Annotated in this window: 53 protein-coding genes and 2 tRNA genes (2 of these 55 running past the window's edge); 24 read left to right on the forward strand and 31 right to left on the reverse strand. The window is 63.6% G+C overall.

Features of this window, described 5'->3' with window-relative positions:
* A protein-coding gene (locus A7A77_RS02705) for a M48 family metalloprotease (RefSeq protein ID WP_066553130.1) crosses the window boundary here: on the forward strand, positions 1-400 show its end. Its footprint begins 1,115 nt before the window's first position; the window shows 400 of its 1,515 coding nt (coding positions 1,116-1,515); its start codon lies off the left edge, out of view; the stop codon is at positions 398-400.
* Positions 401-733: 333 nt separating this feature from the next.
* Here A7A77_RS02705 and A7A77_RS02710 read toward each other — a convergent pair whose 3' ends face one another.
* The gene (locus tag A7A77_RS02710; RefSeq protein ID WP_066553133.1) at positions 734-916 is read right to left on the reverse strand and encodes a Flp family type IVb pilin; all 183 of its coding nucleotides are present in this window, start codon (positions 914-916) and stop codon (positions 734-736) included.
* A 139-nt stretch (positions 917-1,055) separates the two neighbouring features.
* Entirely contained in the window at positions 1,056-1,241 is a 186-nt protein-coding gene (locus tag A7A77_RS02715; protein ID WP_066553141.1) for a Flp family type IVb pilin, read from the reverse strand.
* Positions 1,242-1,364: 123 nt separating this feature from the next.
* On the opposite strand from A7A77_RS02715, the gene A7A77_RS02720 reads away from it, so the two are divergent.
* The 4 genes from A7A77_RS02720 to A7A77_RS02735 all read left to right on the forward strand — a co-directional run bounded on the left by A7A77_RS02720 (position 1,365) and on the right by A7A77_RS02735 (position 4,319).
* Entirely contained in the window at positions 1,365-1,781 is a 417-nt protein-coding gene (locus A7A77_RS02720) for a (deoxy)nucleoside triphosphate pyrophosphohydrolase (protein ID WP_066553149.1), read from the forward strand.
* Positions 1,782-1,841: 60 nt separating this feature from the next.
* Positions 1,842-1,918: transfer RNA gene (locus tag A7A77_RS02725), tRNA-Arg, on the forward strand.
* A 251-nt stretch (positions 1,919-2,169) separates the two neighbouring features.
* Positions 2,170-2,661: a hemerythrin domain-containing protein gene (locus tag A7A77_RS02730; protein WP_066553158.1), complete on the forward strand. Its 492-nt coding sequence runs from the start codon at positions 2,170-2,172 to the stop codon at positions 2,659-2,661.
* 68 nt (positions 2,662-2,729) lie between these two features.
* A complete protein-coding gene (locus A7A77_RS02735) occupies positions 2,730-4,319 on the forward strand; it encodes a phospholipase D-like domain-containing protein (RefSeq protein WP_245638368.1) in 1,590 nt (529 codons plus the stop codon).
* On the opposite strand, the gene A7A77_RS02740 is transcribed toward A7A77_RS02735, so the two are convergent.
* The 4 genes from A7A77_RS02740 to A7A77_RS02755 all read right to left on the reverse strand — a co-directional run bounded on the left by A7A77_RS02740 (position 4,305) and on the right by A7A77_RS02755 (position 8,738).
* A complete protein-coding gene (locus A7A77_RS02740) occupies positions 4,305-5,204 on the reverse strand; it encodes a hydrogen peroxide-inducible genes activator (protein WP_066553161.1) in 900 nt (299 codons plus the stop codon). The two genes, A7A77_RS02735 and A7A77_RS02740, sit on opposite strands and share 15 nt — an antisense overlap.
* Complete coding sequence (gene rnd / locus A7A77_RS02745; protein ID WP_066553164.1) at positions 5,201-6,466, reverse strand: ribonuclease D; 1,266 nt, start codon at positions 6,464-6,466, stop codon at positions 5,201-5,203. The genes A7A77_RS02740 and rnd overlap by 4 nt, the downstream gene beginning before the upstream one ends.
* Positions 6,467-6,777: 311 nt before the next feature.
* Positions 6,778-7,761 (reverse strand): hypothetical protein, encoded by a 984-nt coding sequence (locus A7A77_RS02750; protein ID WP_066553167.1) that lies wholly within the window; start codon positions 7,759-7,761, stop codon positions 6,778-6,780.
* A gap of 14 nt (positions 7,762-7,775) precedes the next feature.
* Positions 7,776-8,738 (reverse strand): hypothetical protein, encoded by a 963-nt coding sequence (locus tag A7A77_RS02755; protein WP_066553172.1) that lies wholly within the window; start codon positions 8,736-8,738, stop codon positions 7,776-7,778.
* 192 nt (positions 8,739-8,930) lie between these two features.
* Here A7A77_RS02755 and aspS point away from each other — a divergent pair, with 192 nt between their 5' ends.
* The 5 genes from aspS (at position 8,931) to mltG (ending at position 14,591) form a co-directional block, all read left to right on the forward strand.
* Positions 8,931-10,748, forward strand: coding sequence for an aspartate--tRNA ligase (gene aspS, locus A7A77_RS02760; RefSeq protein WP_066553174.1), 1,818 nt, complete (start codon positions 8,931-8,933; stop codon positions 10,746-10,748).
* A gap of 14 nt (positions 10,749-10,762) precedes the next feature.
* Positions 10,763-11,854 (forward strand): hypothetical protein, encoded by a 1,092-nt coding sequence (locus tag A7A77_RS02765; RefSeq protein WP_216635534.1) that lies wholly within the window; start codon positions 10,763-10,765, stop codon positions 11,852-11,854.
* Between the two features lie 136 nt (positions 11,855-11,990).
* Positions 11,991-12,227 (forward strand): acyl carrier protein, encoded by a 237-nt coding sequence (locus A7A77_RS02770; RefSeq protein WP_047821044.1) that lies wholly within the window; start codon positions 11,991-11,993, stop codon positions 12,225-12,227.
* A gap of 124 nt (positions 12,228-12,351) precedes the next feature.
* Positions 12,352-13,611, forward strand: a complete 1,260-nt coding sequence (gene fabF, locus A7A77_RS02775; RefSeq protein WP_066553179.1) for a beta-ketoacyl-ACP synthase II — start codon at positions 12,352-12,354, stop codon at positions 13,609-13,611.
* Between the two features lie 5 nt (positions 13,612-13,616).
* Positions 13,617-14,591 (forward strand): endolytic transglycosylase MltG, encoded by a 975-nt coding sequence (mltG, locus tag A7A77_RS02780; protein WP_066553180.1) that lies wholly within the window; start codon positions 13,617-13,619, stop codon positions 14,589-14,591.
* Here the strand turns inward: mltG and A7A77_RS02785 are convergent.
* From A7A77_RS02785 to pdeM, 3 genes are all read right to left on the reverse strand, one after another.
* Positions 14,588-16,003, reverse strand: a complete 1,416-nt coding sequence (locus A7A77_RS02785; protein WP_066553182.1) for an SLC13 family permease — start codon at positions 16,001-16,003, stop codon at positions 14,588-14,590. The genes mltG and A7A77_RS02785 overlap by 4 nt on opposite strands.
* 146 nt (positions 16,004-16,149) lie before the next feature.
* Positions 16,150-16,692 carry a translation initiation factor IF-3 gene (infC, locus tag A7A77_RS02790; protein WP_281179972.1) on the reverse strand — a complete coding sequence of 181 codons (543 nt, stop codon included), beginning with the start codon at positions 16,690-16,692 and terminating at the stop codon, positions 16,150-16,152.
* Positions 16,693-16,862: 170 nt separating this feature from the next.
* Positions 16,863-17,576, reverse strand: a complete 714-nt coding sequence (gene pdeM, locus A7A77_RS02795) for a ligase-associated DNA damage response endonuclease PdeM (RefSeq protein ID WP_066553194.1) — start codon at positions 17,574-17,576, stop codon at positions 16,863-16,865.
* A gap of 46 nt (positions 17,577-17,622) precedes the next feature.
* Here pdeM and hemF point away from each other — a divergent pair, with 46 nt between their 5' ends.
* The 3 genes from hemF (at position 17,623) to A7A77_RS02810 (ending at position 22,028) form a co-directional block, all read left to right on the forward strand.
* Positions 17,623-18,480, forward strand: a complete 858-nt coding sequence (hemF, locus tag A7A77_RS02800) for an oxygen-dependent coproporphyrinogen oxidase (protein WP_066553195.1) — start codon at positions 17,623-17,625, stop codon at positions 18,478-18,480.
* A gap of 161 nt (positions 18,481-18,641) precedes the next feature.
* A complete protein-coding gene (locus A7A77_RS02805) occupies positions 18,642-19,817 on the forward strand; it encodes an MlaA family lipoprotein (protein ID WP_066553197.1) in 1,176 nt (391 codons plus the stop codon).
* Positions 19,818-19,937: 120 nt separating this feature from the next.
* Entirely contained in the window at positions 19,938-22,028 is a 2,091-nt protein-coding gene (locus A7A77_RS02810) for a RelA/SpoT family protein (RefSeq protein ID WP_066553199.1), read from the forward strand.
* Here the strand turns inward: A7A77_RS02810 and A7A77_RS02815 are convergent.
* Positions 22,025-23,044, reverse strand: coding sequence for a peptidylprolyl isomerase (locus A7A77_RS02815; RefSeq protein ID WP_245638369.1), 1,020 nt, complete (start codon positions 23,042-23,044; stop codon positions 22,025-22,027). The genes A7A77_RS02810 and A7A77_RS02815 overlap by 4 nt on opposite strands.
* A 142-nt stretch (positions 23,045-23,186) precedes the next feature.
* Here A7A77_RS02815 and A7A77_RS02820 point away from each other — a divergent pair.
* A tRNA-Val gene (locus A7A77_RS02820) sits at positions 23,187-23,262 on the forward strand.
* 75 nt (positions 23,263-23,337) lie between these two features.
* Here the strand turns inward: A7A77_RS02820 and ald are convergent.
* Positions 23,338-24,450 carry an alanine dehydrogenase gene (gene ald, locus A7A77_RS02825; protein WP_066553202.1) on the reverse strand — a complete coding sequence of 371 codons (1,113 nt, stop codon included), beginning with the start codon at positions 24,448-24,450 and terminating at the stop codon, positions 23,338-23,340.
* 128 nt (positions 24,451-24,578) lie between these two features.
* Between ald and A7A77_RS02830 the strand changes: the two genes are divergently transcribed.
* Positions 24,579-25,052 carry an Lrp/AsnC family transcriptional regulator gene (locus A7A77_RS02830; RefSeq protein ID WP_066553205.1) on the forward strand — a complete coding sequence of 158 codons (474 nt, stop codon included), beginning with the start codon at positions 24,579-24,581 and terminating at the stop codon, positions 25,050-25,052.
* An 84-nt stretch (positions 25,053-25,136) separates the two neighbouring features.
* Here A7A77_RS02830 and A7A77_RS02835 read toward each other — a convergent pair whose 3' ends face one another.
* Both A7A77_RS02835 and A7A77_RS02840 read right to left on the reverse strand, forming a co-directional pair.
* Complete coding sequence (locus A7A77_RS02835; protein WP_066553207.1) at positions 25,137-25,988, reverse strand: hypothetical protein; 852 nt, start codon at positions 25,986-25,988, stop codon at positions 25,137-25,139.
* 96 nt (positions 25,989-26,084) lie between these two features.
* Complete coding sequence (locus A7A77_RS02840; protein ID WP_156500343.1) at positions 26,085-27,317, reverse strand: S8 family serine peptidase; 1,233 nt, start codon at positions 27,315-27,317, stop codon at positions 26,085-26,087.
* Between the two features lie 116 nt (positions 27,318-27,433).
* Here A7A77_RS02840 and A7A77_RS02845 point away from each other — a divergent pair, with 116 nt between their 5' ends.
* Together A7A77_RS02845 and A7A77_RS02850 are read left to right on the forward strand one after the other, a co-directional pair.
* Positions 27,434-27,889 (forward strand): RNA polymerase sigma factor, encoded by a 456-nt coding sequence (locus A7A77_RS02845; RefSeq protein WP_066553209.1) that lies wholly within the window; start codon positions 27,434-27,436, stop codon positions 27,887-27,889.
* Complete coding sequence (locus A7A77_RS02850) at positions 27,886-28,572, forward strand: anti-sigma factor family protein (RefSeq protein WP_066553212.1); 687 nt, start codon at positions 27,886-27,888, stop codon at positions 28,570-28,572. Before A7A77_RS02845 ends, A7A77_RS02850 begins: the two co-directional genes overlap by 4 nt.
* Here the strand turns inward: A7A77_RS02850 and A7A77_RS02855 are convergent.
* From A7A77_RS02855 to A7A77_RS02870, 4 genes are all read right to left on the reverse strand, one after another.
* Positions 28,569-29,900 (reverse strand): alkaline phosphatase PhoX, encoded by a 1,332-nt coding sequence (locus A7A77_RS02855; protein ID WP_066553214.1) that lies wholly within the window; start codon positions 29,898-29,900, stop codon positions 28,569-28,571. The two genes, A7A77_RS02850 and A7A77_RS02855, sit on opposite strands and share 4 nt — an antisense overlap.
* On the reverse strand, positions 29,897-30,910 hold the full coding sequence (locus A7A77_RS02860; protein ID WP_066553216.1) for a phytase: 1,014 nt from the start codon (positions 30,908-30,910) through the stop codon (positions 29,897-29,899). Before A7A77_RS02860 ends, A7A77_RS02855 begins: the two co-directional genes overlap by 4 nt.
* Positions 30,910-33,702, reverse strand: a complete 2,793-nt coding sequence (locus tag A7A77_RS02865; protein WP_066553218.1) for a TonB-dependent receptor — start codon at positions 33,700-33,702, stop codon at positions 30,910-30,912. The genes A7A77_RS02860 and A7A77_RS02865 overlap by 1 nt, the downstream gene beginning before the upstream one ends.
* 192 nt (positions 33,703-33,894) lie before the next feature.
* Positions 33,895-35,427: an alanine/glycine:cation symporter family protein gene (locus A7A77_RS02870; protein WP_066553220.1), complete on the reverse strand. Its 1,533-nt coding sequence runs from the start codon at positions 35,425-35,427 to the stop codon at positions 33,895-33,897.
* 347 nt (positions 35,428-35,774) lie between these two features.
* On the opposite strand from A7A77_RS02870, the gene secE reads away from it, so the two are divergent.
* Both secE and nusG read left to right on the forward strand, forming a co-directional pair.
* Complete coding sequence (secE, locus tag A7A77_RS02875) at positions 35,775-35,969, forward strand: preprotein translocase subunit SecE (RefSeq protein WP_066553222.1); 195 nt, start codon at positions 35,775-35,777, stop codon at positions 35,967-35,969.
* A gap of 27 nt (positions 35,970-35,996) precedes the next feature.
* On the forward strand, positions 35,997-36,533 hold the full coding sequence (gene nusG, locus A7A77_RS02880; RefSeq protein ID WP_066553227.1) for a transcription termination/antitermination protein NusG: 537 nt from the start codon (positions 35,997-35,999) through the stop codon (positions 36,531-36,533).
* Here the strand turns inward: nusG and A7A77_RS02885 are convergent.
* From A7A77_RS02885 to A7A77_RS02900, 4 genes are read right to left on the reverse strand one after another with little or no spacing between them, the layout of a single operon-like run.
* Positions 36,526-37,626 (reverse strand): sulfotransferase, encoded by a 1,101-nt coding sequence (locus A7A77_RS02885; RefSeq protein ID WP_066553229.1) that lies wholly within the window; start codon positions 37,624-37,626, stop codon positions 36,526-36,528. The genes nusG and A7A77_RS02885 overlap by 8 nt on opposite strands.
* A 13-nt stretch (positions 37,627-37,639) precedes the next feature.
* Positions 37,640-38,026, reverse strand: a complete 387-nt coding sequence (locus A7A77_RS02890) for a hypothetical protein (RefSeq protein WP_066553230.1) — start codon at positions 38,024-38,026, stop codon at positions 37,640-37,642.
* Positions 38,023-38,265 (reverse strand): hypothetical protein, encoded by a 243-nt coding sequence (locus A7A77_RS02895; protein WP_216635535.1) that lies wholly within the window; start codon positions 38,263-38,265, stop codon positions 38,023-38,025. The genes A7A77_RS02890 and A7A77_RS02895 overlap by 4 nt, the downstream gene beginning before the upstream one ends.
* The gene (locus tag A7A77_RS02900) at positions 38,253-39,596 is read right to left on the reverse strand and encodes an arylsulfotransferase family protein (protein ID WP_082835855.1); all 1,344 of its coding nucleotides are present in this window, start codon (positions 39,594-39,596) and stop codon (positions 38,253-38,255) included. The genes A7A77_RS02895 and A7A77_RS02900 overlap by 13 nt, the downstream gene beginning before the upstream one ends.
* A 257-nt stretch (positions 39,597-39,853) precedes the next feature.
* On the opposite strand from A7A77_RS02900, the gene rplK reads away from it, so the two are divergent.
* Together rplK and rplA are read left to right on the forward strand one after the other, a co-directional pair.
* A complete protein-coding gene (gene rplK / locus A7A77_RS02905) occupies positions 39,854-40,285 on the forward strand; it encodes a 50S ribosomal protein L11 (RefSeq protein ID WP_066553235.1) in 432 nt (143 codons plus the stop codon).
* Between the two features lie 4 nt (positions 40,286-40,289).
* Entirely contained in the window at positions 40,290-40,988 is a 699-nt protein-coding gene (rplA, locus tag A7A77_RS02910) for a 50S ribosomal protein L1 (protein ID WP_066553237.1), read from the forward strand.
* A gap of 139 nt (positions 40,989-41,127) precedes the next feature.
* Here rplA and A7A77_RS02915 read toward each other — a convergent pair whose 3' ends face one another.
* The 3 genes from A7A77_RS02915 to rimO form a co-directional block, all read right to left on the reverse strand.
* Positions 41,128-42,081 (reverse strand): PilZ domain-containing protein, encoded by a 954-nt coding sequence (locus A7A77_RS02915; protein ID WP_066553239.1) that lies wholly within the window; start codon positions 42,079-42,081, stop codon positions 41,128-41,130.
* A 136-nt stretch (positions 42,082-42,217) separates the two neighbouring features.
* The gene (locus A7A77_RS02920) at positions 42,218-42,976 is read right to left on the reverse strand and encodes a competence/damage-inducible protein A (RefSeq protein WP_066553240.1); all 759 of its coding nucleotides are present in this window, start codon (positions 42,974-42,976) and stop codon (positions 42,218-42,220) included.
* Positions 42,977-43,001: 25 nt separating this feature from the next.
* Positions 43,002-44,366: a 30S ribosomal protein S12 methylthiotransferase RimO gene (gene rimO, locus A7A77_RS02925; protein ID WP_066553242.1), complete on the reverse strand. Its 1,365-nt coding sequence runs from the start codon at positions 44,364-44,366 to the stop codon at positions 43,002-43,004.
* Between the two features lie 155 nt (positions 44,367-44,521).
* Between rimO and A7A77_RS02930 the strand changes: the two genes are divergently transcribed.
* A complete protein-coding gene (locus A7A77_RS02930) occupies positions 44,522-44,932 on the forward strand; it encodes a DUF1761 domain-containing protein (RefSeq protein WP_245638370.1) in 411 nt (136 codons plus the stop codon).
* A 164-nt stretch (positions 44,933-45,096) separates the two neighbouring features.
* Positions 45,097-45,816, forward strand: a complete 720-nt coding sequence (locus A7A77_RS02935; protein WP_066553244.1) for a cupin domain-containing protein — start codon at positions 45,097-45,099, stop codon at positions 45,814-45,816.
* A 13-nt stretch (positions 45,817-45,829) separates the two neighbouring features.
* On the opposite strand, the gene A7A77_RS02940 is transcribed toward A7A77_RS02935, so the two are convergent.
* From A7A77_RS02940 to serS, 3 genes are read right to left on the reverse strand one after another with little or no spacing between them, the layout of a single operon-like run.
* Positions 45,830-46,885: a potassium channel family protein gene (locus A7A77_RS02940; protein WP_066553246.1), complete on the reverse strand. Its 1,056-nt coding sequence runs from the start codon at positions 46,883-46,885 to the stop codon at positions 45,830-45,832.
* 3 nt (positions 46,886-46,888) lie between these two features.
* A complete protein-coding gene (gene surE / locus A7A77_RS02945) occupies positions 46,889-47,662 on the reverse strand; it encodes a 5'/3'-nucleotidase SurE (protein WP_066553248.1) in 774 nt (257 codons plus the stop codon).
* Between the two features lie 16 nt (positions 47,663-47,678).
* Positions 47,679-48,953, reverse strand: coding sequence for a serine--tRNA ligase (gene serS / locus A7A77_RS02950; protein WP_066553250.1), 1,275 nt, complete (start codon positions 48,951-48,953; stop codon positions 47,679-47,681).
* 134 nt (positions 48,954-49,087) lie between these two features.
* Here serS and A7A77_RS02955 point away from each other — a divergent pair, with 134 nt between their 5' ends.
* Entirely contained in the window at positions 49,088-50,365 is a 1,278-nt protein-coding gene (locus A7A77_RS02955; RefSeq protein WP_245638371.1) for a sulfotransferase family protein, read from the forward strand.
* 4 nt (positions 50,366-50,369) lie between these two features.
* On the opposite strand, the gene A7A77_RS02960 is transcribed toward A7A77_RS02955, so the two are convergent.
* From A7A77_RS02960 to A7A77_RS02975, 4 genes are all read right to left on the reverse strand, one after another.
* On the reverse strand, positions 50,370-51,809 hold the full coding sequence (locus A7A77_RS02960; protein WP_156500344.1) for a pyridoxal phosphate-dependent decarboxylase family protein: 1,440 nt from the start codon (positions 51,807-51,809) through the stop codon (positions 50,370-50,372).
* Positions 51,806-53,320, reverse strand: a complete 1,515-nt coding sequence (cysK, locus tag A7A77_RS02965) for a cysteine synthase A (protein ID WP_066553253.1) — start codon at positions 53,318-53,320, stop codon at positions 51,806-51,808. The genes A7A77_RS02960 and cysK overlap by 4 nt, the downstream gene beginning before the upstream one ends.
* A gap of 104 nt (positions 53,321-53,424) precedes the next feature.
* On the reverse strand, positions 53,425-54,147 hold the full coding sequence (locus A7A77_RS02970; RefSeq protein ID WP_066553257.1) for a response regulator: 723 nt from the start codon (positions 54,145-54,147) through the stop codon (positions 53,425-53,427).
* A protein-coding gene (locus tag A7A77_RS02975) for a hybrid sensor histidine kinase/response regulator (RefSeq protein WP_066553260.1) crosses the window boundary here: on the reverse strand, positions 54,140-55,379 show its 3' portion. It continues 638 nt past the right edge of the window; 1,240 of the gene's 1,878 nt are visible here — the last part of the coding sequence; its start codon lies off the right edge, out of view; it ends in the stop codon at positions 54,140-54,142. Before A7A77_RS02975 ends, A7A77_RS02970 begins: the two co-directional genes overlap by 8 nt.

Here is a 55,379-nt window from a genome sequence, read left to right on the forward strand (position 1 = left end):
TACCGACTATACCGTGCAATCCACGACGGTGAACGGCATTCCGGCCAGCTATGCGACGGCGCGGGTCAATTCTGGCAACGGATCTGTCGACGTGACGATCTTCGCCTACGAATTTTCCAAGACGCAGGCATTCCACTTCGTGACGATCACGCAGGCGGGGAACGCGGCGGTCTTCAACTCTATGTATTCGAGCATGCGCCGCATCTCGACCACCGAGGCCGCAGCGGTGAAGCCGCGCAAGGTTTCGGTCTACACTGTAAGATCGGGCGACACGCTGCAGTCGGTCGCGGCCAAGATGGCTTACCCGAAATACCAGCTGGAGCGCTTCCTCGTGCTCAATTCGCTGGCGAGCAACAGTTCGCTGCAGGCCGGACAGCGAGTGAAGATCGTTACCTATTGATTGGTGGGCGGTCTCAAGCGTCCGGCGCGGCGCCTGAGACCGCATGCCTGCGCGGCAAAGAGGCGCGACGCGCGTTTGCGCTTGCTGGTTTCGCTCGATGCCTAGATTAGCACGAGAATCGAAAGCCAGCGCTGAAACGGGGCGCCGAAGGCGACTCCCGCAAGGCCGACCGGTCGCCGCCGCTTATTGCGGCGAAGCCAAGCGGGCCGGATGGCCCGCGCCCGGCGCTTGAGGGCAAGACAAATTACCCAATTCACAAACGAAAGCATTCACAAACGAAAGCGGGCGGCAGTTTCCTGCCGCCCGCTCGCTCAAGAACGGTTAGACCGTCTATTACGCTCCCGGCGTGTTGGCGGTGACGAGCTTGTCCTTGACGGTCGTGAACGTGTTGTTCAGTTCCGCACCGACAGCGGTCAGCGTGGTGATGCAAGCGACGGCGATCAGAGCAGCGATCAGGCCGTATTCGATTGCGGTCGCGCCGGATTCGTCAGCGAGAAGGTTCTTGAAAAACTGCATGGTAGGTCTCCTGGTTCAAACTAGTTACTGGTATTCACCCGGCTCTTGGAAAGTCTTGGCGAATTTTACTTCGATGCCCCCAAAACATTCAATCGAGCTATTCATCACCTAAGTACAATTCCTCAAAAAGAGGTTAACCTCAGCGCGCATTTTTCATCGCCTCGGTCATACTTTCGGAGATGTTGGTCCACATGTTGGTCGTTTCCCGAGCAACGCCGGTCAGTCCGACAGACATGGCGATGACCATCAGCGCAACGATCAGGCCGTATTCGACGGCCGTCGCTCCACTCTCGTCCTCGCTAAATCTGGCAAGAAAGTTCAACATCGGTTCGGGCCTTCCTTCGTGGTCCGACACCAAAATCGCCTGTAGGGATTAATTTTTGGTTGAGAGCCGACGCCGCATTGAAAAATCTACCGACAGGGCGAATTGGTTAATGTCAGGAAAACCATGCTAGTCGTTGCAGCAGCACTGATTGATGAGGAATCCAGGGTGTTGATGCACCGCCGGCCGCTGGCGAAGCATCACGGCGGACTTTGGGAATTTCCGGGCGGAAAAGTCGAATCGGGCGAGGTTCCGGAGGCCGCGTTGTGCCGTGAACTGGCCGAGGAACTGGGGATCGCTGTCGATTCGCGCGATCTTTCGCCGGCCTGCTTTGCAACAGGGCCTGCTGTTCCGGGCGCGGGTACGCCGCTTGTAATTCTTCTTTACACCTGTCGCCGCTGGACCGGTACGCCGCGTGCGTTGGAGGGTGAGGGTGTCACATGGTGCGATCCGGCGCAGTGTGCGGCGTTCGATCTGGCGCCTTTGGACAGGCAGTTGCTGGCCGGATTGGTCGACAGATACGCGCTGGCGAGGGGTATTTGAAATTACCTTGCAAGAGGGGTTGCCAAGCCTTGGCGCTACCCGTATGTGCGCCACTCCAACGCGCCCGTAGCTCAGCTGGATAGAGCATCAGACTACGAATCTGAGGGTCGGACGTTCGAATCGTTCCGGGCGCGCCAACACATCAGGCCGTCCCCGTAAGCGGGGGCGGCCTGATGTGTTTTCGGGTCATGAAATGTTCGGACATTCGGAATCGAAGCGCCTGTAGGGCGCGTAGAAGGCGCGGGCCCAATCGATCCGGGCGCGCGAAACCGTAAGCAGGCCACCCCGCACCAACGAATCGCTGCTATGCCGCCCACTCCGGAACTCCAACCGCCCCCGCCGGTTATTCCTGCAAACGCACAACACGCATTTTCGCAGGAGTTCAGACATGGCCGACACCAGCGGCATTTTCGACCGGTTAAAGGAAGATCACGACAAGCATCGCAAGCTGCTCGAACAGATGGGCGAGACCGAAGGCGCGAGCGACGAACGCTCCAGCCTGCTCGAACAGTTCACTATCGAAGTGAAGAGCCACGCCGCCGCGGAAGAGCAGGCGCTCTATTCCACGATGCTGCGCAAGCCCGACACGACCAGTGAAACGCGCCATTCGGTTGCCGAGCATCACGAGATCGAGGAAATGCTCAACGATCTTGCCGCAACCGACATGAGCTCGAGCGCATGGCTGGCCAAGTTCAAGGATCTGCGCCACCGTTATGAGCATCACATCGACGAGGAAGAGGAAGACCACTTTCCCGATTTCGAGAAATACCTGACGGACGCCGATCTGGCGCACATGCGGTCCGTGTTCCAGCGCCGCAAGGAAGCGGAATGCGAGGAGCAGGAAGTGACCCCTGAAAAGATGGAAGAGGCCAAGGAGTAGGGCGCCCGGAAATATCGGACCAACCCGATTGGCCGCTGTCACGCACGGGTCGCACCGCAGGAGCAGGCATGAGCGACAATATGGCGGCCCCCGATAAGAAGGGGCCTGCGGTCGACACCGATGCAACCGACCCCGGCTCGAGCTTTGCCAAAAGCGTCGAGCCGGGCATCTGGCAATATGGGCACGCAACCCGCGCCAGCGTGGTTATCGACGCGGCGGAATATTTCCTGCATCTGCAATCGGCGATGATGCGGGCGAAAAAGCGCATCTTCCTGATCGGCTGGGATTTCGACACGCGGATCGCGTTGGGACGCGGCAGGCGATGGTGGCAGGTTCTGCCTAGCAAGCGCCCCCCGCGCAGGCTGGGCCGCTTCATCGTGTGGCTGGCGAACCGCAATCCCGATCTCGAAATCTATGTCTTGAAGTGGAATTTCGCAGCGGCGAAGATGTTCTTCCGCGGGCGGATGCTGTTCGACATGTGGCGCTGGCTGCGGCACGAACGGATCCACTTCAAGCTGGATGCCGCACACCCGTTCGGTTGCAGCCACCACCAGAAGATCGTCATCATCGACGATCGGTTCGCGGTTTGCGGCGGCATCGACATGACGGCAGACCGCTGGGACACGCGCGACCATCTCGATGACGATCCGTTGCGGCGCGAACCGGGCGGCGGCACCTACATGCCGTGGCACGACATGACGATGATGGTCGAAGGCGAAGTGGCCAAGGCGCTCGACACGCTGGGCCGGATGCGTTGGAACATCGCGGGCGGCAGCGATCTCGATCCCGTTCCGGAACAGCCCGAAAGCGCCTGGCCGGAAGAGTTAGAGGCCGACTTCGATGACATTGAGCTCGGCATCGCGCGCACCCGCGCCGCGTGGGACGAAAATGCCGAGATCCGCGAGATCGAGGAGCTTTTCATCCGCCTGATCAAGCGTGCCAAGCACTTCATCTATGCCGAGAGCCAATACTTCGCATCGCGCAAGATTGGGGAGGCGATTGCCGAGCGCATGGCGGAAGACGATCCGCCAGAAATCGTGCTGGTCAATCCGGAAACGGCGGACGGATGGCTGGAGCAGCAGGCGATGGATACCGCCCGCGCCCGCCTGCTCAAGGCCATCGGCAAGGTCGACGCGAAGCAGCGCTTCCGCATCTATATCCCCCGCACGGCGGGCGGAAACCCGATCTACGTCCATGCCAAGCTGATGATCGTGGACGACGAGGTGCTGAAACTCGGCTCGGCCAACATGAACAACCGGTCGCTGGGTCTCGATTCGGAGGCTGACCTGCTATTGGATGCCAAGCGGGCCGGAAACGAGGACGAGATCGCCAGGATCCGCCGGTTGCGTCATTCGCTGATCGCCGAACATTGCGGGCTGGAACAGGAAGAAGTCGGCCCGCTGCTCGAGCAGTACGGATCGATGCATGCGCTGATCCAGAACCATCCGCAGCCCGGGCGTTCGTTGCAGATCTACAAGATTCCCGAACTCAACGGCGTGGAGAAGACGCTGGCTGACGAGGAATTGCTCGATCCGGAAAGCGCGGAGGAGATGTTCGAACCGCTCAGCGAGCGGCGGGGGCTGTTACAGCGGTTCGACCGGATCAGGCGATGGCGCGGGAGGCGCCGCGCAGCGCGTGCGCCTTCAACCGGCGCGTAGTTCGGAGGCGAGCAGGCGGAATTCTTCGGCGCGAGGACTGCCCTTGCGCCAGACGAGCGCGATTTCACGGCTGGCATTGTCCGATTTCAAAGGCCGCGCGACGACATGCGTGTCGTGCAGGATACCGGCATCGAGCGCCATCTTCGGCAGCATTGTAAGGCCAAGCCCATTGTCCACCATCTGCACCAGAGTGTGCAGCGAAGTGCCGATCATCGTCGCGCTGGCCCGCAGTTCGGGGCGGTTGCATGCGGCAAGCGCATGTTCCTTCAGGCAATGCCCGTCCTCCAGCAGGAGCAGGCGCCCCTCGTCGATCATCGCGGGCGGCACTTCGTCCGGCGGATCGCGCGGATCGTTTTCGGGAAAGGCGACGTAGAGATCGTCGCTGCCGATCGTCTCGCTCTCCACCTCTCCGGTCGGGAAGGGCAGGGCCAGCAAGACACAGTCGGCGCGCCCGTGATGCAGCGATTCGATGGCGTCCGCGCTCGGCTCTTCACGCAGGAACAGCTTCAGCTTGGGCCTTTCACGGCGCAGGCGGGGCAGGATGCGGGGCAGCAGGAAAGGCGCGATCGTCGGGATCACGCTCATCCGCAATTCACCGCAAAGCGGTTGTCCGGCGGATTGCACGAGGTCCGACAGTTCCTCCGCCTCTCGCAAAAGGCGGTGCGCCTTGGCGACGACCTGTTCGCCCAGCGGCGTGAAGCGGACGACGCGGCGGGTGCGTTCCACCAGCGTGACGCCGAGCAGCGATTCGAGTTCGCGAATTCCTGCCGAAAGGGTGGACTGCGACACGAAGCACGATTCGGCGGCGCGTCCGAAATGCCCATGCTCGTGCAGGGCGAGCAGGTACTGCAATTGCTTTAGCGTGGGCAGGTAAGTCGCGCTCACGCCCGCTCGCTTTGTTCAGGGCTTTCATCCGTGTCTGGTGTCGGCAGGTCGGCGTCTTGCCCGATTTCGTCGTCCGCGCTCGCGTCCGGCCCGTTTTCTTCGCTGATGCGCGTCATCTTCAGCCTGCCGTTCTCGACGCCGAAGCCCAGCTTGCCCTCTACAAGGTCCAGCGCGTCGCGCCCGAAAATCTCGTACCGCCACCCTTCGAGCAGTGGAATTTCGCGGCGAACGCCCGCGGCAAGCTGTTCGAGATCGTCCGATCGGGCAAGAAGCCGTGCGGCGACGTCAATCTCCCGCGCGCGGATCTTGAGCAGGAGCTTCAGCAGGTCGGCGACAAGCGCACCTTCCTTGCCCAGCGGCGCGCCGCGCTTCCTTTCGGGCATTTCGTCACCCGGCAGGGGTTCCGCGCCGTCGACGACCTTCATCAGGCGCTTGCCGATGTCGTTGTCCTTCCACCCGTTCGACAGGCCGCGAACCTTGGCAAGGTCGGCCTGTTTCTTGGGCGGGTGGCTGGCGATATCGGCCAGCGTTTCATCGCGCATGATGCGGCCGCGCGGGATATCCTTGTCCTGCGCCTCACGCTCCCGCCATGCGGCCAGCGCCTTCAACCGGCCCAGCACTTGCGGATTGCGGCCGGGGGCACGGATGCGGTGCCACAAGGTGCCCGGGTCTTGCGCATAGTGTTCCGGATCGGCCAGCCGCTCCATTTCCTGGTTCAGCCATACGCCGCGATCGGTCTTGATCAGCTTTTTCAGGATGCGCGGGAAAATCTTTGCCAGGTAAGTGACGTCGCCGACCGCGTATTCCAGCTGCCGGTCCGTCAGCGGGCGGCGCGACCAGTCGGTAAAGCGCGCACCCTTGTCGATCGGGGTGCCCAGCCATGTTTCGACAAGGTTGGAATAGCCGATCTGTTCGGACTGACTGATCGCCATCATCGCGATCTGCGTATCGAAGATCGGGTGCGGGGTGCGACCGGTGAGGTTGTAGATGATCTCCACGTCCTGCCCGCCGGCGTGGAAGACCTTCAGCACGTCCTCGTTATCGGTAAGGAGGTCGAGCAGCGGTTTCAGGTCTATGCCATCGGCCAGCGGATCGATCGCGGCAGCCTCCTTCCCGTCCGATATCTGCACGAGGCAGAGCAGCGGCCAGTAAGTCGATTCGCGCATGAATTCGGTATCGACGGCGACGAAGTCGGCACTGGCAAAGCGTTCGCACAGTGCGGCAAGTTCATCGGTCGAGGTAATCAGATCATGTATTTTCATCGATTGCGCGCATTAAAGCCTCGCGCCGCCGCATTCAACGCTCGTTAAAGGGCCATGCCCCGATTTGCGTGATGTTGTCCCTCAGACGCCGGGCGGGGCGCATCCGCACCCCTTGGCTACCTCGCATAAGCTCGGGCGCGCATTCGCGCTTGCCGGCGTCGCCTTCGGCGCCCGGAATAGGGCTTATACTGACAAAAAGTGCTGATTCGGGGCGCGAAGCGACTCCCGCAAGGCCGACCGGCCGCCGCCGCTTATGCGGCGAAGCCAAGGGGTGCGGATGCGCCCCGCCCGGCGCTTGAGGGACTGAAAGATCAAGCAGATCGCCGGAAAAGCCGTCCGAACAGGCTTGTCGCCTTCGCCTCTTCCTCGACCGGCTCGCCGGTTTCATCGTTGGCGTTTTCCTGCAACTCGCGCACGAAGCGGTGGCGCAGTGAGCGGCCGGAGACATGGTCCGTTTCCGGCGTAAACTGGTAGGAGCTGACCTGACGCACCTGAGCGACCGGAGCCGCCGGGGCCAGAGTGGCAAGCGAGGTGAACAGCGCTTCGTCCGTATCGCCCGATTCCGCCTGCGCGTCGGTCGCCTCGTCATATTCGGCGCGGCTCGTGACCGGCGCGTCGAAGTAGGGATAGTCGTCGTTGCTGCCGCACAGGATCGCCATCGGGCGGATCAGGCCCTCTTCGGCAATTGCGCGCGCAATCGCACGGTGCAGCAGGACGGCGGCGCGCATCGCGCAAAGGCGTGGCGCGTCGTAGTCGGCCAGCTCGGTCAGCTCGCCCCGCTCCATATGCGGCAGGACGGAGTGATAGGCCCCGTAGAGCGCGTCGAGGCCGGTGACATTCACTTCGCGATCAAGATGTTCGTAGCCGCCCTGCCAGCGCGAACCGGCGCGGCCATAACCGGAATTGATCGTCGCGCGGTCGCTGGTGGAAAAGGCGTAGACGTCGTCGCAGTAATAGCTGGTTTCCAGCACGGGCCGCATCTTCATGTCGCTGTCGCTGACCCGCCCTGCCGCTGCCGGATCGGCGAAATCGATGCTGACCGCGCTGATCGGCTGGCCGTGAAGGTCCAGCGATTCGATGTTCCGGCCGATGCTGCCCCAGCCGGTCACTTTCACGCTGTCGGGGTCGACCGTCATGGCCAGCCTGGCAAAAGGACTGGCCGAGATATCGTTCAGGCGGGCGTCGATCTCGGCAAGGGCAAGGTCCGGCTCGCCGTCGCGCAACATCCCCTCTACCCTGCCGCGAAAGGCGCGTTCCTGTTCTTCGCTGGAAAATAGCTGGCTGGCAAAGACCATGCGGAACCCTTTTGTCAGGCGCTTCGCTTGAGAAGCTTGTTGATCAGACCGCCGAAACCGGACGGCGCGACATCGTTGGCGACTTCCTGTTCGGCGACGGTTTCGCGCAAACGCTTGCGCAGTGACTTGCCGGAGACCTGGTCTTCGCCCGGAATGCTGGCGAAGGGATCGTAATCGTCGGGCATCGGCGCGGCGATCAGCGGCGCGAACATCTCGTCATAGCTGCCGCCGTCTTCCTCGCCCTCGTCGTCGAGGAATTCCTCGTATTCGAGGCGGGTGAGCACGGCAGCGTCGTAATAGGGGAAACTTTCATTGTTTCCGACAATCAGCGTGAAGGGGCGGGGCAACCCGCGCCCTTCGGCGGTGGCCTTGATCGCCTGGTGCAGGCGCACGGCAACGAACGCCGATGCCAGCGCGGCGGCATCCTGTTCCATCGCGTCATCATGATCGTCGGCGCGGCAGGCCTTCTGGGCCAGCAGCACATCGCCATAGATGCCGCCAAGGCCGCGCACGGAAATCGTATTGTCGACATGTTCGAAATGGCCGGTCCACGGGCCGCCTTTGGGCGTATAGGAATCCAGCATCGCCTGCCGCGTGGCCCCGGTGAACTTGTAAAGACTGTCGGTGTAGAAAACCGTATCTAGATCGGGTTCGTAGAAATTGCCGTGCTTTTCCGAAAGGACGGGCATTTCGAAGGGCGCGGAGATGTCGATGCTGATCGCGGTGACCGGTTTGCCGGGCCGGTCCAGCTTGGCCATCTTCTCGCCCAGATGCTCCCACCCGACGAGGCGGATCGCGCCGACCGGCACTTTCAGGCACATCCTGGCCAGTTCGTTGCCTTCGTCGGCAAGATCGCCAAGCTGGCTTTCCAGCAGTCCGGCCGCAACATCGGGCTGTCCGCGACGCAAAAGCGCCTCCACGTCGCCGAGGAAGGCGAAAAGCTCGTCCTCGTTGCCGAAGATGTTACTCGCGAACATGCACAGTTCCTCGCAGTCAGAAAGTCTTGTCAGCTTTTCACGGTTCTAGCCTGTGGATGGTTAAGAAGAGTTTGAGGGGCGGCATTGAAATTAATGGTTTGCGGATCGGTAACCCTTCGCCACTGGAAATCGCGGCGCGCTTGCCCTAGGGGCGGCGCAACCTTTGATTTCCCGTACCGAGCTTAAGGCACCATGCATCCCTATCGCACTCATACCTGCGGCCAGCTGACCGCCGCCAACGTCGGCGAAGAAGTCCGTATTTCCGGCTGGGTCCACCGCAAGCGCGACCACGGCGGCGTCCTGTTCGTCGACCTTCGCGACCATTACGGCATGACCCAGATCGTCGCCGACGAAGACAGCCCCGCGCTGGAAGTGCTGGACCGGCTGCGCGTGGAATCGGTTGTTACCATCGACGGCGTGGTCAAGGCGCGCACGCCATCGACGGTGAACGCCAACCTGTCGACCGGCGAGATCGAGGTCTTCGCCCGCGCGATCACCGTGCAGAGCCGCGCCGACGAACTGCCGATGCCCGTCGCCGGAGAGCAGGAGTATCCCGAGGAAATCCGCCTCAAGCACCGCTTCCTCGACTTGCGCCGCGACAAGATGCACGCGAACATCGTGCTGCGTTCGAAAGTCATCAGCAGCCTGCGCCGCCGCATGACCGATCAGGGCTTCCTTGAATACCAGACCCCGATCCTCACGGCATCCAGCCCCGAAGGCGCGCGCGACTTCCTCGTGCCCAGCCGCCTGCACGTGGGCAAGTTCTATGCGCTGCCGCAGGCGCCGCAGATGTTCAAGCAGATGCTGATGGTCAGCGGTTTCGACCGTTATTTCCAGATCGCACCCTGCTTCCGCGACGAGGATCTGCGTGCCGACCGCAGCCTCGAATTCTACCAGCTCGACTTCGAGATGAGCTACGTCACGCAGGAAGACGTGTTCCAGGCTCTGGAACCTGTTCTGGCCGGCGTGTTCGAGGAATTTGCGAACGGCTTCAGCGTTACGCCTTCGGGCAGCTTCCCGCGCATCCCTTATGCAGAGGCGATGCTGAAGTACGGCAGCGACAAGCCGGACTTGCGCAACCCGCTGATCATTTCCGACGTGTCCGGCCATTTCGAACAGTCGGGCTTCGGCTTGTTCGAGAAGATCGTCGGTTCGGGTGGCAAGGTCCGCGTGATCCCTGCGCCGAACACGGCGGACAAGAGCCGCAAGTTCTTCGACGACATGAACAACTGGGCTCGCGGTGAAGGTTTCGCAGGGCTTGGCTACGTCACCCGCAAGGGCGGCGAGTTCGGCGGCCCGATCGCGAAGAACCACGGTCCGGAACGGATGGAAGAGCTTTATAACGAGCTTGGCCTTGGCCCCGATGACGGGTTGTTCTTTGCCGCCGGCAAGGAAAAGGACGCGGCGAAGCTGGCCGGTGCCGCCCGTACCCGCGTCGGTGAGGAATTGGACTTGATTGAGCAGGGCTGCTTTAAGTTCTGCTGGATCGTCGACTTCCCGATGTACGAGTACGACGAGGACCTGAAGAAGATCGACTTCAGCCACAACCCCTTCTCGATGCCGCAGGGCGAGATGGAAGCGCTGGAGAGCAAGGACCCGCTCGACATCCTCGCGTGGCAGTACGACATCGTCTGCAACGGCTATGAACTGTCTTCGGGCGCGATCCGGAACCATCGTCCGGACATCATGTACAAGGCGTTCGAGATCGCCGGTTACTCGCAGGAGGAGGTCGACGCGAACTTCTCCGGCATGATCAACGCGTTCAAGTACGGCGCGCCGCCGCACGGCGGTTCGGCACCGGGCATTGACCGCATCGTCATGCTGCTGGCGGGCGAACAGGCGATCCGCGAAGTCATCGCCTTCCCGATGAACCAGCGCGGCGAGGACCTGATGATGCAGGCCCCCACCGTGGTCAGCCCCAAGCAGCTGCGCGAACTGCACATCCGCACGATCGAGCCGCCCAAGGCGACCGAGGCCGAAAAGGCCCGCGTCGACCAGATCGGCGACTGAGCGGTAGCACGTTGATGCAGGTCTTCGGGGGAATGGCCTTGCTGCGCGACTTTGTCGCAAGCCGCCGCGTGTTGCTGGCGCGGCTGGTCATCCTCCTGTGTCTTGTCCTTGCCGCGTGGTGGCAGTGGGACATCGCCGCGACCGATCGTACTCTGGCCGAAGAGCCGGCAAGCGCCGACTTTTCCGACATGCGGCTTTACGACGAAGTGGCCGGCAAGGTTGCTGCGGGTGAGGGTTACTACGCTGCGGCGACCGATTCGCATCGAAACCATGGCTATCCCACCAATCCGTGGTTTACGGTCAGGCTGCCGATGCTTGCCTATATGACCGCGTGGCTTGGCGTGGACGTGCTAAGTCTCTTGGCCAAATCACTGGTTGTTGCAGGGATGGTCGCGTGGTGGATCGCGTTCCACCATGCCGGGGCCAGGGTTGTAGAGGTCCTGCTTGCAGGCATCGCAGCCTTTGCTGGAGGGGCGATCGTATTCTACATGCCCGGCCTTCTTCATGAATTCTGGGCCGGGCTGTTCGTCTCGCTGGCCTTTGCCTGTTACCGGCCTGGAAGATCGAACGCTGCGATCGCGTTTGCCCTTATGGCATGCGCCATTCGTGAGTTTTCTGTCCTCGTGATCGGGACCGGGTTCATGCTTGCCGTGCTCGACAACCGCAAAGGAGAGGCGGCGAAGTGGTTTGCCGCCGGTACGCTCGTCACCGTGTTCTACGCCGTACACGCCATTTATGTGATGGGAGCGCGCCTTCCCGGTGACCTTTCATCGCAGGGGTGGTCGGGCATGATCGGGGCGATGCAGGCCGTTTACATGGTCACATCGAACAGCATCTTTCTGCTTCCCGGTCTGGCCGTCGGCGGTGTGCTCGCCCTGATGGCGATGGCCGGGTGGTTTGCTGTCGGAGCAAGGGCGTGGCTGGCGGTTCCCGTGCTCTTTGCGTGGTTGTTCGCGATCGCCGTGTTTTCGCGTCCGGAAAATCTCTACTGGTCGCAGTTCCTGCTGCCTTGGCTCCCTGTCGGACTGGTGCTGTTTCCGCGCTTGTGCATGGTGGCGTTGGGGCGCGGCGGATTGGATGGCGAAGCGGGCAAGCCGGTCGGATAAGCCCGTAGAGGCCATGTGCCCGGCAAGCGAAAGGCGTGCGCGGTTGTGGGCAGTGGCTCATTCCCCTTGCAACACGCAAAACGCTTGATTAGGGCGGCAACGAGTTTTTGCACCGCTTTAAGCGAGAGGGTTATCAATGAGCGATACCGAGGAACGCGTTAAGAAGATCGTCGTCGAGCACCTGGGCGTCGAAGCCGACAAGGTGACGATGGACGCCAGCTTCATCGACGACCTGGGCGCAGACAGTCTCGACATCGTCGAGCTGGTCATGGCTTTCGAGGAAGAATTCGGGGTCGAGATCCCGGACGACGCCGCCGAAAAGATCACGACCGTCGGCGACGCCGTGAAGTACATTGAAGAGCACAAGGGCTAATAACCCTTAGGTTCTGCCCGCCGCTTACGCGGATCGGGCCTTCAACGACAGGCTCGGCCCGCTGGGCTGGGCCTGTTGCGTTTGTAGCGGATTTGCCGCGAAGCTGATTACCGGAGAAGACTTGATGCGCCGTGTTGTCGTAACCGGACTTGGGCTGGTCACCCCGCTGGGTGCCGATGTCGAGACAAGCTGGAGCAACCTGATCGCCGGAAAAAGCGGCGCGGGCCAGATCACCCGTTTCGACACGTCGGACCAGAAGTGCACGATCGCGTGCGAGGTGAAGCCCGCCGATCACGAATATGGTTTCGACCCTGACAAGCGCGTCGATTTCAAGATCCGCCGTCAGGTCGATCCGTTCATCGTCTACGGCATCGATGCCGCAGGGCAGGCGCTGGAAGACGCCGGCCTGACCGAGATGGACGACGACATGAAGCTGCGCGCCGGTTGTTCGATCGGTTCGGGCATCGGCGGTCTGCCGGGCATCGAAAGCGAATCGCTGGTCCTTGCCAGCAAGGGGCCGGGCCGCGTCAGCCCGCACTTCGTGCATGGCCGCCTCATCAACCTGATCTCCGGTCAGGTTTCCATCAAGTATGGCCTGATGGGTCCGAACCACGCGGTCGTCACCGCTTGCTCGACCGGCGCGCACTCGATCGGCGATGCCGCGCGCATGATCAAGGACGGCGACGCCGACATCATGCTGGCGGGCGGTGCGGAAAGCACGATCTGCCCGATCGGCATTGCCGGTTTCGCGCAGGCCAAGGCGCTCAACTGTTCGTCCAACGACGCGCCGGAAAAGGCCAGCCGCCCCTATGACAAGGGCCGCGACGGTTTCGTCATGGGCGAGGGTGCCGGCGTTGTGGTGCTGGAAGAATACGAACACGCCAAGGCGCGCGGCGCGAAGATCTATGCCGAAGTCGTCGGCTATGGCCTGTCGGGCGATGCCTATCACGTGACTGCCCCGCACCCCGAAGGTAAGGGCGCGGAAAACGCGATGCGCATGGCGATGCGGAAGGCCGGCATGGAGCCGGGCGACATCGACTACGTCAACGCGCACGGCACCTCTACGATGGCCGATACGATCGAACTGGCCGCGGTAAAACGCGTGCTGGGCGACGATCTTGGCGGCGCTTCGATGAGCTCGACCAAGTCGGCTATCGGCCACCTGCTCGGCGGTGCCGGCGCGGTGGAAGCGATTTTCTGCATCCTCGCCATGCGCGACCAGATCGTGCCGCCAACGCTGAACCTCGACGATCCGGACGAGGGGACCGAAGGCGTCGATCTGGTGCCCAAGGTCTCGAAGAAGCGTGAGGTGAAGGCGGTGCTGAACAACTCGTTCGGGTTTGGCGGCACCAATGCCTCGCTGATCATGAAGGCAGTCGACTAAGCATCATGAAACGCGGTGTTCTGGTCCTTCTTGCGGCGGCATGCATTGCCGTCGCGGGGGTCGGCGCATGGTTCGCCTCCGGCTGGTATGGCGGCGCGGCGGTCGACAAGGACACTGCGTTCATCGTTCCTTCGGGCGCGACGCTGACTTCCGTGGCGGGCGAGCTTGAGGATCAGGGCCTGATCGGCTCTGCACAGGCGTTCCTGTTGCGCGCGAAGATCCTGGGCAGCGGTGATCCGGTGAAGGCGGGTGAATTCCTGCTGCCCGCAGGTTCCAGCCCCGCCACGATTCTCGATACCCTGCAGCATGGCGAAGTGATCCGCCGCATGGTGACTGTGCCGGAGGGAATGCCCTCTATCATGGTGCACGAACGGCTGATGGCCGAACCGCTGCTGACAGGCGAAGTGCCGGTGCCAGCCGAAGGCACGATCCTGCCCGACAGCTACGATTTCGAGCGGGGGGAGGCACGCACCGCCGTGCTTGGCCGGATGCAGCGGGCGATGAGCGATTTTCTCGCCGCAGAATGGCCGAAACGCGATGCAGGCATTCCGGTGAAGACCGTAAACGAGGCGCTGAGCCTTGCCGCCATTGTCGAAAAGGAAACCGGCGTGCCGGGCGAACGGCGCATGGTTGCCGGGCTCTATTCCAATCGTCTGAAGGTCGGCATGCGCCTGCAGGCGGACCCGACGATTATCTATCCGATCACGAAGGGCAAGCCGCTGGGCCGCCGCATCCGCCGGTCCGAAATCGACGCGGTGAACGGGTACAACACTTATTCCATGGACGGTCTGCCGCGCGGGCCAATCACCAATCCAGGGCGCGAATCGATCCTGGCCGTGCTGCATCCGGCGGACACGAAGGCTCTTTACATGGTTGCCGACGGATCGGGCGGGCATGCCTTTGCCGCATCGCTGTCGGCGCATAACGACAATGTGGTGAAGTGGCGTGCGATCCGCCGCCAGCGGGGCGAGATCGACTAGTCGATCAGGATTGCCACGGTCCAGATTACGCCGGGTAGCAGGATCACGCCAGCGACATCGAGCAGCAGTCCCGAACGGATCATCGCGGGCAGGGCCACGCGACCCGAACTCCACGCGATGGCATTGGGGCCGGTCCCTGCCGGCAGCATGAAGCCCCACGATGCCGCGATGGCGGCGGGCATGGCCAGCAGGATCGGATCGACGCCAAGTGCGGCGATCAGCCCCGCGACGACAGGGATGATGGCGCTGCCGGTCGCGACATTGCTGGCAAATTCGGTGATCACGATCACCAGCGCGCAGATCGCCATGGCCACGATGAACAGGGGAACTGCTTCCAGCGGGAGGAGCATCCGGCCCAGCCAGTCTGCCAACCCCGATGCACCCATGCCGCCCGCCAGCGCCAGCCCGCCGCCGAACAGCAACAGCACGTCCCACGGCGCGCGGTTCGCTTCTTTCCAGTTCAGCAGCGGGCGACCCGTGCCATCGGGCAGCACGAAAAGGATGAGCGCGGCGACGATGGCCACGGTCCCGTCGGTCAGTGAATCGTCGGGCAGCGCACCGGATACGAACGGCGCGACGAGCCAGCCGAGGAAGGCGAGGGCGATGATGACGCTCAGCCGTTTTTGCGGCGTGGTCCAGTGCGGATCGCAAGCCAGCGCCTCTCTGGCGGCATCGACGTCGAAGGGGTGGGTCGCGAGTTGCTGGACCCGCCCGATCAGCCATGCCGCCACCGGAAGCGAGATGGCCACCAGCGGCAGGCCGAATGCCATCCAGCGGGCAAAGCTGATTTGCACCCCCAGCATCTCGTCCAGCAGGGCAACCGCGATGGCGTTGGTGGGTGTGCCGACGATGGTGCCGAACCCGCCGATCGTCGCGGCAAAGGCGATGCCGATGGGCAGTGCGCCCGCGATACCGGTCTGGACGGGCTCATCGCCTTCTGGTGGAGAGCCTCCGGCAATCACGGCCAGTGCCATCGGCACCATGATCAGGGCCGAGGAGGTATTGCTGATCAGCATGGAGAGGAGGGCAGTCGCCCCCATGAAGGCCAGCAGCATTGAAAAGGCGCTGTGTCCGCCAAGGCGCACCAGTGCGCGCGCCAGCCTGCGGTGCAGCCCCGTCCGTTCGATGGCGAGTGCCAGCATCGCACCGCCAAGGATCAGGAAAATGGTCGGCGAGTAGTAGGATGCGGCCACCGTCTTGGCCGGAGATACCCCCGCCAGCGGCAGGACGACGAAGGGCAGCAGGGCCGTTGCGGACAGCGGGATCGCTTGTGTCATCCACCACGATGCCATCCACAGCACGAGGCCCGCGGTATGCCATGCCTGCGGCGTCATGCCCGCAGGCGCCGGCAGCACTATCGTCGCCGCCATGAATGCCAGCCCCAGCCAGAACCCGATCCGCGCACCGTTCATGTCAGCCAATTCCCCCTGTCCCTGTCGCAGGCTTAACGAGGTCGACGGCGAAGGGCAAAGGCAAGGGCATCGGGCAAGAGAAAAGCCCGGCGCCACCTAGGGCTGCCGGGCTTTCACTTGTTCGACCTGTTTCGGGCCGGAACGGCTTATTTGGGTGCGAGCACCATCACCATCTGGCGGCCTTCGAGGCGGGGAAACGCCTCTACCTTGGCGATTTCCTCCACATCCGCGCGCACGCGGTTCAGAAGGTCCAGCCCCAGTTCCTGGTGCGCCATTTCGCGTCCGCGGAAGCGCAGAGTGCATTTCACCTTGTCGCCATGTTCGAGGAACTTCACGACGTTGCGCATCTTCACGTCATAGTCGTGATCGTCGATGTTGGGACGCATCTTGATCTCTTTGAGTTCCTGCGTCTTTTGCGTCTTGCGCGCTGCGTTGGCCTTTTTCTGGGCTTCGTAGCGGTATTTGCCGACGTCGAGGAACTTGCAGACCGGCGGGTCCGCATTGGGAGAAACCTCGACCAGATCGAGGCCCACGTCTGCTGCGCGTTCGATGGCTTCGCGCGTGTACATCACCCCAAGGTTTTCGCCGTCGTCGTCGATGACGCGAACCTTGTCCGACTGAATCATGTTATTGAAGCGCGGTCCGCTCTTGACCGGCGGTTGAAGTGAGCGGCGGGGTGGACGTGATATGGGGCCTTCTCCTCAGGCAGTTGATAATCGACAGTATGAATATGGGAACCGCGCTGCGGTTTCGCAAACGGCCCCTCTCGGTGCGCGCTCTTATCGGGAAACTGCTCCGTGTTAAAGGGGCTAAGCGCGGTAAACCGTGCGGTTGTGCCCCAATTGATGCCGCAAAGTCGCTATGCGGCGTCTTTCCAGAGCGGGATTCGCAGCATTCGCCCCGCGGCGGGCACGATCGCATCGGCGGTGCTGGCCGGTTGCAGGGCAGCGCGGATCGCGGGATCGGCCGCGCTCATCCCCGCCGTCAGTGCGCCGAACGCGGGCAGGACCATGCGGTTCGCGCTGGCCACGGCGCAGGGGCGAACGATGCGACGCCCTTTCAGCGTGACCTGTATGCGCGGATGGAAATGGCCGGACAGTTCGGCCCGCGTTTCGCCCGCAACGGCCTGATGGCGCAGCAGGACGCCGCCCACCTCAAGCTCCGTCACTTGCGTGCCGCCCGGCGCCCGGCCCGCCAGCGCGCCTTCGGGCGCGTGCTTTTCATCGTGGTTGCCCGTGATCCAGACCCAGTCGACCGCGCGGGTCAGGGCATCGAGCATGCCCCGCGCATGCGGCTCCAGCCGGTCCGGTCCCTCTCCGTCATGGAAATTGTCGCCCAGCGTGAAGACGCGGCGCGCGCCGGTTGCCCGGATCGCATTGGCCACCCGTTCCAGCGTTTCGCGGCTGTCATACGGGGGCAGCGGTTGGCCGGTGCGCGCGTACCAGCTTGCCTTTTCAAGATGCAGGTCCGCGACCAGCAGGGCATTCTCTTTCGGCCAGAACAGCGCGCGGCCATCGACCATGCGCCATTCCTCTTCCATGAAGTGAAACGGTGCGAACGAAACGGGAACCATTCACCAGCTATTGCCGCAGCGCTCCAGCTTTGGCAAGCGACCTTGCATGACCGAGTGGAAAGACCAGACCGCCGCCGCGAAAGAGTGGTTCGAAGCCCTGCGCACCCGCATCTGCGCCGCGTTCGAGGCGATCGAGCGCGAGGCGGGCAGCGATGCCGCGTTCGAATATACCGCATGGGACCGGGAGGAGGACGGCAACGCCAATCCCGGCGGCGGCGTGCGCGCGGTGATGAAGGGCAAGGTGTTCGAGAAGGTCGGCGTCAACGTTTCCACCGTCCACGGCAGTTTCGCGCCGCAGTTCGCCGGAACGATCAACGGGGCCAGCCCGGAAAACCCCGAATTCACCGCCACCGGCATCAGCCTTGTCGCGCACATGGCAAATCCGCACGTGCCTGCCGTCCACATGAACACCCGCTTCCTGACGACGCAGGCGGCATGGTTCGGCGGCGGCGCGGATCTCAACCCGCCGATCCCCTATGCCGAGGATACGGACGACTTCCACGCCGCGTTCCGCGCGGCATGTGCCCGGCATAATCCGACTTATTACGACCGTTTTTCGAAGTGGGCGGACGAGTATTTCTTCATCCCGCACCGCAATGTCGCGCGCGGGGTTGGCGGAATCTTCTACGACCATCTGGAATGCGCCGACTTTGCCGCGTGGGAACGCAATTTCGCGTTCACCCGCGACGTGGGGGAGGCTTTCCTCGACGTTTTTCCGCGGCTGGTGCGGCGGCGCATGAATGCCGGGTGGGATGCGGCGGACAAGCAGCGCCAGCTGGAATGGCGCGGGCGCTATGCCGAATTCAACCTCGTCTACGATCGCGGCACGCTGTTCGGGTTGAAGACGGGCGGTAATATCGATGCGATCCTGATGAGCCTGCCGCCGGAAGCTTCGTGGTCCTGAACGCACTTGCGGGAACCGGATATTAACCACCGGTGTTTGAATACCGCACACAGGATCGCCTGACCGGTCTGGCGGATTGGCGGTCAATGCCATATGACCGTTGTGTTTCAGGGACTTCCCGCCGGGACAGGCAATCTGCCGCGCGGCTGCATGAGGGTTTGATGGTCGTATCCGTTCTCGCGCTGACTGTATCGCTTGCCCATCCGCGGGCGGCTTGCGCGCGCGACATCGATTGCGTTGCCCGCCCCGCCAGCCCCTCTGCCGATGCGGCGATGTTCTTCGACGAACCGGGCCATGCGCGATTCGATCTGGACCGCGTTCGGGCCGTGCAGGAAGAGCCCGCGCCCGATCCCGCCGGTTCGGCAGGATCGCCGGACGCCGTGGCCATCGCGCAAGAGGACGAACCCGATCCCGCCGAAGGTGACGAGAACGTCATCATCGTGGAGGGCGCGACCGAGGCACCGGCGGGCGATCCCGCCGAAAAGCTGAATGCCGCCACGTTCCAGGCGGTTCAGGCAGTCGATTCCGCAATCGTGGAGCCGATCGCCAACGCATACGACAAGGCTTTGCCGACCCCGCTGCGCAAGGGGCTTCGCAATTTCCTGCGCAATCTGGGTGAGCCGATCAGTTTCGTGAACTTCCTGCTTCAGCTGAAGCCGGGCAAGGCGATGAAGACGCTGGGCCGGTTCGCGATCAACACCACGATCGGCATCGCGGGCGTGTTCGACGTCGCTTCGAAAGAGCCGTTCGGGCTGGAATACGAATACAACGGCCTTGCCAATACGCTGGGCTATTATGGCGTGGGGCCGGGGCCTTATCTCTACCTGCCGTTCATCGGGGCGACCAGCCTGCGCGACCTGACCGGGCGCATGGTGGACTTTGTCGTGGTCCCCACGCTTGTCGGCAAGCCGTTCAACGATCCCTACATCGCGTTGCCGATCAGCACGCTGACCTCGCTCGAATCGCGGATCGACACCGATGCCGAGATCGACGCGATCCGTTCGAAATGCGGCGATCCTTATGCCGCCACTCGCGACCTCTATCTGATCCAGCGCCAAGTAGAGATCGACCGCCTGCGCGGCCGGGTGAGGGCAGACCTTGGCGAGCTTGAGGAACGGTTGGAATTCAACTGCGACATCGAGATCGAGACCGGCGTCGTTCCCAAAGGCAAGAAGGGCTTCATCGAGGGCAACACCACCTTGCTGAAGGGCGAGGAAGAGAATCTGCCGGAAGCCGATTCTACTGATGCGAAAAAGGCTGATGCCATAATCGAAGATACACCTGCCCACGACGCAGGCGCTGTTGAGATGGAGCCGGTTGAAGCGTCGAATCCCTAGCGGATTTGAGCTTCGCTGCGCTCTGATTTCCGACATCTGTTGCATTTCACGCAACTTGCCGTGGGCAGCTGCCGATTTCCCATTGCATCGCAGCAATCAATGGGCACATCCTAGGGCGAAATGCTGCGTCAGTACGAACTTGTCGAACGTGTAAAGGCCTACGATCCCGATGCGGACGAGGCGCTGCTCAACCGTGCCTATGTCTATACCGTGCAAAAGCACGGGACGCAGAAGCGCGCTTCGGGCGATCCGTATTTCAGCCACCCCGTCGAAGTGGCGGGTTTGATGACCGACCTGAAGCTCGATCAGGAAACGATCATCACCGCGCTGCTCCACGATACGGTGGAAGACACGCTCGCCACCATAGAGGACCTGGAGAAGAACTTCGGGCCGGATGTCGCACGGCTGGTCGACGGTGTGACCAAGCTGTCGAAGATCGAGCAAATGCCGGAAAACGAGCGCGCGGCGGAAAACCTGCGCAAGCTGTTCCTGGCGATGAGCGAGGACTTGCGCGTCCTGCTGGTGAAGCTGGCCGATCGGCTGCACAACATGCGCACGCTCCACTTCATCAAGAACGAGGACAAGCGCCGCCGCATCGCGCGCGAGACGATGGATATTTTCGCCCCGCTGGCAGAGCGGGTGGGCATGTACGAATACATGCGCGAGATGCAGTTGCTCTCTTTCGAGCAGCTGGAGCCGGCCGCCTATGCCACGATTACCGGCCGCCTAGCCCAGATCCGCAGCCAAGAGGGCGGGCAGGTCGACGAGATCGCCTTCCGCATCAAGCAGGCGCTGGCAGAAGGCGGCGTCAATGTAGAGGTTTCGGGGCGGGAGAAGCACCCGTTCTCGATCTGGAAGAAGATGGCCGAGCGCCACGTCAACTTCGAACAGATCACCGACATCATGGCCTTCCGCGTCGTGACCCAGTCGCCGGAGGACTGTTATCGCGCGCTTGGCGTGCTGCACCGGACGTGGTCGATGATACCGGGCAAGTTCAAGGACTATATCTCGACGCCCAAGTCTAACGGGTATCGGTCGCTTCACACCTCGCTCGTTTATGAAAACTCGATGCGGGTGGAAGTGCAGATCCGCACGCAGGAGATGCACCGTACCAACGAATTCGGCCTTGCCGCGCACTGGGCCTACAAGCAGGGCGGCGGTGCGCCGGACGGGCAGGTCGGCTGGCTGCGCGACCTGATCGAGATTCTCGACACCGCGGCGGACGCGGAAGAACTGCTCGAACAGACGAAGCTGGCGATCTATCAGGACCGCATCTTCGCCTTCACACCAAAGGGCGCGCTGTACCAGTTGCCGAAGGGCGCGACGCCGGTGGACTTCGCCTTTTCGGTCCATACCGACCTTGGCGCCAGCGCCGTGGGGTGCAAGATCAACGGGCGCCACATGCCGCTGCGCACGCCGCTGGCCAATGGCGACATCGTGGAGATCATCAAGGGCCCGGACAGCGAGCCACAACTCGGCTGGCTCTCCTTCGTCGTCACGGCCAAGGCGCGCGCGGCGATCCGCCGTTCCGTGCGGCAAAAGGAGCGGGACGAGACCGCGCGCATCGGGCACGAGCTTTACGATTCCATCGTTACGCGCATGCCCACCAAGATCGGCAAGAAGGCGCTGAACGGCGCGCTGAAGCGGCTGGACCTGGAGGACGAGACCGCCCTCATGCTGGCCATCGGCAATGCCAAGCTGACCGAAAAGGACGTGATGGAAGCGCTCGTCCCCGGCAGTGCGGCGGAACTGCCCGACGACAGTTTCTGGCAGGCACCGGCGCGTTCGGTACGCCTGCGCGGGCTGCCCAAGAACGCGGAGTTCTCGCTCTCCCCATGCTGTCATCCGGTTCCGGGAGACCGGATCGTGGGCGTGAAAAACGGGCGCAAGGTCGATGTCCACTCGATCGATTGCCTGACGCTGGCGGAAGAGGACGACAAGCGCTGGGTCGACTTGCAGTGGGACCCGCGCAGCGACGGGGCGACCGGCAACTTGCGCGTGATGCTATACAACCGGCTGGGCACGCTATCGGAAATGACCGGTGTTTTCGCGGCCAACCATGCCAACATCACCCAGCTAGGCCTGCAATCGCGCGACGACCTGTTCGGCACCTATCAGGTCGGCATCGAAGTGCGCGATCTTGCCCACCTGACGCGCATCATCAGTGCCCTGCGTGCGAGCGATGCGGTGGCGCAGGCGGACAGGATCTAGTCCGCGACAGGCTTGACCGGCACCGGCAGGTTGCAAACGTCTGCGCCGCCCGCCGGCACGGTGTAGAAGGCATCGTTGCGGTTGGCTTTCAGTTCGGCCCAGTGCGCAAAGCTGTCGCTATCGGGGTCGAGATAGCGGAAGCGGGGGCGCTCGCCCTCCGGCATCTCGCTGGAGAGGCGGACCGATACGATCGGGGTATATTCCGCCACGGTTTCGTAAACGCCTGCGGGGCCGGTCCCGCGCGGCAGGGTGGAGAGGTGTTCGATCCCGTCGATCACTTTGCCGACAACGGCGATGTTGCGATCAAGCTGGCGCGGGGCATGGCCGATCACGGCGTATAGCTCGGTTCCCGAACCCGCATCGGGTGCCAGCGACCGCGCAACGCCGACCGAACCGTAGCAATGCACCGGCCAGATGCGCGTCGGCCGGTTCACCCGCTCCCCGTCCGCATCGACTTGCGTTTCGAGGTCGCTTGCCACCGGCAGCCCGTTCGCAAAGCCGATCGCGCTGGAATAGGGATCGTTGAACCACGACCCGTCCTCACCCATGTCGTCGTATAGTTCCTCTGCCGGGCGGCGGCCGAACGATGCCCATAGCGTGTTCACGATGCCGGTTTGCCAGTCCAGCGCGTACCCGTCGGCACTGGTTTCAACCATGGCATCGGGCAAGTCCTTGCCATTCTCAACCGGACCTTCGCCCCATTGGACAACCCAGTTGTCGACCGAGCGGTAGACCGACATGCCGTCCCACCACTGCCCGCGAGCGAGAACACGGATGTTATGCGTCCACGTGCCCGAGAACGGTGCGGGGATCAGCTGGATCACGACATTGCGCGGTTTTCCGGCCTCATCGGGGGGTAGTGTCATCACCAACAGGTCGTCGGCGTCGATTTCGCGCCATTCATCATCCGTTGCTGCGTTCACGATATCGTCGGGAACCAGCGGTTCGGTCGTTTGAGCGATAGCGAGAGGCGCGCCAAGCGTTGCGGCAAGAAGCAGTGCGACCGGTTTCATCATGATCCGCTTGTCCCTCACGCTCCCACCGGGGTGCAACAGCGATCTGTCCGGCGGTCATGTGCAAATTCGCGAAATCCCTGCTTTGACATCGCGCGGGTTTAGGCTAAGCGCTGCCTCCGTTCACGGCGCTGCGCGCATGTGAGGGCGGTTAGCTCAGTTGGTAGAGCATCTCGTTTACACCGAGAGGGTCGGCGGTTCGAGCCCGTCACCGCCCACCATTTTCCCCAAAATCCCGATACAACAATGCCGCCGCCCGGCAGACCGGACGACGGCATTTTGACGCGTTAGGCAGATCAGGCCGCGATGGCGTCGTTCGCGGCGGTGAAGTCGAGGCCGAGGCTTTCGGCCACCGGCATGGACGTCAGCTTGCCGCGATGGGTCGAAAGGCCGGCGCGCAGGCCGGGGTTTTCAAGGATCGCGGCCAACCCGCCGTCTGCCAGTGCCAGCCCATACGGCAGGGTGGCGTTGTTCAGTGCGTGGCTGGACGTGCGCGGCACGCTGCCGGGCATGTTGGCAATGCAGTAGTGGATGATGCCATCGACTTCGTAGGTCGGTTCGGCGTGGGTCGTGGCATGGCTCGTTTCGAAGCAGCCACCTTGGTCGATGGCAACGTCGACAAGCACCGTGCGCGGCTTCATCAGGCCGAGCATGTCGCGAGTGATCAGCTTGGGCGCGCTGGCGCCGGGCACCAGCACGCTGCCGATGACGACGTCGGCGGCCACGATCTCTTCCTCGATCGCGTCGATGGTGGAAAAGCGGGTGCGGGCGCGGCCTTCGAACAGTTCGTCAAGCTGGCGCAGGCGGGGAAGCGAGCGATCCATGATCGAAACATCGGCGCCAAGGCCGACTGCCATGCGCGCGGCATGCGTGCCGACGACACCGCCGCCAAGAACGACGACGCGGGCCGGCGCGACGCCGGGGACACCGCCCATGAGCAGGCCGTTGCCGCCGTTATAGCTGCGCGAGGCGATGGCTGCGGCTTCGATCGAGAGGCGACCGGCGACTTCGCTCATCGGCGCGAGCAGCGGCAGGCCGTTGCCTTCGGTGACCGTTTCATAGGCGACCGAGGTGACGCCGCTTTCCAGAAGCCCGTGGGTCTGTTCCGGATCGGGTGCGAGGTGGAGGTAGGTGAACAGGATCTGGCCTTCGCGAAGCTGCGCCCATTCGGACGGCTGCGGTTCCTTGACCTTCACGATCATACCAGCCTTGGCAAAGACGTCTTCGGCCGTGGCCGCGATCGTCGCGCCTGCCTGTTCGTAGGCGGCATCGTCCGCGCCGATGCCTTCGCCCGCGCCGGTTTCGACCAGCACTTCGTGGCCGTGCGCCACGTATTCGCGCACCGCTGCCGGCGTCAGGCCGACACGTGCTTCCTGCTTCTTGATCTCCTTGGGAACCCCGACCAGCATGGCAAAAACCCTCTATCCGTTAGGACTTTCAGTATATGCGGTATAAGTCGATCAGTCCGATCATAGTATTGGCATTTTTGCGGATATCGTAGACATTTTGAAAGATAAAAGTCATATTATCTTTCATTATGGCGATAGACTCATTCGACCGTGCGATCCTTTCCCGCCTGCTGCAGGACGGCCGCGCGACTCAGGCGGAACTGGGTGAAGCGGCGAACCTGTCCGGCCCTGCGGCGGGGCGGCGGCAACGCATGCTGGAAGAACGGGGCCTGATCACCGGATACCAGCCGAAGCTGGATTTCGCGCAACTGGGATTCGGCGCACTGGTGATGGTGCTGATCCAGCTGGAACGGCAGAGCCAGGCGACGCTCGTAGGGTTCGAGGATGCGATCGGCGATTGCCCGTCGGTCATGTCCTGTCACCTGCTATCGGGTGGCGAGGACTATCTCGTCACCCTGCGCGCGCGCGATCTGGCCGATCTTGAGCGTATTCACCGGCAGGAGCTGTCGCAGCTGCCGGGCGTGTCGCGGATGCAGACGCTGTTTTCCCTGCGCGAAGTGGTTTCGCGGCCCGCGCCGCCCGCGCTGTTGGCAAAGGGTTAGGCCGACATTTCCGGAAGTCACGCGATGAAAAGTGACGGCCGGGCTTGGGGAACCCGGCCGTCATCCCGTTGTCGATCAGATGGCTCAGCCTGCTTCGGCCATGCCCGAACCGGCGGCAGTAAGGGCACCGCTGGCAGAGGCCGAGATCTGGTCGGCGGGAATGGTCATCACGCCGTCCGCGGTTTGGATGACCAGCTGTTCGACCTGACCCGACTGGTCGGCCACGACCTGCTGAACCTGTCCGAGCGTGTCGCCCGAAGCGGTCAGGATATCCATACCCTCTGCCACGGACAGCGAGCCGGCTGCCGATGCGGCCGCGGTGCCTGCTTCGGCAAGCATCACGCTGGCGGTGCCGGTTGCGGTACCGGCAATGTTGGAGCCGACCTGTGCTGCGCCGTTGGTTGCCGCGCTGCCGATGGCCTGCGCATCGGAAACGACCGTTCCGGCATTTGCGACGACCGATCCGGCGGTGTCGGCTGCGCCTTGGGCAACCGAACCCACGGCATCGGTGCCGATCAGCTGCGCGCTGGCACTACCCGATCCGGAAGCGTTGCCCGAGGTCGAAAGGCCCGTGCTGACCGGTGCGACCGCGTTGTCCAGCGTCTGGGTCAGGCCGGCCGAACCGCTTGCGCCTGCGCTGCCGTTCGCATCGACCGTGCCGGTCTGCGGGTCGACCGAACCGCCGGTCGAGGTGTCTGTATTGCCGGTGATGGAGGTGCCCGTTGCCGACCCGATCGTATCGGTTGCGCCGCGAACGGTGCTGTCGATCCCCCCCATTCCGCCGATGCTGCCGCCAACGCTGCCAAGCGTTCCGCCGACAGCACCGCCGAGCGTTCCGCCCAGCGCGCCGCCCAATCCGCCGCCGCCCAGCAACTGCGCATGGGCGGGCATCGAGGTGAGGGCGAAGACAGAAGCGGCGATCAGAAGCTTTTTCATGGTATTCCTTTCCGTAATTTCCGACGAGCATCCGGCTCGTTCAGGGAAAGGACGAATGGGTCGCGCGGTTTAATTCACGTAAGTCGCGAAAAATTTTCAGCGCCGGCCGCAGCGCCCGCAGATCAGGCCGTTTCCGAAAGTATCGTCATGCCCCTTCGGGCCGAGATCGCGCGTTTCACCGGCGAGCGTCGTGCGCCAGTTTTCATCCCTGTCCAGCGCAGCGGCGATGCGCACTGCGGCAAGCGGCGTGGCGAATGAGGTTCCGCGCACCGTGCGCCACTTGCCATCCTTGTTCCGTGCACGAATGTCCGCGCCCGGCGCAGTGTAGTCCAGGTGGAGCGCGCGCCCTGCCTCTATCAGGGCGCGGTTGCGGCCATCGACGGCGGTTACGGCGACGACGCCTTGATACGATGCCGGATAGGCGGGCGGCGCGGCGGGGCCATCGTTGCCCACGGCTGCCACGACGACGATGCCGCGTTTCTGCGCGGCACCGATTGCGCGTTCCAGCACCGCGTTTTTGGGTCCGACGAGGCTTATCGTCACAACCCTGCTTCCCTTTGCGACCAGCCAGCCCAGCCCGCGCGCAATGGCTAGCGCGTTGCCGCCCGCAGGGTCCGTTCCATAGACGTCTGCCACGTTCACGTTGCGCGCGCCCGCGCCCTTCAGCAGGGATGCGACCGCGCTGCCGTGGTTGCTGGCAATCGGCGCGCCTTTGGCAAAGCCGCGCTGGGACGTTACGTTAACGGCAACCCCCGGTGCTCCGTCGATAACACCGACGGGGGTTGTGACATTTCCGGCCCGCGATGCACCTGCCATGGCCACAACCGTACCGATCGCGCCGGACTGGAAGTGCAAGGGATCGGAGCTTACTGTCGCATCCGGCATCAATGTGGCCAGCCTTTCCTGTGCCTGTGCCAGCGACATTCCCTGCGGAACGGCCAGGCGCGTTACGGCAATGCCAAGGCCCTCTATCTCGTCCACGCCCGCAACCGCGAACCCGGCCGCACCGGCGCGGGCGAGGGCGTTGTCATCGGCATCCATCACCAGCAATTCGCCAAGGCGTGCCGGCTCGCCATCGATATCCAGCGCAATGGCATCGGGATGCTGGCGCACCAGCCGTTCGATCCGTTCGACCCGCAATTCCGCCAGCTGTTCCACCTTTGCCGCGACATTGCCGACGATCCCGTCCACCGTCCGCGTTACCGGATCGATCACGCGCGGCAGGTTCGGCAGGCCAAGCCCCGGAAGCGCCGGCAATGCCAGTTGCGCCGATGCGGGCGTGCCTGCAAAGACGATCAGCAATGGTAACAGGGCAAAATTTCGTCGCATTTGCATTCCGATGGTGGTTTCCCGATGAAGCAGGGATTAAACGGCCGCGCCCATCCGTTTAATCCTGCATAGAGGCAGAGAAGCTGAGCAATTCCTTCGAAACCGGCCTGCTGGCCATGTTGCCCCGGTTGCGGCGTTTCGCCATCGGGCTGACCGGCAATGGGGCCGACGGCGACGATCTCTGCCAGATGACGATCGAGCGTGCGCTGGGCAACCGCGACAAGTGGCGCGGCGGCAGCCGGCTCGACAGCTGGGTGTACAGGATCATGCGCAACATCCGTATCGACGAGGCGAGGGCAGGGCAACGCCGCCTGCAGACGTTCGTGGACGAGGAAGCTGGCGGCAGCGTCGGCGCCATGGGCGCGCAGGAAGCGACTGTCGAACTGTCTGACATAGATGCGGCCCTTGCACGGCTTCCCGACGAGCAGCGCGAGGCGGTCGTGCTGGTGATGGTGGAGGGCTATTCCTATCGCGAGGCGGCGGAGATCGTCGGTTGCCCCACGGGAACGATGAATTCACGGCTGGTGCGCGGGCGCGATGCCCTGCTGGCGATGCTGGAGCAAGAGGCATGAGACCGACCCCCGAAGAACTGGCCGCTTTTGCCGATGGCGAACTGGACGAAGCGCGCGCTGCCGAAATCGCGGTGCTGGTCGATGACGATCCGGCGCTGGCCCGCGAAGTCGCGCGGCACCGCGATTTGCGCGCGAAGCTTTCGGCCCACTTCGCTCCGATCCTTGATCAGCCGGTGCCAAGCCGGTTGAGCGATGCGGTGCGCCCCCGATCGACGGTGGTGGATTTCGCGGCGGCGAAACAGCGGCGCAAGCGGCTGCCGCGCTGGTCACTCTATGCCGCACCCGCGCTTGCGGCTTGTCTGGTGCTGGCGATCTTCGTCGGCGGGCGACCGGACGCGTCGACGGGCTATGCGGACCGGCAACTGGCATCGGTGCTAGACGATCAGCTTGTCGCGGGGCAGGGCGATGAACCCACGCGCATCCTGCTCAGTTTCCGCGATGGTGCAGACCGGTATTGCCGTGCTTTTTCGGGAGCGGCGAAGTCCGGCATCGCTTGCCGCGATGCACAGGGCTGGAAGCTTGAGGCCGCCGGTGACGGCTCTGCCATGCAGGGCGGCGAATACCGGCAGGCCGGTTCCGACACCGCGGCGCTAATGGCCGCGGCGCAGGACATGGCAACCGGCCCCGCGCTCGACGCCGAAGAAGAACGTCGGGCGCGGGGAGCAGGTTGGATGGCGCGTTAAGCGCCCCAGCCGCCGGGCAGGGTGATCGCCAAGGTCATCGCGGGGCTATAGGCGTTGACGAACAGCGTTTTCCCGTCGGGGGAGAAGCAGGCGCCGGCCAGTTCGGTCTGCAGGCGCAGGCGGCCCAGCGGATAGGCTTGTCCGTCCGGCGTGATGCCGCGCAAGTGGTTGTCGACGACATCGGTGTACTGGTCTTCGCAAACCACGAGGTGCCCGTTCGGGGCAACCGTCAGGTTGTCGCCGTAATCGAACTGGTCCTTGCTTTCGCTTTCGAAGAACAACTGCATCCGGTCTTGCGCGCCATCGACGCCGGGAACGAGGCGGAAGATCTGCCCCAGCTTCGCCGCGCCGCCCGATGTGCAGCAGAAGTAGACTTCGCCGTCGCCCATGTGGATGCCTTCGCCGCGTGCGAATATCGCACCGCCTTGTGCAGCCGCGCGGAAACGCAGGTCGTCTTCCGGCGCTTCGGGATTGTCGAGGTCGATCCAGCGCACGCCGGACCATGATGACGGTTCCATCGAAACGCCGGTCCAGTTGCGGGTGTCGGCAGCCGTTCCGGTCAGCACTGCCGCCTGCAGCCTGCCGCCCGCCGCAAGATCGCCTGGGCGGTTCGGGATGAAGCGGTAGAACGCGCTCTCGTCCCGGTCTTCGGTAAGGTAGACCACGCCCGTGCGCGGATCGACTGCCGCTGCCTCGTGCTTGAAGCGGCCCATGGCTTTCAGCGGAACGGCGTCGACCATGCCGGTCGCGGCTGCGGGAACCTCAAACACCCAGCCGTGATCGTCGCTGGCGTCGGGGCCGGGGCGGGTCACGTCTTCCTCGCACGTCAGCCAGCTGCCCCACGGGGTGATGCCGCCTGCGCAATTGCGGATCGTACCCGCAAGCGACCGGTGCTGGCGCGTGACGGCAAGTGTTTCGGGATCGAGCACCAGCGTCGTGGTGCCGCCGGGCAGGACGCTGCCGTCCGGTGCCCGGTCGAAACCGTTCGCCAGGTTGCCGCCCGGCTTGCCATCCACTTTCAACTCGTGGTTGCGGACCAGTGCGATGCCGCCATCGGGAAGCGCGAAACAGCCCATGCCGTCGGCATTGTCAGGCACGGTCAGCCCGTCGTGCATCATGTCGCCCAGCTGCGAAATCACGCGGTAGGAAGCGCCCTGCGGCAGATCGAGGATTCCGGCCGGATCGGGCACCAGCGGCCCCAGCGGCGATGCCGAAGGAGCACTGGCGGTGAGCGAGCGGGCCGTACAACCGCTGGCGACAAGGGCCGCAAAGGCCCCCGCCGTCGACTTCAGGAAAAGCCGACGCGAAGCATCATTCTGGAAAGTCATTTGATCTGGAGAGCCGCCTTGATTTCGTCCCAGCGGACGAGCTTGAAGTTCTGCGCGCCGGCTTCGTTCACCCCGTCCTGTGCGATGAAGAGGCCGAGCGGGAAGTCGGGGCCGAAGTTGCCTGCGTTGAGCTCGATGCCGTCGGTCTCGTCCGTCGCGCCGAATGTGCCGGCAACAACGCGGAAGCGACCGGCGTAGGCCATGTCGGGCAAACGATAGACGGCGTAGGCACTGTCGCCCTGGCTCGATGCGACAAGCCAGCCGCCGTCCGTGCCTTCGGGAACGAGGGCGAGGCCTTCGACATCCGCGATCAGCTGCGCGTTGTCGATCGGGGCGACGATCTCGCCCGTGGTGGTGCCGGGTGCGAAGCGCCAGATCCCGGCGTCTTCCTCGCCCACGTAGAGCGTACCGTCGCGCGGGTCTGCGACGCAGCCCTCGGTCTGGGTGGGAATTTTCAGCGTGCGCAGCGGGGTCGAGGATGGCGTTGCAAGGTCGATTGCAAATTCCGCGACCGTGCCGTCCTTCAGCACGGAGAATGCGTGAAGCGCGTCACCCGCCTTGTAGAGGCAGAAGCCGTAGCCTTCGCCGCTGCCGCCCGGAACGCGCCCGATGACACTCAGCTTGCCGTCGGCTGACAGGCGGTAGAGCTGGATACCGGCATTGGCGACATCGTTGCGGTCGCTGGCAGCGACGATCACGCCCTGATCGCCCATGTCTGCGATGTCGACGTTGTTCAGCCGTCCGTCGGCAACGAAGTCGAGCACCTTGCCGGCCATGTCATAGACGTAGAGGCCGGCCTTCTTGTCCGTTCCCACGATCAGGCTGCGGGCCGGATCGGCGGGATTGTGCCAGATCGCCGGATCGTCTGCGGCATCGTCGTTCGCGGTGCCGACAGGCGCGGTTTCGCCCCGCGCCACGACCTGTGCCGTGGGGAGGGGCGAAACGATCGGCGCCGTGGTGGTGCAGCTGCCAAGGGCAGCTGCACCGATCAGGAGGGGCCAGGCCTTCATCAGAAGACCAGCCTTGCGCCGAACTTCACGGTGTAGTCGTATTCCTCGTACTGGTAGAGGTTACGCTGACCGCCGACGTTGTTGTACGCAAAGTACTTGGCGTTGTTGATGTTGACCCATTCGCCGAACACCTGGACCAGATCGTTCACCTGCAGCTTGGCGCTGAAGTCGAGCTGGAAGTGGTTGTCGACGTAGCGGTCGGTTGCCGCTTCGTCGCCCAGTTCATCGAGGTACTTGTCACGATAGGTGCCCGACAGGCGCAGCGAGAGCGGACCCTTTTCGTAGCCGAGCACGCCGTTGAGGGTGTGCTTCGACGTGGAAGGCAGGGTGATTTCGCGTAGGTCGTTGATGTCGCCGTCGACGGGCACCATGCCGGTCGCGTCGGTGTAGGTGTAGTTGGCCTGCACCAGGAAACCGTCGAACGGAGCGGGGAGCATCGAGAGCGACTGCGAGAAGCTCAGCTCCGCACCGAAGACTTCCGCGCTCGGCCCGTTGATCGGGATCTCTGCTTCCTCATAGGGAATGCCGAGGAATTCGCCGGGACCGTCCACCGCCGTATCGACGATGTAGTTCTTGATGTCCTTGTAGAACACCGCAGCGCTCAGCCCGCCGGTGCGCGATGTGTACCATTCGACGGAAGCGTCGAGGTTCCATGCTTCGTAAGGCTTCAGGTCGGGATTGCCGAAGGCGACTTCGTCGTCCTCGTTGATCTCGAACCGGGGTGCCAGCTTGGAAAGCTTGGGACGCACGATGCTGCGGTATCCGGCAAGGCGGACCTGCATGTCGGGGCGCATTTCGTAACGGATGTTGAGGCTGGGCAGCCAGTGGCCGTAATCCCGCTCGAAAGCGCGAAGCGTGATGTTGTCGAGGTCGTCCTCGTCAACCTGGTTGCCGCTCAACTCGTTCTTCGTGTGTTCGTAACGCACGCCGCCGATCGCGCGCAGCGGGCCGTTGTCCCACGTCGCCATCGCATATCCGGCAAGGATGTCCTCGCTGACGGCATAGTCCGCGACAGCCGAATCATAGATGCTGTCGCCTTCCTGCAGTTCGAACTGGTCGAAGTTGTTGTAGAAGAACTTCGTCGGCGCGGTGAAATCCGCAACCGGCGAAATGCCAATGATGTCGTAAGTCTGGAAACCCAGCACATCGGCCAGCGTGTAGTCGCCTTCGCCGTTCCATTCGTAGAACTCGACGTCGAAGTTGTACGACTTCTTGCGCCAGCGACCCTTGGCACCGGCCTGCAGCGTCAGGCTGGCATCGCCCATGAACATTTCCTGCCCCACGTCGAGGCGTGCGGCCCATTCCTTGTCCTTCGAATCGGACAGCGCGGTCCGTTCGATATCCTTCAGCGCATAGCCTTCGGGGTCGAAGAAGCCGGAAGTATTGCCGGATGCGGTGTAAAGCGGGACGCGCGGGTCGGAATTGTCGACCGTGATCAGCAACCCGTCGCCGTCGAACTTCTGGCGGAACTCGGTCGGGTCGATCGAGCCGCTTTCCTTCTCGCTCGCCTCGGCGTAGCTGGCCGAATATTCGGCGAAGAAGCCGCTATCCAGCTTCGTTTCGCCGCCCAGAACCAGCGAGTAGATGCGCTGGCGTTCGAAACGGTCCTTGATGTCGCGTTCGACCGTGATTTCTGCCGTGTCGGACGAGAACGTGGCCGTGCTGCCGTCGATCGTCGGCAGGACATCGTCCTCGAAATCTCCGAAATCGAACGTGGTGCGGCGGCGGTATTCCTGATCGTCGAACTGGCTCCACGTGCCCTTTGCGTAAAGCTCGGTCGTGTCGCCGACGCGGAAGTCGAGGCCCAGCGTCGCGCTGATGCGTTCACGCTCCACGTCGTAGTCGCGGTACTGCAGTTCCTGCGCGTAGGGGGTGCCGGCGTCTTCGGTCCAGTCGTCCGCCTCGATATTGTCGGTCTCGAACTTGCGGCGATAATAGGACACGCCGCCCGAAATGCCGACGTTCTCACCAAGGCGGCTGGCGAAATCGAGGCTGGCCTTGGGGCTCAGCTCGTTCGCCTTTTCGTTATAGCTGCCCTCGATCTTGGCGACGAGCAGGGCCTTTTCGCGGTCGAAGGCGCTGGTCGTCTCGATCTCGACGCTGGCGCCAATGGTGTCGGCATCCATATCGGGGGTGAGCGACTTCTTCACCTCGATCGATTCGATGATGTCGGAGCTGATCACGTCGAGCGCGACCGAGCGGACATCGGATTCCGGCGCGGGCAGGCGCACGCCGTTCAGCGAGGTGGAATTGAGTTCGGGGTCGAGACCGCGAACCGAAACGAAGCGGCCTTCGCCCTGGTCGTTGAGGACGTTGACGCCCGGCAGGCGGCGCAGCGATTCCGCGACGTTCTGGTCGGGGAACTGGCCGATGGCGTCACGCGTGATGACGTCGCTGACCGTGTCTGCGGCGCGCTTGCGCGACAGGGCGCTGCCAAGATTGGCGCGCTGGCCAAGGACGAGGATCTGGCCGTCGATGCCCGCCAGCGAGAAGTCTGCCGAGGTCGAGCCGGTGGCCGGTACGGTTACGGTCAGTTCCTGCGCTGCGGCTCCGATGTAGTCGGCGCGAAGCGTGTAGGTGCCGGCGGGCACGTCGACGAAGCGGAAGCTGCCGTCGCCACCCGTCGTTGCGGAGCGTCCAAGCTCCTCGATCCGGACTTGTGCCGCGCGAAGGCCGGCGGTGCCGGTCGCGTCGATGACGTTGCCTTCAATCTCGCCGGCGATGGCCGTGCCTGTGGCGCCAAGCGAAATTGCCCCGATTGCGGCCCCGAGGAGCCAGCGTGACGAACCCATGTATCAACCTCCGTTATGGTGTTGGAGGCGCGGATAGGGGTGTCTTCTTACAGGGAAGCGACGTTGCGATAGCAATGCGATGACAGATTGACGATTTCTGTCATGCAGCTGAAATATCTGGCGAAAGTCGATCGCTCACGCCTGTCGGGCCGGCGCATCGCAACCGGCCCGACAGGCGTGCGGCGCGAACCGTCAGTATTCTTCGGGTTCTTCCGGCGTTGCCCGGTGATGGTCGGGCCCGGCCTTGCGCTGACCCTTTGCCAGCTTGAACACCACGCCGGAAAGCAGGGCGAGTGCGAGCAGGTTGGGCAGGGCCATAGCCGCGTTGGAAATATCGCCAAGCCGCCAGACCAGCGTCAGGTCCTGCGACGATCCGACGAAGATCACCACGCACCAGATCACGCGCCACGAAATGTGGAGGAACCGCTCGCCCTTGCGGGTGGAGCCGGGCACGCGGTCATAGAGGAACGTGATGGCGCGTTCGCCATAATAACTCCACGTGAGCAGCGTGGTGAACACGAACAGGATCAGCGCCAGCGAAGCGATCAGCGTGCCAATGGGGATCGATCCCACGGCCAGCGGGAAGGCGGCGGCAAAGGCGCCGGACGTCATGGCAAAACCCTGCAGGTCCGACTGCCACGCGTGTTTCACCGCGGCGCCGGCGTGGTTGAACGGGCCTTCCACGGTCAGGATGACGAGAGCGGTCATCGTGCAGATGACGATGGTGTCGATGAACGTGCCCAGCATCGCCATGCGGCCCTGCTGTTCCGGATCGTCGGTCTGCGCAACGGCGTGGGCGATCGGGGTCGAACCCTGACCCGCCTCGTTGGAAAACAGCCCGCGCGCGACACCCGCGCGTATGGCCAGCGCGATTGCCGCCCCGACGAAACCGCCGCTGGCCGCCTGCGTGTTGAAGGCACCGCCGAAGATGCGGCTGAAGGTTTCGGGAATGTCCTGAATGTTGATCAGGATCGCGATCGTGGCCATGGCGACGTATGCGAATGCCATGAAGGGCACGATCTTTTCGGCGACGTTGCCGATCGCCTTGATGCCGCCGATGATGACGACGAAGACGGCGACGGCGGTAATGAGGCCGCCCATCCATTCCTCGATCCCGAACATCTCGCTCAACCCGTCGGCGACCGCGTTCGCCTGGATCGTGTTGCCCGTGACGAGTGCGGAGAACAGCGTGCCGATGCAGAACAAGATCGCCAGCCACGTCCATTTAGGGCCAAGGCCCATCATGATGTAGCTCATCGGACCGCCGCGATATGTGCCGTCGCTGGTCGTCTCCCGATAGCGGATGGCAAGCGAACCTTCGGCAAAGGCGAGCGCCATGCCGATCAGCGCCGTGATCCACATCCAGAAGATCGCGCCAGGCCCGCCAAGGGCGATGGCGGTTGCCACACCGGCAAGGTTGCCCGTGCCGACTTGCCCCGACAGCGCGGTCGACAATGCCGCGAACGGGCTGATTTCACCGGCGCCTGCGCCCTTGCGGCCCTTGAACAGGCCGGCAAATGCCGATCCCATGTTCCGGATCGGATAGAATTTCAGCCCGATCATGAACCACAGGCCGACGCCGAGAAGGATGATCGTCATCGGCGGCAGCACCTGCCCGCCGATGGTAAGGACCGGATCGCCGTTCCAGGTGCCTCCCCAGATGAAATCGGATACGTTGGTAACGTGGTCGATCAGGCTGGGCGATGCGCCGGGGGCTACGGTCATTCGGTATATCCTGCTGCTGGGCCGGAAAAGTTCCGTAACAATTGCTATCGGCCCGCTTGGGTGTTGGGAAGTGCCAATTGCCGGATACCCACCGGCCCAACGCGCACCGCGTGCCGGAACCTGCCCATTCGCCCTTGCACAGCGCGCTTTCGCGCACTATTGGCACAACACCAATTCCGACATCGGAAATCCTGACGCCGTCTCCCAGCCTCGCTCGGAGCGGCGATGGACCAATCCCGAAACCCGTCTGGCGGGGAAGGGGGCGAACCGGTGGCGAAATCCGTTTTGTGGGGGCGGCCTCTTACGATGCCGACACTCACGCTTCGAAAGGCAAGAGGTAAGCAGCGATGGCCAAGACCAGCCCCGGAGAGTTCATCCGCCAGGTACGTGCGGAAGGATCCAAGGTCGTGTGGCCGACCCGCAAGGAGACGACCAGCACGGCGATCTTCGTCGGCATCATGATGCTGATCCTGTCGGTCTTCTTCCTCGGCATCGACTCGCTGTTCGGCGCAGTCATGAAGTGGCTCTTGTCGCTCGCCTGATCGAACTTACGAACTTAGGATACGAAAATGGCCCGCTGGTACATCATCCACGCCTACTCCGGCTTTGAAAACAAGGTGAAGGAAGCCATCCTTGCCGAGGCGGAGCGCACCGGCCTGGAGGCACTTGTCGAACAGATCGAGGTGCCTTCGGAAACCGTCACCGAAGTGAAGCGCGGCAAGAAGATCCAGACCGAGCGCAAGACGATGCCGGGCTACGTCCTCGCCAAGCTGGCGATGAACGACGATATCTACCACCTCGTGAAGAACACGCCCAAGGTCACCGGCTTTCTTGGCAACGGCGGCAAGCCGCAGGCGATTTCGGAGCGTGAGGCAGCCCGCTATTTCGGCCAGCGCGACGAACTGGCCGCACAGCCCAAGCGCGAGATCAGCGTCGATTACGAGATCGGCGATTCGGTCAAGGTGCTCGACGGCCCCTTCGCCAGCTTCAACGGCGTGGTGGAAGAGCTCGACTTCGACAAGAACAAGGTCAAGGTCAGCGTCTCGATCTTCGGTCGCGCGACGCCGGTGGAACTGGACTTCGAGCAGGTCGAACTGGTCAAGTAACCGCTTCGGGAGCGGCCATGGCGCCGCTCCTCTTCGCCTTTTCCCGCAGGTTTCCATAAAGCGTCAGCGCCTGCTCGTGCAGCAGCGGATCGCAGGCTGCCGCCTCGCGCCGTTGCGGCATCGGGCGGATGGTGGCGGTGGCAAAGGCGCTTGCCGCGTCATCCCCGGCCAGCCCTAGTTGTTCGAAAATTTCGCCGATCGTCGTGTCGCCTTCGGTGAAGCGCTCCATGTCGATGGCCACGCATTGCCCGTCCAGATCCAGCTGGCGATAGGCCGCGATCCAGTAGGCCAGCCAGTAATCGAGCGTTGTCGGATCGTATGCCGCGATCGCCTGTTCCATGCCGGGGAACAGGATCGGGCGATGGTCCGGTCCGAATTCGAAATGGCCGATATCGCTCGTGTAGGCGCGGGCAAAGGCGCTTTCGCCGTGATCCTTCAGCGCGCGCTCGTGCTGTTTCAGCAGGGATTGCGCATGATCGATCGGATGGCGCAACGGAACGATGAACAGGGCATCGGGAAACGCTTTCACCAGCGCATCCTTGCGTGCAATGTTTGCGTTGTTCTTCGAAAGGTAACGCCTGCCCGGTGCCGCCGCCATCGTGCGCGAAACGATCAGCGCACGCATGTGCCGTTGCAGCGCCGACACGAAGGCTGGCGGCAGGTCATTGCTCCACACCGAAATGCCATGCTGCGCATAGTGACCGGCAAAGTGCTTCAGCCAGAGCACTTCCTCGAAAGCTTCCGCGCTGTCGGCGCTGACCATCATGCCGTCGCCGTGGGCGCGTTCCTGCCGGTCCTGCGAAACCTGAAACCGCCCGGAAAGTTTGCGCCACATGATGGGCGAAAGCACGAAAGGCATGTCGCGATAGGAGTGGGTGACGAGTGCGGAATGGCGTGAAAGTATTTCAAGCAGCAGCGTCGTGCCCGCCCGCGCGAGAGAGGTGATGAAGATCGGCCTGTCGATCGGCTGGGCCGCGATCAGGGTGCCGAACTTGCTGTCCTCCATGTCGGAAAGCATGTCCTGCGGCATAGCCGTGCCGAAGGCGAGACGGTGCACCATCCGGTCGAACCAGTTGTAATCGGCAACCGCCATCGTCCCGGTTCGCTCAAGCCGGTTTGCGCACGCGGCGCAAGGCGAAGCCGAGGGCCGCGAAAGTCGCGATCGTCATGGCGAGGACATCGGGCCGCAGCGAAAAGACGACGAAATCCTCCAGCGAAAAGGCGCCGGACCACGCGCCCGCCAACGCCGGAACCGCAGCAACAGCGAAGGCGAGGGCCAGGAGGACGGTCGTCAGAAGCGTACCGCCGAGCAGCTTCACCGATGCCTGCTGCACGGCCTTTTCCTTGGCCAGATCGTCCATCGCCGGATCGCGCACGATGGCCATCGCCGCGTTCAGCCCGGTCAGCATCTTGCGGGTCCGCGGCAACACACCCAGCCGGACGAAGGCGGCGGCAAGCAACAGGCAGCTGGCGATATAGGCGGCAAGCGTCATTCGGCGGGCGTTTCGCTTTGTACCGGCTCGACCCGCTTGCGGCGCAGCAGGCGCTTTACGGGGTACCAGACGAAGCCGACGATCATCAGCAGCAGGACGCCGATAAAGCTGAGCGCCGATCCGATCGCGCTAAGCCCCGCGCCTGCGCCCATATAGGCGAAGGCCGGGCTGGCGCCGGTCAGCAGGAACAGTCCGATTGCGGCAAGCGCGGCGGATTCCATGCGGATCAGGTTGGGCATGACAGGTTCTCCACTTCGAAAAAATCGTTCGGTATCTTGATGGCGTAGGCGAACAGCGATGCAGTCTTCTCGTCGTAGGGCAGGCGGTAATCCCACACGACTTCGCCGGCCGGCGTCACCTCGAACACGCGTCCGGCTGCCGATTCCACGATCAGCCGGTTGCCGTTGTCCAGCAACTGGTGCGCGCCCATGAAGTCACTGAAGAACGCGTCGTTCTCGCCCACCGGGAACAGGACGTGGCTTTCGCCGGTTGCCGGGTCCAGTCGTACGATCTGACTGTCGACCGGCTTCTGGCTGATGGAGCGGGAGCGGTTGTTGAACAGCTCGATCATGCCGTCTTCGGTGATGTCGGGGTCGTGCTGGCGGAACCAGCGACCTTGCGCGTGCCATTTTACGTGTCCGTCGATCTCGTCGACGATCAGCAGCATGCTCATTTCGCGCAAGGAGAGCAGAAGGTCGCCCGCGTCCACGCCATCGATCCGATCGGCAAGGGCGGGTGTCACGACCTCGATCTCGTTGAGGTGGGCAGGGTCGACCGTTACGGCGCGGACAGAGTTGTAGATCGCCGCTTCCAGCCCGGCGTCATAGATCGACTTCAGGATGGAAAATTCCCGCTCAACCTTGCCGTCTGCGTCTACCAGCAGGACCGAGTTGTTGTAGCCGTTGAAGCTGCTGCCTATCAGGTCGTCGATTTCTTTCGCGGTCACGGCCGAGGGCAGGTATTCCTTCGGCGTTTCGGCCGTCGGGATGTGGCCCGGAATCCAGAACTTGCCGTCGCCTGCGGGTGTGACAGAGTGGTGGGTGGGACGATCAGAACGCCAAACGAGGTTCGAACACTTGTCCAGTTTGGCCGCGCCCAGATCGCCAAAGTTCAGCACGATCGAGCCGTCGGCCAGCGGGGACATGCCCTGAATGAAATAATGCATCTGCGATTTGGGAATGCGCACTTCGGGGAACCGGTCTGCCGCATCGGGCCAGACCTTGAAGAAGTCTGCGTTCCAGACATGACGGACCTGCCCGTCGTTGTCGTAGAGGCGGACCTGGGTACCTTCGGGAAAGATGCCCTGGATCAGCGTCATCCCCGGCTGGACCAGTTCGGCCCTGTTTGCGACCAGTCCGGTGCCCTCGTGCGTGATAGGCTGAAGCACTTCGGGCCGGGTTTGCGTCATTTGGGCATAGAGGGTCGCCACGGATCGTGCGCCATTCGCGAATTGCGTAAAGGGCGGGGCGCCCAAGGCGCCGACCGTGCCCGCCAGCAGCATACCTGCAAGTCCCATCGCCAGAAGGCTGGCCCTGTCAGTTCCGCTTTTATCCGCCAAAACAACCGCCATGACTTTGCTGTAACCCGCAGCCCGTCTTGCAGAACTTGATTAATATTGCGTTGCCGCGCGGCTGTTGGAACATACCGGATGGCAGCCTTTCCGCCCCGTTCTTTCCCTTGCATTTCGCGCGAAAACCGCTATTCGCGCGCCTTCACTTGCCTTCGGGCGGGTGAGCCCGTGTGGGAGGTGGCGCATGCGCCGCTGTTCGACCACTTATCATGAGGGCCAAGCCAACGCGCGGCCCGACAGTGTGAAAGGAGGCCATCATGGCCAAGAAAATCGAGGGCTACATCAAGCTCCAGGTGCCTGCGGGCGCCGCCAATCCGTCCCCGCCGATCGGCCCTGCGCTGGGTCAGCGCGGCGTGAACATCATGGAATTCTGCAAGGCGTTCAACGCCGCGACGCAGGAAATGGAAAAGGGCATGCCGATCCCGACGGTCATCACCGTCTTCGCGGATCGCTCGTTCACCTTCACCACCAAGACTCCGCCGGCATCGTACCTGCTGAAGAAGGCTGCCAACCTGAAGTCGGGTTCGAAGGAGCCGGGCAAGGTTTCGGCCGGAACCATCAAGCGCAGCGCAGTCGCCGCCATCGCCGAACAGAAGATGGCCGACCTGAACGCGAACGACATCGAACAGGCTACCAAGATCATCGAGGGCTCTGCCCGTTCGATGGGCCTCGACGTGGTGGAGGGCTGATTACATGGCAAAGCTGACCAAGAAGCAGAAGGCTCTGGCCGAGAAGCTCGATTCCGAAAAGCTGTACGGCGTTGATGAAGCGCTGAAGACCCTGCGCGACCTGAAGAGCGCGAAGTTCGACGAAACCGTCGAGATCGCGATGAACCTCGGCGTCGATCCGCGCCACGCAGACCAGATGGTCCGCGGCATGGTCTCGCTCCCCTCGGGCACCGGCAAGGACGTTCGCGTCGCCGTCTTCGCCCGTGGCGACAATGCAGAGAAGGCCCTGGCCGCCGGTGCCGACAAGGTCGGTGCCGAAGACCTGATGGAAGACATGCAGAACGGCAACCTCGATTATGACCGCGTCATCGCGACGCCGGACATGATGGGCGTCGTCGGCCGCCTCGGTAAGGTTCTGGGCCCCAAGGGCCTGATGCCGAACCCGAAGCTGGGCACCGTGACCCCGAACGTCGAACAGGCCATCAAGGACGCCAAGGGCGGCCAGGTCGAATTCCGCGTCGAGAAGCTGGGCATCATCCACTCGGGCATCGGCAAGCTGTCGTTCTCCGACGATGCGCTGAAGGCGAACTTCGACGCATTCGTCGACGCGATCGTCAAGGCGAAGCCCTCGGGCGCGAAGGGCAAGTACGTCAAGAAGGTCACCGTGACCTCCTCGATGGGCCCGGGCCTGAAGATCGACCTCGCCGAAGTCGCTGGCGCATAAGCCGCGACCTTTCGAGCAAGGCTCAAGCAAAAAGGGCCGGGGGCGAAAGCTCCCGGCCTTTTTCGTTGGTTTGCACAAGACCGGCTATGTTCGAGAGCAACCGTCACCCGCGACACCGCATTGCCGGTGCCGGAATGAATCAGGTCGAAGTCTTCATCGACAGTTCCATCGTGATCCCGTCGGGGTCGGCGCGGACAGTCACGGTCACGAAGTCGAGCGAACGGGCCGCTTCCAGCAGGCTTACGAAACGGGCGAGGTGTTCGTCGGGAATATCGGGAACCCCGAGATCATGCGGTCCGGCCACTGCGAGCCCGCCATCGTCAATTTCCGCCTGCGCGTCCACGCTGATCGGCGGGCGGTTCTCCGCACGAGGTCGCGGTTCAGTTTCCGCCCGTAAAGGCGCTTCAGGCGCGATTTCGAGCACGCGGATGCCAAGGTTGGTGCCGTTGTTCCAGCGGACTTCGCCATCCACTGTCTGGTTGTCCGGAAACACGAGAGTCAGGCGCGAGCCGGTCCTGGCCGGAATGCCGTCGTGGTCGATTTTCAGCCCATGGTGCGAAAAGTCGAGGATGCGCACTTCTACCGGCCCGCGTTTGGGGTCGATCGCCACCGCCGGATCATTGCCCGCTGCAAAGCGCTCGCTCACGCGGTTTTCTGTCGTGCGGGTTGCCGCACGGGCAGGTTCGTCGGGCGCGGTTTCAGGTGGGATGAACTCCGGTTCGACAGGCGCGGCGTCGGGATCTTCGGCAACGAAGTCGTTGTGCAATTCCATGATCTCGGCGCGATAGGGATCGGTGGTCTTCGCCCGTTTGTGGCCGGCGATCAGTGTGTAGATCGCATCGCTGAGCGGCCGGTCGAATTCCAGTCCGGCTTCCCGACCCAGTCGCAACCAGCGCACATGGGCAAGCAGCGGGCCGACACCGGCGATGCGCAGGGAGATCGTCTCCCCGCGGGAAAGCGTGCGGGGAATATCGACAAGGCGGCAGCCCTGCGGCGTAAGATCGGCCACCGCCACGGTAAGCGCCAGGCCCGGCCCGCGGCGAAAACTTGCCGGGGCCGATACCTCGATACGGTTCGCCTGCCTTGAATCCACCTCGCCATCCCTGACCGAAATTCCGCATCTGCGAATAGGCGATGGTTGGTTAACGGCCCGTAAGTCCGATTATGAAAAACGCTGTAGTCGAAATGACAGTCAGCCCACTGTCGCACCGGTCAGTTGACGGTGCCTGTCAGATGCCGCCGGGCGTGAAATCGCATCCCATTTCGCCCAGCCCTTCGCAAAGGCTGTCGATGCAGCTTTTCAGCGTATCCTCGCTGATAGAGCGGACGACGAAATTGGCGCCGACGCGGCCTTCGCGAAAGAAGGGGTAGGAACCGATCTGGCTCCCTTCATGCGCGCGCTCGATCTCGTGCAGCAGGCCGGCAATCTCGCTTTCGGCGACCCATGCGCCGACCGTTTCGGACAAGAGCGGCGCGCCGCCCTCAAGCTGTCCGGTCAGGGCATCGAGCATGCCGGCGGTGATCTGCGGAACGCCTGCCATCAGGTAGACATTGTCGAACCGGATGCCGGGCGCGCCGGAATAGCGGTTGGGAATCAGCTCCGCCCCGTCGGGAACGCGGGCCATGCGCAACCGGCCTTCGTTCAGCCCGCCCTTGTCCTTGTAATAGTCTTCAAGGATCGCGTGCGCTTCGGGGTGGATGACGACGTCGACGCCCAGGGCCCGCGATACCGCATCGACGGTGATGTCGTCATGCGTGGGGCCGATGCCGCCGGTGGTGAACAGGTAGTCGTTGCGCGCACGCAGGGTGTTCACCGCTTCGGCGATGGCGTCCATGTCGTCGGCAACGACGCGCACTTCCTTCAGCCGGATACCCTGCACGCCAAGCCACGTGGCGATCTGTGCGATGTTCTTGTCCTGCGTGCGACCGGAGAGGATCTCGTCTCCGATGACGACGAGGGCGGCGGTCCAGATTCGGGAATTGCTCATTACCCCCGGCCTTAGCGCGTAGAGGTCACGCGATAAAGCCAAACAGGTCGTGCGCGTCCGCTTCCTCGATCGTGGCGTTGACGATGTCGCCCTGCGCCAGTGTGGCGGGCACGTTGCGCAGGAAGACGCTGCCGTCGATTTCCGGCGCGTCGGCCTGCGAGCGTCCGGTTGCGCCGATGTCGCCATCTTCGTCAGGTTCGCCAACTTCGTCGATTATAACCGGAACGGTTCGTCCGACCTTGGCGGCGAGCTTCGCTGCGCTGATCCGTTCGGTCACCTCCATCAGGCGGGTGTAGCGCTCTTCCTTTACCTCTTCGGGCACGGGGTTCGGCAGGGCATTGGCCTGCGCGCCCTCGACAGGTTCGAAACGGAAGCCGCCGACACGGTCGAGCTGCGCTTCTTCCAGCCAGTCCAGCAGGTACCTGAAGTCGTCCTCTGTCTCTCCGGGAAAACCGACCACGAAGCTGGAACGGACCGCGATGTCGGGGCAGATATCGCGCCACCCCTTCAGCCGTTCGAGCACTTTCGCCTCGTTCGCCGGACGCTTCATGGCGCGCAGGACATTGGGGCTGGCATGTTGGAACGGAATGTCGAGATAGGGCGTCAGCAGCCCCTCTGCCATCAGCGGGATGACCGCGTCGACGTGCGGATAGGGGTAGACGTAGTGAAGGCGTACCCACGGAACTTCGTTCTGCGGCGTGCGCAACTGGCCGAGTTCGCGGGCCAGATCGGTCATGTGCGTGCGAACCGGTTGGCCTTTCCACATGCGCTCTTCATGGCGGACATCGACGCCATAGGCAGACGTGTCCTGGCTGATGACCAGCAGTTCCTTCGTACCTGCGGCGACCAGTTTCTCCGCTTCGCGCAGCACCGCATCGATCCGGCGGCTGGCAAGCTTTCCGCGCAAGTCCGGAATGATGCAGAAGGCGCAGGAGTGATTGCACCCCTCCGAAATCTTCAGATAGCTGTAGTGGCGCGGCGTGAGTTTCACGTCCGGCTGGGGCACGAGATCCACGAACGGCCCGCGTGCGGCAGGCGCGGCCTCGTGCACCGCGTCCACGACCTGTTCGTACTGGTGAGCACCGGTGACGGCAAGCACATCGGGATATTTCGCGCGGATCAGTTCGGCTTCGTTACCCATGCAGCCGGTCACGATCACGCGGCCGTTTTCGGCAATCGCCTCGCCGATGGCGTCCAAGCTTTCCTCTTTGGCGGAATCGAGGAAGCCGCAGGTATTGACCAGTACGACGTCGGCGCCCTCGTAATCCGCGCTCATGGAATAGCCGTCTGCGCGCAGCCGGGTAAGGATACGTTCGGAATCGACAAGCGCCTTGGGACAGCCGAGGCTGACCATGCCGACTTTCGGAGAGGGTGCGATTTCTTGTGCCATTTGCCGCGCCGATACACGCGACGAGCCGTGCGCGCCAGCGGTTCAGTTAACGCGCCGGTTTCGCGGGGGGCTTAAAATGCGGTGACATTGCGGTTACAAGCCAGTGCGCAGGGGTTCTCCATTCCCGCTTCGGGCGGTGGGAAGTTGCCGAATTGATGGGAGAATTGATGGGACCGGTCGACTGGATTGGCGTGTTTCTTGCCGCATGTGCGGCATTGGCGGTCGCTGGTGCATGGTACAAACTGTTCTCGCGGCCCCTTGCCGTGATGGCGGGGCCCGGCGGGCTGGAAGTGCGGCGCAGGCCGTTCACCACGATCTTCGGTACGTTCGGGCTGGTGCTGGTGAGTTCGGCGATGCTGGGCCACATGTTCGCGCGGCTGTCGGACCCGTCGAAATGGTGGCTCTATCCGATGATGAGCGGCGGGGTCGCGCTGTTCTTCGTGATCCCCGCGCTGTGGACGAATTACCTGCACCAGCGCAATCCGCGCGCAATCGCCCTAATCGATGCCGGTTTCTGGCTGCTGGCCTATCTCTCGATGGGGCTGGTGTTCATGCTGCGCAGTTGAGCGTCTGGCAGTAGGGACTGCCGTGCGGGGCTGCTGAAATTCACGCAAATTCCTGTGGTACAGTGCAATGCGGCACCCGCTTTCGTTGCTATCGGGCCAGACGGGGGCATTGGCGGCGTGCGGCGAATCGATGCCGTCTTGCGCCTTGCGACAGGAGTTTGCGCGTGGACACGATCACCGATTGCCCGACTTTCATCGACCTTGCCGCCATTGTCGCGGCCGATCCGGTTGCCGCGGGTCAGGACCCGTTCGGCGCCGATGCCCGTATCCTGCCGGTGCGGGCAGGGCCTTGCGAAGTCTTTGTCACGGCGGTTGCCGCAGGTGATGGCAGCTTTGTCGAAAATGGCGGTGATACGTGGATCTTCGCTGTCGAAGGCGATCTTGTACTGGCCCACAACGGGCTGCAAATCGCATTGCCGCAGGGGACCAGCGCGGTGATCGCGCGCGGCACGGTGTTCACGTGGCAGGCGACCGATGCGGTGACGGTGATCGGCATGCGCTACACCGATGCACCGGAAGGCGCAGGCGGTATCGTGGCGATCGACAACGCCGCTACTTATGCCCCGTCGAACCCGCCGGCGGACGATGTGCTCCTCTCCGAGAAACCGTCATGCCGCTCCGCCAACCAGTTTGCGTCGGCAGACGATGGCCGATTCAAGTGCGGCATCTGGGATTCGACGCCCTATACGCGCCTGCCGATCCTGTTCCGCCACACCGAACTGATGCACCTGCTGGAAGGCGAAGTCAGCTTCACCGATGCCGCCGGACGCAGCGCGACCTTCGGCAAGGGCGATACCTTCATCATCGAACAGGGCGCACGGTGCAGCTGGGACAGCCGCGTCGACGTTGCCAAGATCTACGCGACATACAAGCCCGCGGACTGACGGGCAAAGCGGTTCAGATCACGCCCGGCCCGCATTCCGGCGTCGGGCGGATCACCACGATCATGTCGCCGGCCTGCACGCTTTGCGCATCCGGTTCCCAATAGCCGATTGCCCGCCCTTCGCGATAAAGGCGCAGGCCCATCGATCCCGATCCCAGCTCGCGCAAGGGGCGGCCGATATCCTCTGGCCGCGCCTCCCGCTCCACCAGTTGCACGCGGCCTGTGACCGAAGCGAGATCGGCAAGATAGTCGGCGGTATGCATGCCGCCCGCGCTGCCCGCCAGCAGCAGGCCGGTAAAGCGCACCGGATTGATCACGTTCGTCGCGCCGGCCTGCTTGGCCAGCAATTCGTTGTCCGGCGCGCGGATGACGACGGTGATCGGCACTTTGGGCGCAAGATGGCGCACGGTCAGCACGATCAGGATCGAACTGTCGTCGCGCCCTGCGGACACCAGCACGGTCGCCGCTTCGGCAATGCGGACATCCTGCAGCGATTCGTCGCGCGTGGCATCGGCATTGATGACGTTGCAGCCCATTTCCTCGGCAAGGCTAAGCCGGTCCTCGCTCGTGTCCATGACGACGATGCAGTCTGCGTCGGTGCCGCGGGCGATCAGTTCCGCCACCGCTTCGGAGCCCGATACGCCGAAGCCCAGCACGACGACATGGTCGGAAAGGCGTTCCTGGATGCGGGCCATGCGCCATTTCTCCCAGCTTCTCTTGATGATGAAGTTATAGGCCGTGCCGACGAAGATGAAGATGACGGCAAAGCGGATCGGGGTGACGATCACCGCCTCTATCATGCGGGCGCGGTCCGACACGGGGGCGATGTCGCCGAAACCGGTCGTGGTGATGGATATCATCGTGAAATAGACGACATCGGGAAAGCTGACGACGCCGTCGTGGTTGTCGATCAGCCCGTCACGGTCGCTCCAGTGGATGAGGACGACGATGAAGACGAGGAAGATCGCAGCCGAAAGGCGGAGAAACGCATCGGCCCATACCGGCAGGCCAAGCCGCCGCCGAAGCGGCTGGTGGCGCTGTAGCCGGACGGACTTGTTTTTCCCCGCCAATGCTCAGTCCGCTCCCTGTCCGTAGCGTTCGGCCAGCCGTTCGAGCGAGGGGTAGTGGGTCAGGTCTACGTGCAGCGGCGTGACCGAGACATAGCCGTCCTGCGTGATTTCCAGATCGGTTTCGTGCCCCGGAGTATGCTCGGCAGGTTCCAGCCCGAACCAGAAATAGGGGTAGCCGCGCGGGTCCATCCCTTCGACAATGGTGCCGCGACCGTAATCGTGGAAACCCTGCCTGACGACCCGGATACCCTTGACCTGATCGCCGGCGACCGGCGGGAAATTGACGTTGAGCAGCGTGCGCGGCGCGAACGGCATGTCGAGCAGCGGGCGCAGCACTTTCGCACCCCAGGCTTCGGCTGCGGAAAACGAGACATTGTCGCCAGCGCCTTCGCGCGCATACACCTGCGACAGCGCGATCGAGCGAACGCCGGCCAGCGCCCCTTCCATCGCGGCGGAAACGGTGCCCGAATAAGTCACGTCGTCGCCAAGGTTCGCGCCGCGGTTGACGCCCGAAAGGATCAGGTCCGGCGGAGCAGGCATGGCCTTGCGCAGTGCCATGGTGACCGAATCGGTCGGCGTGCCGGTGACGGAGAAACGGCGGTCGTCGTGACGGCGCAGGCGCACCGGGCGGGTGAGGGTGAGCGAGTGGCCCGCGCCAGACTGCTCCTCGCTCGGCGCGCAGATCCAGATGTCGTCCGACAACTGGCGGGCGATGGCTTCCAGTACGGCAAGGCCGCGAGCGTGGATACCGTCATCGTTGGTCAGCAGAATGCGCATCAGGCGGCCAATATCCTCATAGTGCTTCCAGTTTGTCGATACCGCCCATGTAGGGTACGAGTGCGGATGGCAATGTGACAGAGCCGTCGGCGTTCTGCCCGTTTTCCAGCACCGCCACCAGCGTGCGGCCCACGGCAAGGCCCGAACCGTTCAGCGTGTGGACGAATTCGGTCTTCTTCGATCCCTCGGGCTTGTACCGCGCATTCATGCGCCGCGCCTGGAAATCCCCGCAGTTGGAGATCGAACTGATCTCGCGGTAAGTGTCCTGCCCCGGCAGCCAGACTTCGAGGTCGTAGGTCTTGCGCGCGGAAAAGCCCATGTCGCCGGTGCAGAGCAGCACCTTGCGATAGGGCAGTTCCAGTGCCTGCAACACGGCTTCGGCAGCGGTGGTCATCGCCTCGTGCATCGCGTCCGACTGTTCGGGCGTGGTCACGGCGACCAGTTCCACCTTGTCGAACTGGTGCTGGCGGATCAGGCCGCGCGTGTCCTTCCCCGCCGAACCCGCTTCCGATCGGAAACAGGGGGTGAGCGCGGTCATCTTCATCGGCAGCGCGGCAGGGTCGACGATCTGTTCGCGCACCGCGTTCGTCAGGCTGACTTCGGCGGTGGGGATGAGCCAGTGGTCGCCGGTCGTGCGGAACAGGTCTTCGGCAAATTTCGGCAACTGTCCCGTGCCGAACAGGGCGTCGTCCTTCACCAGCAGCGGCGGCGCGCATTCCACGAAGCCTGCCGCCGTCTGCATGTCGAGCATGAATGCGCCCAGCGCGCGGTTCAGCCGCGCCATCTGGCCACGCATGAACACGAAGCGCGCACCCGAGATCGCCGCCGCAGTCTCGAAATCGAGGCCCAGCGCAGGGGCGAAGTCGGCGTGCTCCAGCGGCTTGAAATCGAAGCTGCGCGGCGTGCCCCAGCGCGAAATCTCGACATTGTCGTTCTCGTCCGCGCCCTGCGGCACGTCGTCTGCGGGCAGGTTGGGCAGTGCGGCCAGCACATCGGCCTGTTTCTGCGACAGCGCCTTCTCGTCCGCCTCCAGCGCGGGCAGGGTTTCCTTCAGCGTCGCGACTTCGGCCTTCAGCGCCTCTGCCGTGGCGGTATCGCCTTGTCCCATCGCCTTTCCGATTGCCTTCGAAGCTTCGTTCCGGCGGTTCTGGCCTTCCTGCATCTTCGTCTGAACGGCGCGGCGTTCCTCGTCTATGGCGAGGATGGCGGACGATGCGGGATCGGCCCCGCGGCGGGCGAGGGCGGCGTCGAAGGCGGCGGGATCGGTACGGATCAGGCGAATGTCATGCATGGCGGATCGCGCTATGGCGTGTGCCGCGCCTTCCTGTCCAGTGACATAGCGCCGGGAACCGCATCCTTTTCGGGGGGTAGAGGATAGAACCCGGTCGGGCGCATTGCCTGTCCGCAACCGACAGGATGGTCCGTTTGCAGGAAGAAATCGTCAGCCCGCCCAGCCGAACGCCCTTTATCGGGGCGGCGAACCGCTGGTTCGGTGTGGCGCAGCGAACGGGCCTGATGCGCCAGCGGGTGCTGGAGCGAGAGGCGCTGATGGATCGGGTGGCGAAGGATACGGGCCTGACCGATTTTGGCGATCCGTGGTTTGAACAGCCGTTCGACAGGTTGCTGGATGCCGTAAAGACCGAAGCGCGCCTGAACCTTGCGGGCGAGTTCGTGGCCGAGATGCAGTTCGAAAAAGTGCTGACCGATCGCGTGAAGGCCCAGCGCTGGTTTGCCCGGCATCCCGAAATTCTCGAACGCGCATTGCCGCGCCCTGTCATCGTTGTCGGCCCGATGCGTTCGGGCACGACGCGCATGCACCGCCTGCTCGCCGCCGACCGCCGCTTCCAGCACCTTCGCAGTTTCGAGACGATATCTCCCGTTCCGCCGGACGATTTCACCCCCGGCGAACAGCATGACGAACGTATTGCCGACGCGCGCAAGATCCAGCGCATGGCCCGCCTTGCCAATCCGCGCACGCTGAACATCCACCCCACCGGACCTTGTGAGCCGGAGGAGGAGCTGGGCCTGCTGGTCAATTCGTTCTGGGGCATGAAGCACGAGGTGCAGTGGGCCATCCCCGGTTATGGCCGGTGGAGCGAGAAGGTCGACGCGCGGCCCGCCTATGCCCAACTGGCGCGGCTGTTGAAGCTGGTCAGCTGGTCACAGCAGAAGTCCAGCCTGAAACCGTGGATCCTGAAAACACCGCAATATATGCTCGACCTTGATGCCGTGCTCGATACCTTTCCCGATGCGCGCTTCATCTTCACCCACCGCGATCCCAAGGCGGTGGTCGGCAGCGCGGCCTCGCTCGCGTGGAACCAGACGATCATCTATTCCGACCATGCCGATGCCCGTGCCGTCGGCCGCGAATGGCTGCACAAGACGGAGCAGCAGATCGCGCGGATGAGGAAGACGCGCGACCGGATCGACAAGTCCCGCATGATCGACGTCCATTTCGAGGATATGGACCGCGACTGGCAGGGCGTGATGCGCCGCATCTATGCCTTCCTCGGCATGGAGATGGAGCCGGCGGTGCGGGGCATGGAACATTTCATGCAGCGCAGCCGCAAGCTGAAGCGCAAGCCCCACCGCTACAGCCTTGGCGAGTTCGGCATCGCGGAAGGCGAAGTGAACGAGCGGCTGTCCGACTACATCGGCAGATATGGGATTCGGGTGGAGGGCAGCGCGCGGCGCACGGCCTGAACCATCACGCCTCCGCCTTTTCGCTGGCATCAGACAGTTCGGTCCATTGGGCGGCGATGTCGCGGGCAAGGCGCTTGATCTGCCGCTCCCCCGTTTCGTTGGAGATGACCGATACGCGCAGCACGGTGCGCCCGCGCCAGCCCGATGTCTTGACCAGGTAACGCCCGGTGGCGTTGAGCCGTTCCGCCATCTGCACGGCGGCATCGGGCGGGCCGTCGAACTCGATCGCGAGCATGTTCAGCCACACGCGGTTGACGACCGTGATCCCCGCTACCGGCTCCAGCAAGGCCGCCAGCGCCTGTGCGGCGCAGCAGTGCCGTTCGACCATGCGGGCGATGCCCCGCCGGCCCAGCGTCTGGATCAGCGCCCATGTCGCGAACCCGCGCGCACGGCGCGACAGTTCGGGCACGTAATCGCAAGGATCGCGGCTGGTATCGGCATCGCGCAGGAGATAGCCCGCATCCATAACCATCGCCGCGCGGTGGGCGGCGGCGTCCTTCACGATGGCATATCCCGCGTCATAGGGCACCTGCAGCCACTTGTGCCCGTCGACAGACCAGCTGTCGGCCAGTTCCGCCCCGTTGGCGACATGGCGCAGCCGCGTGCTGGCGCGTGCCCACAGGCCGAATGCGCCGTCGACGTGGAGCCATGCGCGGTGCTTGCGGCAGACGGCGGACAGGCGGACGAAATCGTCGCAGGCCCCCGTCATGATGTGGCCGCACTGCCCGATCACGATTTTCGCCGGTGCGCTGTCGGCATCCATAGCGGCGGCCAGCGCGTCGAGTTCGTACGTACCGTCGTCGGTGGATGGCACGCGCCGGATCTGGTCCGTGCCGAATCCGAGGTAGCGCAGAACGGCATAGTTGGTGACATGCGCATCGTCGGCGATGAAGACCGACACAGGCGGCGCACCGGCCAGCCCTGTTTTCGCGATGTCGCAGCCGATCCGTTCCAGCACCGCAAGGCGCGCAGCCGCAAGGCAGGTGAAGGCGGCCATCGTCGCACCGGTCGTGAAACCGACCGATGCCCCGGCAGGCAGTTGCAGCAGGTCCTTCAGCCAGTTGCCGGTCACTTCCTCTGCCACGGCGGCGGCGGGTGCGCACTGGTACAGCGCGCCGTTCTGGCCCCATGCGGATGTCATCCAGTCCGCCGCGACACCCACGGGGTGCGATCCGCCGATCACCCAGGCCATGAAGCCCGGATCGGTCGAACCGGCAAGGCCGGGCGTCGCCGCGTCGGAAAGGTCGCGCAGCACCTCCAGCCCGTCGCGGCCATTGGCGGGAAGCGGAAGGGCAAAGCGTTCGCGCAGTTCGCCAAGGCTGGCGGTGGGCTGCAAGGGGCGCGCTTCGCCCCGCGCGGCCATCGCCAGTTGGGCGGCCAGCTGAAGCTCTGCTTCCGGCATCGCCATATAGCGGGTCAGGTCAGGGAACGGACGCTCGATCATCGCGGCTGCATCCACTTGGGCAGAAGCGTGTAGGCCGTGGCGAGGCCGGAGGGCCGTGCTTCCAGTCCGGCGTTTTCCAGCATGGGGGCCAGCGCGCCATCGTCGTGCATGTTGAACAGGTCGACCGTGCCGCCGATGTGCTTTCCGCCGATGAAGATCTGCGGAACGGTGGGTGCTCCGGTCAGTTCGGCAAGCGCGCGGCGCACGTCGATGGACCAGTCCTGATCTTGATAGTCCGGCCCGTCGACATCGATGTTGTGATACGCAGCGCCCATCGCATCGAGCAGGTTGCGCGCGCAGCCGCAGAATTCGCACCATTTAAGGGAGAAGATCACGATCGGCGCACTGGTCGAAAGCTCGGCAATCCGGCGGCGGGCTCTATCGCTCACCGGACCGGTAAGGGCAGGAGCGGGCGCAGGCGGGGCCGGCACGTCGAAGCGGAAACCGGGCGTGGAGGTGGAGATCGCGATCTCGTCCTCGGTCATTTCCTCGCCGATGCCGTCGAACAGTGCGGTCGTCATGTAACGCTCGCCAGTGTCGGGCAGCATCGCCAGCACTCGCGCGCCTTCGGGCATCGCTTCGGCCATCCGATATGCCGCGGCGAATGTCGCACCGCTGGTGATACCGCAGAATATGCCCTCCTGCCGCGCGAGGCAGCGGGCGAAGGCGATGGCCTCGTCCCCGTCGATGCCGATGATCTCGTCGATGAGATTGCCGGTGATCGCCTCGTTCGCGACGTGGGGGATGAAGTCCGGCGACCAGCCCTGCATCAGGTGCGGGCGGAAGGCGGGGTGACCGGCTGCTGGGGAACCATCGGGGTTATAGGGCTGGGCAATGCCCGATGCCATCAGCGGCGAATTGTCGGGTTCGCAGGCGACGATCCGTGTCGCGGGCGAATGGCGGCGCAGCGCACGGGCGATGCCCACCAGCGTGCCGCCGGTGCCAAGGCCGGATACGAACCCGTCCAGCGGCTGATCGCGAAACGCCTCGACGATTTCCATGCCCGTAGTCGCTTCGTGCGTATCGGCATTGGCTTCGTTTTCGAACTGGCGGGTCAGGAACCAGCCGTGTTCGTCGGCCAGTTCGCGGGCCTTGGCGATCATGCCGGTGCCTTTCTGTCCGGCGGGCGTCAGCACCACTTTCGCGCCGAGGTAGCGCAGGATCTTGCGCCGCTCGACTGAGAAGCTTTCGGCCATGACGATGACGAGCGGATAGCCCTTTGCCGCGCAGACGAGCGCAAGGCCGATACCGGTGTTGCCACTGGTCGCTTCCACCACCGTCTGGCCGGGCTTCAGCGAACCGTCACGCTCCGCCGCCTCGATCATGCCGAGGGCGAGGCGATCCTTCACCGAACCCATCGGGTTGAACGCTTCCAGCTTTACATAGACGGTGCGGCCCTTCGGGCTCAACTTGTCGCAGCGCACGACCGGCGTGTTGCCGATCAGTTCGAGGATGGAGGCATGCGGCGCGGCACTCGTGCCGAGCGTCGGGGCAGGGAAAACGGCGTTCATCGGGATGGTCCTTCGCGTTTGATCGTTCGCGAAATGGTTTGCGCCGCCCCCGTTTCATTCGGATGCCGCGCGGGCCGCCCGAATGTTTCGATTGTTTCAGCCGGTCAGTGCTGCCCGTCGGGGTCGTAGATATAGCCAAGGCCCCGTACCGTGCGGATCACCGCGGGTTTCGTCGGGTTGAGTTCGATCTTCTTGCGGATGCGGCTGATGCGGATGTCGATCGATCGGTCGAACGGATCCCACGAACGGTCGTGCGCGCCCTCCAGGATCTGGTCGCGGTTGAGCACGCGGCCCTTGTTGTTGGCGAAGAGCTTCAGCAGGTTGAACTCCATCGCGGTCAGCGGCAGCGCCTCGCCACCGGCATCGAACAGTTGCGCGGCCTCAAGATCCAGCCAGCACTTGCCGAAGGGCAGGCGGCCCTGCCTTGCCTGTGGCGCGGGTGGCGGGCCATCCTTTGCCGCGCGGCGCAGCACGGCGCGGACGCGGGCGACAAGCTCGCGCAAGTCCACCGGCTTGCCCAGATAGTCGTCCGCGCCCATCTCAAGGCCCACGATGCGGTCCACCGTCTCTCCCGCCGCGGTGAGCATGATGATACGGGGCGGATTGTCCTCCCCCTGAAGCCCGCGCAGCACCGACAGGCCATCTTCGCCCGGCATGTTGATGTCGAGCAGCAGGACCTGCGGATCGTTTTCGGCCAGAACGCCGCGCAGTTCTTCGGCATTGCCTGCCTGAAGCACCGCGAAGCCATGCTTGCCGAGGTATTCGGCCAGCATCTCGCGCAAGTCTGCCTCATCATCGCAGACACAGATCAGCGGTGCGTCAGTCATTGGCCAGCATCCCGCTTACGAGCGCGCGCAAGTCCTTTGGCGCGATGGGTTTTTCGAGGAAGGGGCGCCCGGCCTTGTCGAGGAAGTCCCGCACATCCGGGCTCATCGTGTCGCCGGTGACGAAAGCGATGCGGTGGGCAAGCGCCGGGCTTTCGGCGCGCAGGACATCGTAAAGCCCGCGCCCGCCCATGCCGGGCATGTTGAGGTCGGTCAGGATCGCGGCGTAGTCCGCCTTGCGCGCCATGGCGATCCCGTCTTCCGCCGTGTGGGCCGCATCGACCGACAGCCCTTCTTTTTTCAGGATTTCCGACACCAGATCGGCAACGTCCTCCTCGTCATCGATGACAAGGATACGTGCCGCTGCCGGAGCCTGCGTTGCACCTTGCGTGACGGAGCGGGCACTGGCGGGCGCGTCGCCGGTCGGCAGCGTGACGCGGAAATGAGCGCCGGTTTCGCTGGGCAGCAGTTCGATCGTCCCGCCATGCGTGGTGACGACGCGGTGGCAGAAGGCAAGGCCGATTCCGGTTCCTTCGCCCGCGCGCTTGGTGGTGAACAGCGGTTCGAACACGCGCTGGCCGATTTCGGCAGGGATGCCGGGGCCATCGTCCTCCACATCGATGGCCAGCGCGGGTTGTCCGGCCACCGGGCGGGCGGAAATGCGGATCGTGCCAGGCATTTCGCGTTCGCGCATCGCCTGTTCGGCGTTGAGCAGCAGGTTCATGAACACCTGCTCCAGCTGCGCCGCATCGCCCAGCAACGCGGGCAGTGTTTCGGGCAGGTCGATCCCGACTGTCGCCCGCATCGGCCCGCTACCCTGCTGCAAGGTGTCGATCGCGCCCTTCACCAGCTGTGCAGGGGCAATCGCCGCGGCATCCACGTTCTGCCGCCGCGCCATGGCCAGGAAGCTCTTCACGATCTTGGTGCAGCGTTCGGCGGCATTGCCGATCTTTTCGATCCGGCGGATCGTATCAGGGTCGCTCGCTTCCTCCCGCATCATCAGCGCATGGCCGACGACGACGGACAACGGATTGTTCAGTTCGTGCGCCACGCCTGCCAACAGTTCGCCCAGCGCGCTCATCTTCTCGGCCTGGAAGATCCGTTCACGCTGTTCGGCCAGCGTCTTGCGCATCGCGACTTCACCGGAAATGTCGACCATGGCGGAGATCACCACATCCTCGCCGCGATATTCGATGAGGCGCGCGGAAATCAGGCAGGGGAACGTGCCGCCGTCA

Origin of the sequence: Croceicoccus bisphenolivorans (assembly GCF_001634625.1) — a bacterium.
Taxonomy (GTDB): Bacteria; Pseudomonadota; Alphaproteobacteria; order Sphingomonadales; family Sphingomonadaceae; genus Croceicoccus; species Croceicoccus bisphenolivorans.

Excerpts from the sequence above, each read along its gene's own strand:
- A7A77_RS02710 (WP_066553133.1), bottom strand. The coding sequence starts at position 916 with ATGCAGTTTTTCAAGAACCTTCTCGCTGACGAATCCGGCGCGACCGCA.
- A7A77_RS02715 (WP_066553141.1), bottom strand. The coding sequence starts at position 1,241 with ATGTTGAACTTTCTTGCCAGATTTAGCGAGGACGAGAGTGGAGCGACG.
- A7A77_RS02720 (WP_066553149.1), top strand. The coding sequence starts at position 1,365 with ATGCTAGTCGTTGCAGCAGCACTGATTGATGAGGAATCCAGGGTGTTG.
- A7A77_RS02730 (WP_066553158.1), top strand. The coding sequence starts at position 2,170 with ATGGCCGACACCAGCGGCATTTTCGACCGGTTAAAGGAAGATCACGAC.
- A7A77_RS02735 (WP_245638368.1), top strand. The coding sequence starts at position 2,730 with ATGAGCGACAATATGGCGGCCCCCGATAAGAAGGGGCCTGCGGTCGAC.
- rnd (WP_066553164.1), bottom strand. The coding sequence starts at position 6,466 with ATGAAAATACATGATCTGATTACCTCGACCGATGAACTTGCCGCACTG.
- A7A77_RS02750 (WP_066553167.1), bottom strand. The coding sequence starts at position 7,761 with ATGGTCTTTGCCAGCCAGCTATTTTCCAGCGAAGAACAGGAACGCGCC.
- A7A77_RS02755 (WP_066553172.1), bottom strand. The coding sequence starts at position 8,738 with ATGTTCGCGAGTAACATCTTCGGCAACGAGGACGAGCTTTTCGCCTTC.
- aspS (WP_066553174.1), top strand. The coding sequence starts at position 8,931 with ATGCATCCCTATCGCACTCATACCTGCGGCCAGCTGACCGCCGCCAAC.
- A7A77_RS02765 (WP_216635534.1), top strand. The coding sequence starts at position 10,763 with ATGCAGGTCTTCGGGGGAATGGCCTTGCTGCGCGACTTTGTCGCAAGC.
- A7A77_RS02770 (WP_047821044.1), top strand. The coding sequence starts at position 11,991 with ATGAGCGATACCGAGGAACGCGTTAAGAAGATCGTCGTCGAGCACCTG.
- fabF (WP_066553179.1), top strand. The coding sequence starts at position 12,352 with ATGCGCCGTGTTGTCGTAACCGGACTTGGGCTGGTCACCCCGCTGGGT.
- mltG (WP_066553180.1), top strand. The coding sequence starts at position 13,617 with ATGAAACGCGGTGTTCTGGTCCTTCTTGCGGCGGCATGCATTGCCGTC.
- A7A77_RS02785 (WP_066553182.1), bottom strand. The coding sequence starts at position 16,003 with ATGAACGGTGCGCGGATCGGGTTCTGGCTGGGGCTGGCATTCATGGCG.
- pdeM (WP_066553194.1), bottom strand. The coding sequence starts at position 17,576 with ATGGTTCCCGTTTCGTTCGCACCGTTTCACTTCATGGAAGAGGAATGG.
- hemF (WP_066553195.1), top strand. The coding sequence starts at position 17,623 with ATGACCGAGTGGAAAGACCAGACCGCCGCCGCGAAAGAGTGGTTCGAA.
- A7A77_RS02805 (WP_066553197.1), top strand. The coding sequence starts at position 18,642 with ATGGTCGTATCCGTTCTCGCGCTGACTGTATCGCTTGCCCATCCGCGG.
- A7A77_RS02810 (WP_066553199.1), top strand. The coding sequence starts at position 19,938 with ATGCTGCGTCAGTACGAACTTGTCGAACGTGTAAAGGCCTACGATCCC.
- A7A77_RS02815 (WP_245638369.1), bottom strand. The coding sequence starts at position 23,044 with ATGATGAAACCGGTCGCACTGCTTCTTGCCGCAACGCTTGGCGCGCCT.
- ald (WP_066553202.1), bottom strand. The coding sequence starts at position 24,450 with ATGCTGGTCGGGGTTCCCAAGGAGATCAAGAAGCAGGAAGCACGTGTC.
- A7A77_RS02830 (WP_066553205.1), top strand. The coding sequence starts at position 24,579 with ATGGCGATAGACTCATTCGACCGTGCGATCCTTTCCCGCCTGCTGCAG.
- A7A77_RS02835 (WP_066553207.1), bottom strand. The coding sequence starts at position 25,988 with ATGAAAAAGCTTCTGATCGCCGCTTCTGTCTTCGCCCTCACCTCGATG.
- A7A77_RS02840 (WP_156500343.1), bottom strand. The coding sequence starts at position 27,317 with ATGCGACGAAATTTTGCCCTGTTACCATTGCTGATCGTCTTTGCAGGC.
- A7A77_RS02845 (WP_066553209.1), top strand. The coding sequence starts at position 27,434 with ATGTTGCCCCGGTTGCGGCGTTTCGCCATCGGGCTGACCGGCAATGGG.
- A7A77_RS02850 (WP_066553212.1), top strand. The coding sequence starts at position 27,886 with ATGAGACCGACCCCCGAAGAACTGGCCGCTTTTGCCGATGGCGAACTG.
- A7A77_RS02855 (WP_066553214.1), bottom strand. The coding sequence starts at position 29,900 with ATGACTTTCCAGAATGATGCTTCGCGTCGGCTTTTCCTGAAGTCGACG.
- A7A77_RS02860 (WP_066553216.1), bottom strand. The coding sequence starts at position 30,910 with ATGAAGGCCTGGCCCCTCCTGATCGGTGCAGCTGCCCTTGGCAGCTGC.
- A7A77_RS02865 (WP_066553218.1), bottom strand. The coding sequence starts at position 33,702 with ATGGGTTCGTCACGCTGGCTCCTCGGGGCCGCAATCGGGGCAATTTCG.
- A7A77_RS02870 (WP_066553220.1), bottom strand. The coding sequence starts at position 35,427 with ATGACCGTAGCCCCCGGCGCATCGCCCAGCCTGATCGACCACGTTACC.
- secE (WP_066553222.1), top strand. The coding sequence starts at position 35,775 with ATGGCCAAGACCAGCCCCGGAGAGTTCATCCGCCAGGTACGTGCGGAA.
- nusG (WP_066553227.1), top strand. The coding sequence starts at position 35,997 with ATGGCCCGCTGGTACATCATCCACGCCTACTCCGGCTTTGAAAACAAG.
- A7A77_RS02885 (WP_066553229.1), bottom strand. The coding sequence starts at position 37,626 with ATGGCGGTTGCCGATTACAACTGGTTCGACCGGATGGTGCACCGTCTC.
- A7A77_RS02890 (WP_066553230.1), bottom strand. The coding sequence starts at position 38,026 with ATGACGCTTGCCGCCTATATCGCCAGCTGCCTGTTGCTTGCCGCCGCC.
- A7A77_RS02895 (WP_216635535.1), bottom strand. The coding sequence starts at position 38,265 with ATGCCCAACCTGATCCGCATGGAATCCGCCGCGCTTGCCGCAATCGGA.
- A7A77_RS02900 (WP_082835855.1), bottom strand. The coding sequence starts at position 39,596 with ATGGCGGTTGTTTTGGCGGATAAAAGCGGAACTGACAGGGCCAGCCTT.
- rplK (WP_066553235.1), top strand. The coding sequence starts at position 39,854 with ATGGCCAAGAAAATCGAGGGCTACATCAAGCTCCAGGTGCCTGCGGGC.
- rplA (WP_066553237.1), top strand. The coding sequence starts at position 40,290 with ATGGCAAAGCTGACCAAGAAGCAGAAGGCTCTGGCCGAGAAGCTCGAT.
- A7A77_RS02920 (WP_066553240.1), bottom strand. The coding sequence starts at position 42,976 with ATGAGCAATTCCCGAATCTGGACCGCCGCCCTCGTCGTCATCGGAGAC.
- rimO (WP_066553242.1), bottom strand. The coding sequence starts at position 44,366 with ATGGCACAAGAAATCGCACCCTCTCCGAAAGTCGGCATGGTCAGCCTC.
- A7A77_RS02930 (WP_245638370.1), top strand. The coding sequence starts at position 44,522 with ATGGGAGAATTGATGGGACCGGTCGACTGGATTGGCGTGTTTCTTGCC.
- surE (WP_066553248.1), bottom strand. The coding sequence starts at position 47,662 with ATGCGCATTCTGCTGACCAACGATGACGGTATCCACGCTCGCGGCCTT.
- serS (WP_066553250.1), bottom strand. The coding sequence starts at position 48,953 with ATGCATGACATTCGCCTGATCCGTACCGATCCCGCCGCCTTCGACGCC.
- A7A77_RS02960 (WP_156500344.1), bottom strand. The coding sequence starts at position 51,809 with ATGATCGAGCGTCCGTTCCCTGACCTGACCCGCTATATGGCGATGCCG.
- cysK (WP_066553253.1), bottom strand. The coding sequence starts at position 53,320 with ATGAACGCCGTTTTCCCTGCCCCGACGCTCGGCACGAGTGCCGCGCCG.
- A7A77_RS02970 (WP_066553257.1), bottom strand. The coding sequence starts at position 54,147 with ATGACTGACGCACCGCTGATCTGTGTCTGCGATGATGAGGCAGACTTG.